The sequence below is a fragment of the Hymenobacter sp. PAMC 26628 genome, assembly GCF_001562275.1.
GTDB lineage: Bacteria > Bacteroidota > Bacteroidia > Cytophagales > Hymenobacteraceae > Hymenobacter.
This window is the reverse complement of the sequence record NZ_CP014304.1, coordinates 3,075,120-3,131,932: the sequence shown is the minus strand read 5'-3', so window position 1 is coordinate 3,131,932 and position 56,813 is coordinate 3,075,120. Positions and strand designations below refer to the sequence as shown.

At 63.8% G+C, this 56,813-nt stretch carries 44 protein-coding genes and 1 tRNA gene (1 of these 45 only partly in view); 16 read left to right on the top strand and 29 right to left on the bottom strand.

Annotated features, from left to right (window positions below; genetic code table 11):
- Nucleotides 1-43: 43 nt before the first annotated feature.
- A complete protein-coding gene (murI, locus tag AXW84_RS13645; RefSeq protein ID WP_068234169.1) occupies nt 44-886 on the top strand; it encodes a glutamate racemase in 843 nt (280 codons plus the stop codon).
- 58 nt (nt 887-944) lie between these two features.
- On the opposite strand, the gene AXW84_RS13640 is transcribed toward murI, so the two are convergent.
- The gene (locus AXW84_RS13640; protein WP_068234166.1) at nt 945-1,673 is read right to left on the bottom strand and encodes a hypothetical protein; all 729 of its coding nucleotides are present in this window, start codon (nt 1,671-1,673) and stop codon (nt 945-947) included.
- A gap of 95 nt (nt 1,674-1,768) precedes the next feature.
- Between AXW84_RS13640 and AXW84_RS13635 the strand changes: the two genes are divergently transcribed.
- Nucleotides 1,769-3,205: a 3' terminal RNA ribose 2'-O-methyltransferase Hen1 gene (locus tag AXW84_RS13635; protein WP_068234163.1), complete on the top strand. Its 1,437-nt coding sequence runs from the start codon at nt 1,769-1,771 to the stop codon at nt 3,203-3,205.
- On the opposite strand, the gene AXW84_RS24985 is transcribed toward AXW84_RS13635, so the two are convergent.
- Nucleotides 3,202-4,518 (bottom strand): hypothetical protein, encoded by a 1,317-nt coding sequence (locus AXW84_RS24985; RefSeq protein ID WP_157887016.1) that lies wholly within the window; start codon nt 4,516-4,518, stop codon nt 3,202-3,204. The genes AXW84_RS13635 and AXW84_RS24985 overlap by 4 nt on opposite strands.
- Between AXW84_RS24985 and AXW84_RS13630 the strand changes: the two genes are divergently transcribed.
- Nucleotides 4,517-7,147 (top strand): polynucleotide kinase-phosphatase, encoded by a 2,631-nt coding sequence (locus AXW84_RS13630; RefSeq protein ID WP_068239415.1) that lies wholly within the window; start codon nt 4,517-4,519, stop codon nt 7,145-7,147. The genes AXW84_RS24985 and AXW84_RS13630 overlap by 2 nt on opposite strands.
- An 82-nt stretch (nt 7,148-7,229) precedes the next feature.
- On the opposite strand, the gene AXW84_RS13625 is transcribed toward AXW84_RS13630, so the two are convergent.
- The 3 genes from AXW84_RS13625 to AXW84_RS13615 all read right to left on the bottom strand — a co-directional run bounded on the left by AXW84_RS13625 (nt 7,230) and on the right by AXW84_RS13615 (nt 9,452).
- Nucleotides 7,230-7,556, bottom strand: a complete 327-nt coding sequence (locus tag AXW84_RS13625) for a HesB/IscA family protein (protein WP_068234160.1) — start codon at nt 7,554-7,556, stop codon at nt 7,230-7,232.
- 167 nt (nt 7,557-7,723) lie between these two features.
- Nucleotides 7,724-8,134 carry a Fe-S cluster assembly scaffold IscU gene (gene iscU, locus AXW84_RS13620; protein WP_035561862.1) on the bottom strand — a complete coding sequence of 137 codons (411 nt, stop codon included), beginning with the start codon at nt 8,132-8,134 and terminating at the stop codon, nt 7,724-7,726.
- Nucleotides 8,135-8,237: 103 nt separating this feature from the next.
- The gene (locus AXW84_RS13615) at nt 8,238-9,452 is read right to left on the bottom strand and encodes an IscS subfamily cysteine desulfurase (RefSeq protein WP_068234156.1); all 1,215 of its coding nucleotides are present in this window, start codon (nt 9,450-9,452) and stop codon (nt 8,238-8,240) included.
- Between the two features lie 137 nt (nt 9,453-9,589).
- Here AXW84_RS13615 and mce point away from each other — a divergent pair, with 137 nt between their 5' ends.
- The 3 genes from mce (at nt 9,590) to AXW84_RS13600 (ending at nt 12,106) form a co-directional block, all read left to right on the top strand.
- Nucleotides 9,590-10,000 carry a methylmalonyl-CoA epimerase gene (mce, locus tag AXW84_RS13610; RefSeq protein ID WP_068234153.1) on the top strand — a complete coding sequence of 137 codons (411 nt, stop codon included), beginning with the start codon at nt 9,590-9,592 and terminating at the stop codon, nt 9,998-10,000.
- Between the two features lie 27 nt (nt 10,001-10,027).
- Complete coding sequence (locus tag AXW84_RS13605; protein ID WP_068234150.1) at nt 10,028-10,600, top strand: L-threonylcarbamoyladenylate synthase; 573 nt, start codon at nt 10,028-10,030, stop codon at nt 10,598-10,600.
- 66 nt (nt 10,601-10,666) lie between these two features.
- Nucleotides 10,667-12,106, top strand: coding sequence for a CCA tRNA nucleotidyltransferase (locus AXW84_RS13600; protein ID WP_068234147.1), 1,440 nt, complete (start codon nt 10,667-10,669; stop codon nt 12,104-12,106).
- A 114-nt stretch (nt 12,107-12,220) separates the two neighbouring features.
- On the opposite strand, the gene AXW84_RS13595 is transcribed toward AXW84_RS13600, so the two are convergent.
- Nucleotides 12,221-14,908, bottom strand: a complete 2,688-nt coding sequence (locus AXW84_RS13595; RefSeq protein ID WP_068234143.1) for a PspC domain-containing protein — start codon at nt 14,906-14,908, stop codon at nt 12,221-12,223.
- A gap of 64 nt (nt 14,909-14,972) precedes the next feature.
- On the bottom strand, nt 14,973-15,320 hold the full coding sequence (locus tag AXW84_RS13590) for a PadR family transcriptional regulator (RefSeq protein ID WP_068234140.1): 348 nt from the start codon (nt 15,318-15,320) through the stop codon (nt 14,973-14,975).
- Nucleotides 15,321-15,623: 303 nt separating this feature from the next.
- Between AXW84_RS13590 and AXW84_RS13585 the strand changes: the two genes are divergently transcribed.
- Together AXW84_RS13585 and AXW84_RS13580 are read left to right on the top strand one after the other, a co-directional pair.
- Entirely contained in the window at nt 15,624-16,739 is a 1,116-nt protein-coding gene (locus AXW84_RS13585) for a PorV/PorQ family protein (protein ID WP_068234136.1), read from the top strand.
- 66 nt (nt 16,740-16,805) lie between these two features.
- Nucleotides 16,806-21,416: a C25 family cysteine peptidase gene (locus AXW84_RS13580; RefSeq protein WP_068234133.1), complete on the top strand. Its 4,611-nt coding sequence runs from the start codon at nt 16,806-16,808 to the stop codon at nt 21,414-21,416.
- Nucleotides 21,417-21,540: 124 nt separating this feature from the next.
- Here the strand turns inward: AXW84_RS13580 and AXW84_RS13575 are convergent, their stop codons facing one another.
- The 4 genes from AXW84_RS13575 to AXW84_RS13560 form a co-directional block, all read right to left on the bottom strand.
- Nucleotides 21,541-21,948, bottom strand: a complete 408-nt coding sequence (locus AXW84_RS13575) for a GNAT family N-acetyltransferase (protein WP_068234130.1) — start codon at nt 21,946-21,948, stop codon at nt 21,541-21,543.
- Nucleotides 21,949-22,032: 84 nt separating this feature from the next.
- Entirely contained in the window at nt 22,033-22,524 is a 492-nt protein-coding gene (locus AXW84_RS13570; RefSeq protein WP_068234128.1) for a dihydrofolate reductase, read from the bottom strand.
- A 1-nt stretch (nt 22,525) separates the two neighbouring features.
- A complete protein-coding gene (gene fmt / locus AXW84_RS13565) occupies nt 22,526-23,458 on the bottom strand; it encodes a methionyl-tRNA formyltransferase (protein ID WP_204248375.1) in 933 nt (310 codons plus the stop codon).
- 244 nt (nt 23,459-23,702) lie between these two features.
- Nucleotides 23,703-24,914: an exo-beta-N-acetylmuramidase NamZ family protein gene (locus AXW84_RS13560; protein ID WP_068234125.1), complete on the bottom strand. Its 1,212-nt coding sequence runs from the start codon at nt 24,912-24,914 to the stop codon at nt 23,703-23,705.
- A gap of 82 nt (nt 24,915-24,996) precedes the next feature.
- Between AXW84_RS13560 and AXW84_RS13555 the strand changes: the two genes are divergently transcribed.
- On the top strand, nt 24,997-26,214 hold the full coding sequence (locus tag AXW84_RS13555; protein ID WP_071891321.1) for an ABC transporter permease: 1,218 nt from the start codon (nt 24,997-24,999) through the stop codon (nt 26,212-26,214).
- Between the two features lie 107 nt (nt 26,215-26,321).
- Here the strand turns inward: AXW84_RS13555 and AXW84_RS13550 are convergent, their stop codons facing one another.
- Nucleotides 26,322-27,005 (bottom strand): peptidoglycan DD-metalloendopeptidase family protein, encoded by a 684-nt coding sequence (locus AXW84_RS13550; RefSeq protein ID WP_082773892.1) that lies wholly within the window; start codon nt 27,003-27,005, stop codon nt 26,322-26,324.
- Between the two features lie 167 nt (nt 27,006-27,172).
- Between AXW84_RS13550 and AXW84_RS13545 the strand changes: the two genes are divergently transcribed.
- A complete protein-coding gene (locus tag AXW84_RS13545; RefSeq protein ID WP_068234121.1) occupies nt 27,173-28,276 on the top strand; it encodes a ferredoxin--NADP reductase in 1,104 nt (367 codons plus the stop codon).
- A gap of 147 nt (nt 28,277-28,423) precedes the next feature.
- Nucleotides 28,424-30,166, top strand: a complete 1,743-nt coding sequence (locus tag AXW84_RS13540) for a M3 family oligoendopeptidase (protein ID WP_068234118.1) — start codon at nt 28,424-28,426, stop codon at nt 30,164-30,166.
- Between the two features lie 84 nt (nt 30,167-30,250).
- Here the strand turns inward: AXW84_RS13540 and AXW84_RS24980 are convergent, their stop codons facing one another.
- From AXW84_RS24980 to AXW84_RS13535, 3 genes are all read right to left on the bottom strand, one after another.
- Nucleotides 30,251-30,418: a hypothetical protein gene (locus tag AXW84_RS24980; RefSeq protein WP_157887015.1), complete on the bottom strand. Its 168-nt coding sequence runs from the start codon at nt 30,416-30,418 to the stop codon at nt 30,251-30,253.
- Between the two features lie 247 nt (nt 30,419-30,665).
- On the bottom strand, nt 30,666-30,875 hold the full coding sequence (locus AXW84_RS24975; RefSeq protein ID WP_157887014.1) for a hypothetical protein: 210 nt from the start codon (nt 30,873-30,875) through the stop codon (nt 30,666-30,668).
- Nucleotides 30,876-30,968: 93 nt separating this feature from the next.
- Entirely contained in the window at nt 30,969-31,595 is a 627-nt protein-coding gene (locus AXW84_RS13535; RefSeq protein ID WP_068234115.1) for a hypothetical protein, read from the bottom strand.
- Nucleotides 31,596-31,745: 150 nt separating this feature from the next.
- Here AXW84_RS13535 and thiL point away from each other — a divergent pair, with 150 nt between their 5' ends.
- Nucleotides 31,746-32,774, top strand: a complete 1,029-nt coding sequence (gene thiL / locus AXW84_RS13530; protein WP_068234113.1) for a thiamine-phosphate kinase — start codon at nt 31,746-31,748, stop codon at nt 32,772-32,774.
- A 184-nt stretch (nt 32,775-32,958) separates the two neighbouring features.
- Here the strand turns inward: thiL and AXW84_RS13525 are convergent, their stop codons facing one another.
- From AXW84_RS13525 to AXW84_RS26340, 5 genes are all read right to left on the bottom strand, one after another.
- On the bottom strand, nt 32,959-33,333 hold the full coding sequence (locus AXW84_RS13525; RefSeq protein WP_068234111.1) for a hypothetical protein: 375 nt from the start codon (nt 33,331-33,333) through the stop codon (nt 32,959-32,961).
- A gap of 3 nt (nt 33,334-33,336) precedes the next feature.
- Nucleotides 33,337-33,735, bottom strand: a complete 399-nt coding sequence (locus AXW84_RS24970; RefSeq protein ID WP_157887013.1) for a hypothetical protein — start codon at nt 33,733-33,735, stop codon at nt 33,337-33,339.
- Nucleotides 33,736-33,746: 11 nt separating this feature from the next.
- Entirely contained in the window at nt 33,747-35,159 is a 1,413-nt protein-coding gene (rlmD, locus tag AXW84_RS13520) for a 23S rRNA (uracil(1939)-C(5))-methyltransferase RlmD (protein WP_068234108.1), read from the bottom strand.
- 313 nt (nt 35,160-35,472) lie between these two features.
- Nucleotides 35,473-38,922: a gliding motility-associated C-terminal domain-containing protein gene (locus tag AXW84_RS13515; protein WP_157887012.1), complete on the bottom strand. Its 3,450-nt coding sequence runs from the start codon at nt 38,920-38,922 to the stop codon at nt 35,473-35,475.
- A gap of 258 nt (nt 38,923-39,180) precedes the next feature.
- A complete protein-coding gene (locus tag AXW84_RS26340) occupies nt 39,181-41,448 on the bottom strand; it encodes a GEVED domain-containing protein (RefSeq protein ID WP_082773891.1) in 2,268 nt (755 codons plus the stop codon).
- A 179-nt stretch (nt 41,449-41,627) separates the two neighbouring features.
- On the opposite strand from AXW84_RS26340, the gene AXW84_RS13505 reads away from it, so the two are divergent.
- A complete protein-coding gene (locus tag AXW84_RS13505) occupies nt 41,628-42,428 on the top strand; it encodes an SDR family oxidoreductase (RefSeq protein ID WP_068234097.1) in 801 nt (266 codons plus the stop codon).
- Nucleotides 42,429-42,937: 509 nt separating this feature from the next.
- Here the strand turns inward: AXW84_RS13505 and AXW84_RS13500 are convergent.
- Nucleotides 42,938-43,657, bottom strand: a complete 720-nt coding sequence (locus AXW84_RS13500; protein ID WP_157887011.1) for a hypothetical protein — start codon at nt 43,655-43,657, stop codon at nt 42,938-42,940.
- Between the two features lie 129 nt (nt 43,658-43,786).
- Between AXW84_RS13500 and AXW84_RS13495 the strand changes: the two genes are divergently transcribed.
- Both AXW84_RS13495 and AXW84_RS13490 read left to right on the top strand, forming a co-directional pair.
- Nucleotides 43,787-43,859: transfer RNA gene (locus AXW84_RS13495), tRNA-Lys, on the top strand.
- Between the two features lie 435 nt (nt 43,860-44,294).
- The gene (locus tag AXW84_RS13490; protein WP_068234091.1) at nt 44,295-44,474 is read left to right on the top strand and encodes a hypothetical protein; all 180 of its coding nucleotides are present in this window, start codon (nt 44,295-44,297) and stop codon (nt 44,472-44,474) included.
- 164 nt (nt 44,475-44,638) lie between these two features.
- On the opposite strand, the gene AXW84_RS13485 is transcribed toward AXW84_RS13490, so the two are convergent.
- The 7 genes from AXW84_RS13485 to AXW84_RS13455 all read right to left on the bottom strand — a co-directional run bounded on the left by AXW84_RS13485 (nt 44,639) and on the right by AXW84_RS13455 (nt 55,131).
- Complete coding sequence (locus AXW84_RS13485) at nt 44,639-46,198, bottom strand: glycoside hydrolase family 28 protein (protein WP_068234089.1); 1,560 nt, start codon at nt 46,196-46,198, stop codon at nt 44,639-44,641.
- Nucleotides 46,199-46,249: 51 nt separating this feature from the next.
- Nucleotides 46,250-47,935: a hypothetical protein gene (locus AXW84_RS13480; protein WP_157887010.1), complete on the bottom strand. Its 1,686-nt coding sequence runs from the start codon at nt 47,933-47,935 to the stop codon at nt 46,250-46,252.
- Between the two features lie 31 nt (nt 47,936-47,966).
- The gene (locus AXW84_RS13475; protein WP_068234083.1) at nt 47,967-49,136 is read right to left on the bottom strand and encodes an AGE family epimerase/isomerase; all 1,170 of its coding nucleotides are present in this window, start codon (nt 49,134-49,136) and stop codon (nt 47,967-47,969) included.
- A 78-nt stretch (nt 49,137-49,214) separates the two neighbouring features.
- Entirely contained in the window at nt 49,215-50,447 is a 1,233-nt protein-coding gene (locus AXW84_RS13470; RefSeq protein ID WP_068234080.1) for a glycoside hydrolase family 130 protein, read from the bottom strand.
- A 123-nt stretch (nt 50,448-50,570) separates the two neighbouring features.
- Entirely contained in the window at nt 50,571-52,403 is a 1,833-nt protein-coding gene (locus AXW84_RS13465) for a sodium:solute symporter family protein (protein WP_068239403.1), read from the bottom strand.
- 170 nt (nt 52,404-52,573) lie between these two features.
- A complete protein-coding gene (locus tag AXW84_RS13460) occupies nt 52,574-53,713 on the bottom strand; it encodes a glycoside hydrolase family 26 protein (RefSeq protein WP_071891317.1) in 1,140 nt (379 codons plus the stop codon).
- Between the two features lie 110 nt (nt 53,714-53,823).
- Entirely contained in the window at nt 53,824-55,131 is a 1,308-nt protein-coding gene (locus AXW84_RS13455; protein ID WP_082773890.1) for a glycoside hydrolase 5 family protein, read from the bottom strand.
- A gap of 347 nt (nt 55,132-55,478) precedes the next feature.
- On the opposite strand from AXW84_RS13455, the gene AXW84_RS13450 reads away from it, so the two are divergent.
- Entirely contained in the window at nt 55,479-56,354 is an 876-nt protein-coding gene (locus AXW84_RS13450) for a helix-turn-helix domain-containing protein (protein WP_068234077.1), read from the top strand.
- 272 nt (nt 56,355-56,626) lie between these two features.
- Here AXW84_RS13450 and AXW84_RS13445 read toward each other — a convergent pair whose 3' ends face one another.
- On the bottom strand, nt 56,627-56,813 hold the end of the coding sequence (locus tag AXW84_RS13445; RefSeq protein WP_068234073.1) for a sialate O-acetylesterase. 1,811 nt of this gene lie beyond the right edge of the window; only the last 187 of its 1,998 coding nucleotides appear in the window; the start codon falls outside the window, past its right edge; the stop codon is at nt 56,627-56,629.

Below are 56,813 nucleotides of genomic sequence, written 5' to 3'. Positions count from 1 at the left end.
GGCCCCTAAAAGCCCGCCTGGATGCGCCCGCTACCTTTGCCCCATGACCGCACCCGCCGCCCCCAGCCCCGACCCCGCCGCCCGGCCCATTGGCGTTTTCGACTCCGGCATCGGCGGCCTCACTGTGGCCCGCGCCGTGGCCCAGCGCCTGCCCCACGAGCGGCTGGTGTACTTCGGCGACACGGCCCACCTGCCCTACGGCGAGAAAAGCACCGCCGCCATCCAGGCGTATTCCATCAAAATCTGCGACGTGCTGCTGCGCCAGCACTGCAAGCTTATCCTCATCGCCTGCAACTCGGCCTCGGCCGCGGCCTACGAGCTGGTGCGCGAGTACGTGGGTTCCAAGGCCCTGGTGGTGGGTATGATAGACCCCGTAGTGGCGCACGTGGGCCGCCACTACGCCGGCCGCCCGGTGGGCCTCATCGGCACCAAGCAAACGGTGGGCTCCAACATCTACCGCAAGAAAATCGACCAGCTTGACCTCGGCGTGGACCTGCACCCACTGGCCACGCCGCTGCTCATTCCCATGATTGAGGAAGGCTTTTTCGCGGGCCGCGTGTCGGAGGAAATTATCCGTGCCTACCTCGACCACCCGGCCCTGCAAGGCATCGATGCCCTGCTGCTGGCCTGCACCCACTTCCCCCTCATCAAGCCCCAAATCGACGATTATTACCAGGGTCGCGTGGCCGTGCTCGACCCCTCCGACGTGGTGGCGGCCACCGTGGCCGCAGCCTTGGAGAGCCGCCAGCTGCTAGCCGCGCCGGCCGCCGGGGCCCCACCGGCCCACCACTTCTACGTGTCCGATTTCACCCGCTCGTTCGAGGAAAGTACCCGCATCTTCTTCGGCCAGGAAGTGCAGCTCGAGCACTACCCGCTGTGGGAATAAACGCGCCGCTTTGGGCCCCCACGCCCTTGGTAATTCGGCGTAAAGTCCGTCCGGCTTGCTAGGAAATCCACAGCATTTCGGCGTGCTTGATGCGCCATCTGCCGGCTACTTTGTGAACAACTAATAATTCACCCAAGCCGCACTTAGGGCCGCAGTACCAGTCGTAGCTGAGTAAGGCTTGGGTTTCATCGGCGTTGAATACGATGTTCGAAAATCGAACGCTACCGAATTGGTGGGCGTCCTGTTCGCGAGCGTATTCGTGGGGTGCCCTTGGGGCGGCGTAGGCTATTTTGGCGGTGCAGAGTTGAAAATCGGCGGGAACCATCACCTTTTGCAGGGTATTCAGTTGCGTGGCAGCCGCGGCTTCGTGCTGGGGAGTAACCTGTGTAATCAGCGCGTAGACTTTTGTTACGGAAAGTCCATTCATTGCGTCTGGGTTGACTTCTAAACCTATGGACCCGGCAAATGACTTGCGGGAAATCGTATCTAAATAAATTGTTTTGAAGCGCGATTTGTGGTTGAATTGCTGGTTCTGGTAGTGCGCTGCTAAACGGTCAAGTTTCGCAATACCCACTTGTGCCACAACACCTTTGATAATTGTTTCTGACTCTGATTCGGGGAGGTAATAATTGTAGAAATGATGCTCTATTAATTCGGTGAGAATCTGGTTGTAAAGCCGTTTCTGCAAATCGGTGTGCGTGCAGGGGCATTCCTTGAATTTTTGCTCGGGGCGCGGCGCATAGGATGGCAGCGGCAGCAGCAAGAGCAGGCAAAGGAATCGTTTCATGGGCGACGGCGGCGAGCAACGCGGAAATATAACCGGGCGTAGCTTGCCGCTGCTTGCACCCGGCTCCGCGGTGCGGCCCCGTTCCTCCGCTGCCCATGCTCCTCACCATCACCACGACCTACCAGCCGGCCACCGACCTCGGCTACCTACTCCACAAGAACCCCGCGCGCCTGCAAAGCGTGGAGGTGGCCGGGGGCCTGGCCCACGTATTCTACCCCGAAGCCACCGCCGAACGCTGCACGGCGGCACTGCTGCTCGACCTCGACCCCGTGGGCCTGGTGCGCGACCGGGGCCCCGGCGGCGAGGGTTTCGCCCTGGAGCAGTACGTGAACGACCGGCCCTACGTAGCCTCGTCGTTTCTGAGCGGGGCCCTGAGCAAGGCCTTCGGCACGGCCATGAACGGCACCTGCAAAGACCGCCCCAACCTGCCCGCCCAGGCCCTGCCGCTGGAAGTGAAAGTGGCCGTGGTATCGGCCCCGGGCCCCGACTGGCCGCGCCGCCTCTTCGAGCCGCTGGGCTATGAAGTTGAGATTGAAACTACGCCCCTCGACCCCACCGTGCCCGCCTGGGGCGACAGCCGCTACTACACCCTGCACCTGCGCCACGCCGGCCTGCGCCTGCAAGACGTGCTCACCCACCTCTACGTGCTGCTGCCGGTGCTCGACAACGACAAGCACTACTACATCGGCGAGAACGAGGCCGAAAAGCTGCTGCACCGCGGCGCCGGCTGGCTGCCCCAGCACCCCGAGCGCGGCTTCATCACGCGCCGCTACCTGCGCTACCTGGCCGCCTACGTGAACCCCACGCTGGCGCGGCTGCTGGAAGGCACGGAGGAAGAGCTGCCCGAACCCGGGGCCCCCGACGCCCTGGAAACCCCCGCCCCGGCCGCGCCCACCGCCGCCGCGGAGCCCCCGGCCGAACCCAAGCTGAGCCTCCACGACCAGCGCCTCCAACAAGTGGCCCAGGAGATTTACGACCTGGGCCCCAAGCGCGTGCTCGACCTGGGCTGCGGCGAAGGCAAGCTGCTGCGCCTGCTCCTGCGCCAGCCCAAAATCGAGTACATTTTGGGCATGGACGTGTCGCACCAAGCCCTAAGCCGGGCGGCGCAACGCCTGCACTTGGCCGAAATGCCCCCGCGCCAGCGCGCCCGCCTCGACCTCATCCAGGGCTCGCTGCTCTACCGCGACGAGCGGCTGGCTGGCTTCGACGCGGCGGCGCTGGTGGAAGTCATCGAGCACCTGGACGAGAACCGCCTCGCCGCCCTCGAAGCCGTGGTGTTCGGCCAGGCTCGCCCGGCGCACGTCTTCGTTACGACGCCCAACGCCGACTACAACCAGCTGTTTGAAAAGCTAAACGCCGGCGAATTCCGCCACGACGACCACCGCTTCGAGTGGACCCGCGCCGAGTTTGCCGCCTGGGCCACCGCCGTCGCCGAGCGCCACGGCTACCAAGTGCGGCTGGTGGGCATGGGCGAGGAAGCGGAAGGCGTGGGGGCCCCGTCGCAGCTGGCGGTGTTTGAGATTGTCTTTTAATCTAAGTATTCAAGCGTATGAAAGAAGCTTTCAACAAATAACCAACGGCCGTCTGGCTCACCGAATACTAATATATTTCCATCTAAATTCTGATAAATTAAGCGTAGCAGAATAGGTAACTCATGTATGTTTCCATTGCGTTCAATAGTAACTAGTAAAGCAACTTCTGAAATTGCTGGTGTACAGTCAGTTATTTTTGAAATTTTATAATTAACCAAAGTATTTTTCTCTAAAGCCGCCCTAGCTTTACCAGTTTCCTTCTTGTAATTTATATTTTTCACAAAATGATAATGGACTTGCTTTGCAATTAAATCATATCTTTTTCCTTGCCAGTACTCTGCAAACCGAATTGCTTCTTGTTCAGGTGTAGAGATTGCATAATCTTCTGATTTTCCTTTTTCGGGTACATCTACCCCAATAATTAAATTTCTAGCTTTCCACGATTCTAGTTTCTTATTTGCTTCCTTACTCTTCTCTAAACTATTTACAGACGAAATAAGAGATTCCAGTTGTTCTTTCAACGTTGGTTCTGGTTTAACAGGTGGAGCTTGCTTTTTGCCATCTTCTATACTGCGTGCCCAATCATTGACAGCAAAAAGAGCTGCCCAAGATTTGGCGACAACAGTCCGATTGGCGTAGCCTAAGTCTCTACCATGAAGTATTCCGTTTCTAAACGGCATTAAAATCGTTTCCTCTGAAGTTTTCTTGCGACTAGCACTTAATATGTCTCTCAGGACCATCAATCCTGTACTGTGAGCTGCTATAGAATCCCATGCTGTCAAATCTGACTTATCAGCAAAGAACCCCTCATTGCTATTGATATCACTCACAACTCCATCCATCATCATAAGTATGATGGGAACGGCGCTATGAAAGCGTCCTTCTAATGTGTCTTGATAAGCGAGTTTTAGTAGGGGATAACGTTTTCTAAAAGCTGAAATACCTTGCAAACGACTTACTAGCCAGTATATCTGATTTGAACTATAATATTCTATTAAGTTTTCTTCACCAATATCAGGTTGATTGCTTTCGGCAAATTCAATACATCTAAGTATCAAATCCTGATTCATTGATTCATGAGCTATCCATCCTTTTTTTGCAAAAAAGCTATTGAATTTATCAGGTGATTCAGATAGTATATCAAATTGCGATTTCAGTTTCTCAAGTCCCTCAAAGGATTGGCTTAGCTCTTCGTTATTGATGCCTAGAGTATCGAATAAATTAACCAAACCCTTTAAGGCATCAAAACCCTCAATTATTTTTCTTAGGTCTTTGAATGAGGAGTTATCCTCAATTTTGTCGTTGTTTTCCATGCCCCAAGATACCCTCAAAGTCCCCGAGCTTGCCCTTATCCTGCTTATTGGCAGCACGGGGGCGGGCAAGTCCACGTTTGCCCGGCGCTTGTTTAAGCCCACCGAAATCGTGTCGTCGGACACGTGCCGGGGCCTGGTGGCCGACGACGAGAACGACCAGGCGGCCAGCGCCGACGCCTTTGAGCTGCTGCACTACCTGGTGGCCAAGCGCCTGAAGCGCGGGCTGCTGACGGTGGTGGACGCCACCAACGTGCAGCCCGAGGGCCGCAAGCCCCTGGTGGCCCTGGCCCGGCAGTACCACGTGCTGCCCGTGGCCATCGTGCTCGACGTGCCCGACGGCGTGGCCCTGGCCCGCAACGCCCAGCGCCCCGAGCGGCGCGGCGTGGGGCCCCACGTGGTGGCCCGCCACCGCCAGGCGCTGCGCAAAAGCCTGCGCACCCTCAAGGATGAAGGCTTCCGGCACGTGCACCACCTGCGCGGGGAAGCGGAAGTCGACGCCGTGCAAACCGTGGTGCGCGACCGCCTCTACAACAACCGCCAGGACGAAACCGGCCCCTTTGACCTCATCGGCGACGTGCACGGCTGCTACCACGAGTTGCGCGCGCTGCTCGAAAAGCTGGGTTACCAGATTGTTGAAGAGCCGGTGACGGATGTGCGGGATTTGGGGGTGCGGGTGGTGCCGCCGGCCGGGCGGCGGGCCGTGTTCCTAGGCGACCTCGTGGACCGGGGCCCCGCCTCGCCGCAGGTGCTGCGCCTGGTGATGAGCATGGTGCGCGACGGCGCGGCGCTGTGCGTGCCCGGCAACCACGACATCAAGCTGCTGCGCCACCTGAGTGGCAAGCATGTGACCGTGAACCACGGCCTGGCCGAAACCCTGGCCCAGCTGGAGCCCGAGCCCGAGGCGTTCAAGGGCGAGGTGCGGCGCTTCCTGGATGGGCTGGTGAGCCACTACGTGCTCGACGGCGGCCGGCTGGTGGTGGCGCACGCCGGCCTGCCCGAGGCCATGCAGGGCCGCGGCTCGGGGGCCGTGCGGGCCTTCGCGCTGTTTGGCGAGAGCACCGGCGAGATTGACGAATTCGGCCTGCCCGTGCGCTACGAGTGGGCCCGCGAGTACCGCGGTAGGGCCCTGGTGGCCTTCGGCCACACGCCCGTGCCCGATGCCGAGTGGCTCAACAACACCATCGACCTCGACACCGGCTGCGTATTCGGGGGCCGCCTCACCGCCCTGCGCTACCCCGAGCGCGAGCTGGTGGCCGTGCCCGCCGCGCAAGTGTACAGCGAGCCCGTACGCCCGCTCAACTACCGCGCCCTCCAAGCGCAAGCCCAGCACGAGCTAACAACTGATAACGAGCAACTAACAACTACTGCCCAGCACGAAAACGACGACCTGCTCGACATCCGCGACGTAACGGGCAAGCAGTTCATCGAAACCCGGCTACTGCGCGGCGTCACCATCCGGGAAGAAAACGCGGTGGCCGCTTTGGAGGTGATATCGCGCTTCGCCGTGCACCCCAAGTGGCTGCTGTACCTGCCGCCCACCATGTCGCCCACCGAAACATCGGCCCTGCCCGACCTGCTCGAGCACCCCGCCGAAGCCTTCGCCTACTACCAAAAGCAGGGCGTGGCGCGTGTGGTCTGTGAGGAAAAGCACATGGGCAGCCGCGTGGTGGTGGTGCTGGGCCGCGACGAAGCCGCCATCCAGCGCCGCCTGGGCCTTGTGGGCGAGGGCCTCGGCAAATGCTACACGCGCACCGGGCGCAACTTCTTCGCCGACGGGGCCCTGGAAATGGCCTTCCTGGCCCGCCTGCGCGACGCGCTGGCCACGGCCGGCTTCTGGGAGCGGTTCGACACCGACTGGGTATGCCTCGACGCCGAGCTGCTGCCGTGGTCGGCCAAGGCCCAGGAACTGGTGAAAACCCAGTACGCCGCCGTGGCCGCCGCCGCCACCGCCGCCCTGCCCCAGGCCGAAGCCGTGCTGGCCGAAGCCGCTGCCCGCGGCCTCGACGGCGCCGGGGCCCTGCTGGCCCGCACCACGGCCCGCCGCGAAGCCGCCGCCCACTACGCCGACGCCTACCGCCGCTACTGCTGGCCGGTGCATTCGCTTAACGACCTAAAGCTGGCCCCTTTCCACCTGCTCGCCACCGAGGGCCACACGTATTTCGACCGCGACCACGCCTGGCACATGGAAACGCTGCGCGCCTTCGCCCTGGCCGACCCGGGCCTGCTGCGCGCCACGCCCTACCGGGTGGTGCCCCTGGCCGACCCGGCCGAAGTAGAAGCCGCCATCCAGTGGTGGACGGACCTCACCGTGGCTGGCGGCGAGGGCATGGTGGTGAAGCCCTACGACTTCGTGCCCCTCAAGGGCCAGAGCTTGCTGCAACCGGCCCTCAAGTGCCGGGGCCCCGAGTACCTGCGCATCATCTACGGCCCCGACTACCTGCTGCCCGGCAACTTGGAGCGCCTGCGCCAGCGCAACGTGAAAGCCAAGCGCAACCTGGCCCTGCGCGAGTTTTCGCTGGGCGTGGAAGGCCTGGAGCGCTTCGTGGCCGGCCAGCCCCTGCGCCGCGTGCACCAGTGCGTATTCGGTGTGCTGGCCCTGGAAAGCGAGGCCGTGGACCCGCGGCTGTAGAATATCTAAAACCGAATTAAAAGAGAAGGGACCCCGTGCGCACTGCACGGGGCCCCTAATTGGTTCTGGTATTCAAGGCGGTTTATACCGAGAAGCTTTCGCCGCAGCCGCAAGAGCGGGAGGCGTTGGGGTTGTTGAACTGGAAGCCCTTGCCGTTCAGGCCATCCGAGAAATCCAACTCGGTGCCGGCTAGGTACAGGAAGCTTTTCATGTCCACCACCACGCGCACGCCTTTGTCTTCGAACTCCTGGTCCATCGGCCGTACCTCATTGTCGAAGTCCAGCTTGTAGCTCAGGCCAGAGCAGCCGCCGCCGGCCACCGACGCCCGCAGGCGGTACGTGGCGTCCAGTTCAGAATCGTGCATCAGGCGCTCTACTTTCTCCTTGGCTTTATCGGATACGGTAATCATGGCAAGTGTCGGTTATGCGGTTCAAACGCCTGGCCGGAGCCGGGGCGGTAATTTCCTAACAAAGATACGGTGAAGAAGGATTCTAAATAAGGCAGAAAAAGTGGGGCCCCGCAGCAGCCCGGCGTTAGCCGGGGCGCTGCGGAGCCCCACTGTCAGTTCCGTGGCTACTAGTGGTGAGCTAGTTCCAGGGCGGGCAGGCCGTTCTTCACGCGGTAGTCCGAAATGGCCGATTTGATGGCGTCTTCGGCCAGCACCGAGCAGTGGATTTTTACCGGCGGCAGGGCCAGCTCTTCCACAATCTCCATGTTGTCGATGGCCAAGGCCTCGTCCACGGTCTTGCCCTTCAACCACTCCGTGGCCAGCGACGACGACGCAATGGCCGAGCCGCAGCCGAAGGTTTTGAACTTGGCGTCGGTGATGGTGTTGGTGGCTTCGTCCACCTCGATTTGCAGGCGCATTACGTCGCCGCACTCGGGGGCCCCCACCAAGCCGGTGCCCACGTTTTTCTTGCTTTTGTCCAGCGTGCCCACGTTGCGGGGGTTGCTGTAGTGGTCGATTACTTTATCGGAGTAAGCCATGGCTTTTTTGAATTAGGAATTAAAAATTATGAATTAAAAATTGAGGGTGAAATTAAGCAACGCCTAATGTGCGTCATTTTTAATTCTCAATTTTTAATTGAAATCAATGCTCGGCCCACTCAATTTTGCTGAGGTCGATGCCTTCCTTGTGCATTTCCCACAGGGGCGACATTTCGCGGAGCTTGGTGACGGCCTCTTTTACGTGGTTGATGGCGTAGTCGATTTGCTCGTCGGTGGTGAAGCGGCTCAGGCCGAAACGCAGCGAGGAGTGCGCCAGGTCGTCACTCAGACCCAAGGCCTTGAGCACGTAGCTGGGCTCGAGCGAGGCCGAGGTGCAGGCCGAGCCCGACGATACGGCCAAGTCTTTCACGCCCATCATCAGGCCTTCGCCTTCCACGTACTTAAAGCTGATGTTGGCCACGTGGGGCAGGCGGCTTTCCACCGAGCCGTTCACGTAGGTTTCCTCCATCGTCATCAGCTCGGCTTGCAGGCGGTCGCGCATCACGCTGAGGCGGGCGGCGTCGGCGGCCATTTCCAGGCGGGCCAACTCGCAGGCCTTGCCCATGCCCACAATGCCGGGCACGTTGAGGGTGCCTGAGCGCATGCCGCGCTCGTGGCCGCCGCCGTCCATCTGGGCGGTCACTTTCACGCGCGGATTTTTGCGGCGCACGTATAGGGCCCCAATGCCCTTGGGGCCATACATTTTGTGGGCCGTGAAGGCCATGATGTCGATGCCGTCGGCATTTACATCAACCGGAATCTTGCCCACGGCCTGGGTGCCGTCGGTCATGAACAGGGCCCCGTGCTTGTGGGCGATGGCGGCGATTTCGCGGATGGGTTGGATGGTGCCCGTCTCGTTGTTGCCGTACATAATGGTCACCAGAATCGTTTCGGGCGTCATGGCTGCTTCGAGGTCGGCGAGGCTGATGAGGCCCAACTCGTCCACGGGCAGGTAGGTCACACGGCCGCCGATTTTTTCGAGGTGCTTGCACGTATCGAGCACGGCTTTGTGCTCGGTAGTGGTGGTGATGACGTGGTTGCCCTTCTGGGCATACATCTCAAACACACCTTTGATGCCCAAGTTATCGCCCTCGGTGGCGCCGCTGGTGAAGATAATCTCCTTCGAATCGCAGCCGATGAGCTGGGCAATCTGGGTACGGGCGTAGTCCACGCCTTCTTCGGCGGCCCAGCCGAAGGGGTGGTTGCGCGACGCCGCGTTGCCGAACACGTCGGTCAAGTAGGGCATCATCGCTTCCAGCACCCGGGGGTCGAGGGGCGTAGTGGCGTTGTTGTCGAGGTAAATGGGGAGCTTAAGCATTGCGCGAAGGCGGTTGTTGGCGGGGGAGGGAACCGGCGAAAAGCCAGCCGGTGGTAGAACACCATTCCAAGATAAACGGTTTTCTTTGGGCCCACAAAAATAGAAACATTCTGAATAATAACCGCCCCGTCCTTTCTATGCTCACCAATCTCGAACACCTCGGCCTGGCCGTGCCCGACTTAGCCGCCGCTACTGCCCTCTACACTAAGCTGCTGGGCACAGCGCCCTATAAAACGGAGCACGTGGCCAGCGAGGCCGTCGACACGGTTTTTTTCCAGGTGGGCGGCTCTAAAATTGAGCTGCTGGCCGGCACCAGCCCCGACAGTGCCATCACCAAGTTCCTGGAGAAAAAGCCCGCTGGCATTCACCACGTGGCCTTCGAGGTCGACGACATCGTGGCCGAAATGGCCCGGTTGCGCGCCGAAGGGTTCGTGCTGCTAAACGAGGCCCCCAAGCGCGGCGCCGACAACAAGCTCGTGTGCTTCGTGCACCCCAAGAGCGCCGGCGGCGTACTGGTAGAACTTTGCCAGAGCGTCGCGGCGGTTTAGTATTAGCTTTCTTATAACTCCCTTGAGATGAAGTTCTTCCAGCAAGAAGTAGACGCCGCCGTCGATGCACTGCTGCTCCAGCAAGTCATTCTGTACCCCACTGATACCGTGTGGGGCCTGGGCTGCGACGCCGAAGTGCCGCCCGCCGTCGAGAAATTGTACAAACTGAAGGGCCGCGAGGCCGGCAAGCCCAGCATCGTACTGGTGGCCGACCTGGCCATGCTGGCCCGTTACGCCGCCCAGGTGCCCGCCGGGCTGGAAGCCGCCCTGGCCGCCCAAACCCGCCCCACTACCTACATCCTGCCCGCCAGCCGCGCCGTGGCTCCCGGCTTAGTGGGCCCCGACGGCACGGTGGGCCTGCGCATTGTGCACGACGAGTTTTGCTTCAAAGTAGTGCGCCGGCTGGGCCACGGACTGGTGTCCACGTCGGCCAACAAGCCCGGCGAGCCGGCCCCCGCCGTGTACAGCGAAATTGACCCCGCTCTGCTACATGGCGCCGACCACGTGGTGAACTGGCGGCGCGACGACGCGACCCGCGTGGCCCCCTCGCGGGTGGTGCGCCTGGGGGCCGGCGGGGCCCTGGAAGTGGTGCGCGAGTAGCCAGGCCCGCCCGAATTGGGGGCAGCCGTGCGGCCCGAATACGGCCCACGCCCGACCTTTGCGCCCATGAACACGCCCGAACTGCCCGATTTGCCCATCTTTCGCACCATCGCCGACGCGGCCGGGGCCCTCGGCCAGCCGGCCTACGTCATCGGCGGCTACGTGCGCGACCTGGCCCTGGGCCGCGCCAGCAAGGACATCGACGTGGTGACCGTGGGCGACGGCATTGCCCTGGCCGAGGAGGTGGGGCGCCGCCTGCCCGGGCGGGGCAAAGTGACGGTGTTCAAGAACTTCGGCACCGCCATGCTGCCCACCCAGGAGGCCGGCGAAATCGAGTTTGTGGGGGCCCGGAAGGAGAGCTACCGCGCCGAAAGCCGCAAGCCCGAGGTGGAAACCGGCACGCTGGAAGACGACCTGGCCCGGCGCGACTTCACCATCAACGCCTTGGGCCTGAGCCTGAACCCAGCCGACTTTGGGGCCCTGGTGGACCGCTACGGCGGGATGCAGGACTTGAGCACGCAGACCATTCGCACGCCGCTGGGGCCCGACGTAACGTTTTCGGACGACCCGCTGCGCATGATGCGCGCCGTGCGTTTTGCCTCGCAACTGGGGTTTGATATTGAGCCCGATACCTACGATGCCATCGTGCGCAATAAGGAGCGCATCAAGATCGTGTCGCAGGAGCGGATTACGACCGAGCTGAACAAGATTATCGAGTCGCCGCTGCCCAGCTACGGGTTTAAGCTGCTGTTCCAGACCGGGTTGCTGCACCTCGTCTTCCCGAAGATGGCGCAGCTTTACGGCGTGGAGAAGGTGGGCAAGCAGACACACAAGGACAATTTTTACCACACGCTGCAAGTGCTCGACAACGTGGCGGCGGCCGGCGGCGACTTGTGGCTGCGCTGGGCCGCCGTGCTGCACGACATCGCCAAGCCCGCCACCAAGCGCTACTTCCCGGCCCAGGGCTGGACGTTCCACGGCCACGAGGACAAAGGGGCCCGGTGGGTGCCGGGCATTTTTGCCGACCTGAAGCTGCCCCAGGGCGAGGAGATGCGCATGGTGCAAAAGCTGGTGCGCCTGCACCTGCGCCCCATCGCGCTGGTGAAGGAAACCGTGACCGCCGCCGCCGTGCGCCGCTTGCTCTTCGAGGCCGGCGACGACATCGACCGGCTGATGCTGTTGTGCCGGGCCGACATCACCAGCAAGGACCACGAGCGCAAGGCCCGCTACCTGCGCAACTTCACGGAGGTGGAGGAGAAGCTGAAGGAGGTGGAAGCCCAGGACCACCTGCGCAACTTCAAGCCCGTCATCACCGGCGAAATCATCATGGAAGCCTTTGGCCTCAAGCCCTCGAAGGACGTGGGCGAGCTGAAAAATGCCGTGCTCGAAGCCATTCTGGAGGGCACCATTAAAAACGAAATGGCCGAAGCCTGGGCCTTCCTGTTGCAGCAGGGGGCGGCCCGGGGGCTTCGGCCGGAAGGAACCTCATTTCACTCACCAGTCTGAGGGATCCTTCCTTTGTTAGGCAGGTTTCGTGGGTCAATAGATGCGGCCGGTGGGGGCGGGGTTGCCCGCTTTGGGGCCCCGGCGCAGAAAAACTTTGCCGGGGCCCCAGCAGCCCTATAGCCGGTGGAAGCTGGAGCCGCCGATGGCGCTCACCTTCACGCTTTTGGGGTTGCCGCTGTAGGCTACCTCGCTGCCGCCCACGGTTTCGCCCGAGAGGGTTTCGCTCACGTTGAGGCGGGCTTTGCAGCCTCCGACCAGGCTGACGTGGGCGGTGCGGGTTTGGAGGTTGGCGCCGGCCAGCTCGGCGGCCCCGGCGGCGTCGAAGGAGAGGTCGTCGGCGTGGCCGGTAGCGGTGGTGCGGCAGGGCCCGGCCAGCGACAGCTTCAGGGTGCCGTAGTTGCCGTTGAGGCGCAGGTGGCTCACGCCGGCCTGCTGCACCCGCAGGCGGTCCTGGCGGTCGAAGCCGCCGAGGTCGGCCTGGATGCCGCCGGCCAGCTCCAGGCTTTCCACGGCGGGCATTTCGATGCGGATGAGTACTTTCTCCTGGTCACGGTCCCAGTCTTTGCCGAAGAGCGAGGTGTCGCGGGGTTTGATTTCCAGCGTGTTGCCGTCGCGCGACACCCGCAGGTCGTTCAGCTCGTCTTGGTTGCCGCCGGCTTCAATCTTGAAGGCGTTGCCGTGGCGCACCACCACGCGGTAGCCACCCACCACGTTCACCCGGGTAAAGTCCGTCTCGCTGAACGAGCGGCGGCCGCTGCCGTAGCTGTTCAGGTCAGTGTCGAAGCTGGGGGCCCCGCCGTAGTTGAGGCGCACGCCGTCGCTGTTGTCGTCGCTGTTGTCGTCGCTGTTATCGTCGCTGCTGTCGTTATTGTCGGCGCTGCTGTTGTCGTTATTTTCGTTATCGCTGCTCGATGCCGCGGGGCAGTCGAGGCACTGGAAGCGGCCGTTGCGCAGCAGGCGGGCGCGGTAGGCGTCGCTGCCGCTGGGCCGGCGGTTGCCCTGGAAGTTGTCGTCATCGAGGCGGTCCACGAAGTTCCTGGTCAGGCGGTAGTTTTTATCAAGTGGCAGGTGCAGCGTCAGCGTCACCTTCTGGTTGCGGAAGGGCGCGTCGTTGGTGAGCGTGAAGCCCTGGTCAAGCGTTAGCACCGAATCCTGCTGGGTAAAGCTGTAGTGCACCGAGGAGGTGGCCATCTGGCGGGCGGCGGCCGCCGAAGCGCCCCGGGCCCGCACTTCCTGCTCGATGAACGGCGTCCGGCCGCTATCGGCCGGCGCAATGTTCACGTCCACGCTTTCGAAAAACTCGTCGCCGTCTTCGTCGTCGCCGCTTCGCATGGCCAGTACCAGGCTGCGGCCGGGCACGGGGGCCAGCGGGCGGGTCGTCGTTACGCTGCCGCGGGTGCGGAACTCGCGGGCCAACTGGCCGCCGGCCACGGCCGTGCCCGCCACGCCCACCAGCCACAGGCCCAGCAGCGAGAGGCCCCCCAGGCGCCCCAGCACCGAGCGGCGCAGGATGAGCCGCAGCCCCAGCAGCACCAGCGCCAGCACCGGAATGCCTACCGCCAGCAGCGCCGCCACGCCGGCCCAGGGCTGCACGTTGTGCAGCACCGCGGCAAAGCCCTGGGCGCTGCTGCCGTTGTCGTAATGCAGGCCACCCCACCCGTTGCCGCGCACCGAGGCCGACGGCAGCAGGCCCGCCACCACGCCCAGCATGGTAAACAAGCTGAGCAGCATGCTGCCCCCCGTGAAGATGAGCAGGGCCCCCACGCCCCACCGAATCAGGGTGCCCAGGAAGCTCACGGCCGGCCGGGCCCCGCGGGCCGCGCCTTCCAGAAACGCGCCCACCGGGCGGTTGGGGGCGGTGGCCACGGGGTTGCCGTCGGCGTCGAGTGCTGTGGCGCGCAGGTTGTTGTCGATGCCGGAGAGGGTCACGCCCTCGCCGCGCATCTGCATTTTTTCCGACACCGTTTTGGCTTCGGGGGCCACCACCCACAGGATGAGGTAGAGGATGAGCGTAAAGCCGCCCGCAAACAGGCCCGCCAGCAATACCACCCGCACCAGCGTCACGTCGAGGTTGAAGTAGTAGGCCAGGCCGGCGGCCACGCCCCCGATTTTGCCCGTATCGGTGTCGCGAAACAAGCGCCGGCCGGCCAGGGGCCCCGTGCCGGGCGCGATGTCGTCGGGGTTGGGGGCGTCGTAGCGCTTGGGCAGCAGCACCCACAGAATAACGTAGAGCAGCACGGCGAAGCCCGAGAAATTCACCGGGTTATCGAAGTCCATGGTGTGGCCGATGTGCAAGGCCGGTTTGAAGAGCGCCAGCGCCACGAAGGCCAAGCGTACCCACAGCGGGTTGATGGCGAAGTACTGGGCCAGGCCGGCGGCCACGCCCGCAATTTTGCGGTGGGCCATGTCGCGAAACAGGCGCTTGGGGGCCCCGTCGGCGGCCGCGGCGGCGGGGCCAGCGGCGCTGCCGGCGTAGGCACCGGCCGTGGGGGCCCCAGCAAAGGTGCCGGCCGTTTCAACGTCGTCGTCCTCGTCGAGGTCCGAGGCGAAGTCGCTCACCCGGCCCATTTTGGCCGTCATGGCCTCCACGTCTTCTAAGGTGATGACTTGCTTGGCGGCCGAGAGGCGGGCGCTGAAAATTTCGGCGATGCGGCCCTCGATGTCGGCCACAATGTCCTGGTGGCCGCGGAAGCTGGCGAAGTGGGCTTTCACTTCGGCCAGGTAGCGGCCGAGTACTTCGTAGCCGTCTTCTTCGATGTGGAAGATGAGGCCCTGCAAGTTGATGCTGATGTTCTTTTTCATGCGAAAGAAGGCCGAACGAGGCCGGTTGAAGTCGGGTGAGTGAAAGGCAAAAAAGCGGGCCGCATCAGCGGGTGTCGCCGGGCGGCCGGCCCTGGCGGATGATGCCCACGGACAGGGCCATTTCCTCCCACGTGTCGCGCAGCTCCTGCAGAAACTGCGCCCCGGCCGGGGTGAGGATGTAGTACTTGCGGGGCGGGCCGCTGGTGCTCTCTTTCCAAGTATAATCGAGCAGCGCCGCGTTTTTGAGGCGCGTGAGCAGCGGGTAGAGCGTGCCCTCCACCACAATCATGCGGGCCGCCGTCAGCTCCTCCAGCATGTCGGAGGCGTAGGCCTCGCCGCGGGCAATTATTTCCAGGATGCAGAACTCCAGGATGCCCTTGCGCATCTGCACCTGGGTGTTTTCAAGTTTCATGGGCGATGAGTGGGCTAGTGGGTGATGAACAGTACAAATGTATGGTAGGTACTTTGTTTTGCAAGGTACTGTTTCAAATTAATATGGTGCTTTTCCTAGATTGAATTGAAAAAGTGTATCAGTGAGTAGTTTAGGCACTTTTTGCCTTAAAAATATTTTTACCGCCGCAACCGCGCTGGGGCCCCGCCGGGGCCAATTGCACTGCCCACCGCCAATTCTTGTCTGATTCCGGGGACCGCGCTGCACCAGAAAGCGGTAACTTGCGTTCCGTCTGCGAAAAAAATCTACCGTCCGTTTATCGATATGACTCAACGCTACGCCGCCGCCCGGCGGTGGCTGGGGGCCCTGGCCCTCGGGGCCCTGGCCCTGCCCGCCGCCGCCCAAAGCACCACCGCGCCCAAGTACAGCAACGACTTCCTAAACGTAGGCGTGGGTGCCCGGTCATTAGGCATGGGCAAGGTGCAAACAGCCTTGGCCGACGACGCCACCGCCGGCTACTGGAACCCGGCCGGCCTGGCCAACCAAACTCACAAGTACGACGGCGTGCTAATGCACTCCGAGCTGTTCTCGGGCATCGTGAAGAACGACTATGCCGCATTCTCGATGCCGCTCGACAAGGAAAGTACCGTCGGCGTGAGCATCATGCGCCTGGGCGTAGACAATATCGCCGATACGCGCAATCTCATCAATGAGTACGGCTACATCGACTACAGCAGAATTACTTACTTCTCGGTGGCTGACTACGCCATGCTGCTGTCCTACGCGCGCAAAATTGGGCAGGTAGAGGGCCTGAGCGTTGGGGCCAACGCCAAGCTGATTTACCGCAACGTGGGCAACTATGCCAATGCCTACGGCTTCGGCGTCGACCTGGGCGTGCAGTACAACTACAAGGGTTGGAAACTGGGCTTAGCAGCCCGCGACGTAACCACTACATTCACCGCCTGGAGCATCAACGCCGACCAGTACCAGAAGGGCCCCAACAGCGCCGTTGCCAACGGGACGGACCCCGTGCCCGCCAACCGCAACGAAGTCACACTGCCGCGCTTGGTGCTGGGTGCGGGCCGGCAGTTCAAGCTACCCCAACAGTTTACGGCCCTGGTGTCGACCGATTTGGAAGTTACCACCGACGGTAAGCGCAATACCCTTATTGCCAGTGGGCCGGTAAGTATTAACCCGCGCGCCGGCGTGGAGCTGGGCTACAAAAACCTGGTATTTCTGCGCGGGGGCGTCGGCGACTTTCAACAGATTACTGACTTCAGTGGCAATAAGGTACAGAAGGGCCAGTACAGCCTGGGGGCCGGCGTGGCCATCAGCGGCCTGCGCGTGGACCTGGCCCTCTCGCGCCTGGCGGTGGAGGCCCTGGGCCAAAGCTTACAAACCAACTCGCTGATTGTGAGCCTGGGCTACGGCTTCAAATAACTGATTGACAGGAGCTATTCATTAAAAATGCCGGCCGCAGCAACGGCCGGGCGCATTCATTAGGTTATGAAACAACTCAATACCCGCAAACTGGTGCAATGGGTGGCGTGGGCGTGGCTGGTGCTGCTGAGCGGCGGCGCGGCGCGCGCGCAGTCGGGGCCCTACGGCAACGAGTGGATTGTGCCCGGCCAGGCGTACTACAAGATAAAAATCATCCGCGACGCCCTCTACCGCCTCGACTACGACTACCTGACCAAAGCCGGCCTCGGCAACGGCATCGACCCCAGCCGCTTGCAGCTGTGGCGGCGCGGCAAGGAGCTGGCCGTGTACCAGGGCGGGGCCCCCGCCACGTTCGACGCCAACACGTACCTGGAGTTCTACGGCCAGCGCAACGACGGCGTCCTCGACCGCGACCTGTACCACGCCGACCGCGACCAGCCCCACCAGCTCTACAGTTTCTACACCGACACGGCCGCGTATTTCCTGACCTACCCGGGCTCCACGGGGCCCTCGGGCCGGCGCATGGCCGAGGCGCAGTCGGCCGGCGGGGGCACGCCGCACGCGTGGTGGCTGTTTGCCCCGGCCCAGGCCATAACTACTACGTACGTAGAGGACCCGGTGGGGCCCAACCAGGTCACTTTTCTGCCCTGGCTGGGGTCGAGCGAAGGCTTTCGTTCCAGCACCATCCCCGGGGGGAATAACAGCAACGGCATTTTCGATGGCGTGGTGGGCGGGCTGCGCGCCGTGCCGGGCGCGGGGTCCGCGCCGGCCCCCACCATCGAGGTGGGCCTGGGCGGCGGCACCTTGATGCCGCACTCCACCCAAGTAGCGGTGGCCAACCCCGCGAATCCCAACGTGTTTCGCACGCTGGGCACCGTTACGTATAATAACTACGACAACGTGACGCGCCGCTTCACGCTGCTGCGCTCCGATGTGGGGCCCGACGGCACGGTACGCATCCGGTGCTCGGTACCGGTCACCAGCACCATCAGCTCCACCCGCGACGCCTTCCGGGTGTCGTACCTGCGGGCAGTGGTGCCGCAGGCCAGCCGCTGGTTCAAAGGCGGGCCCCAATTTTTCCGCAGTGACTCCACGCTGAGCGCCCCGGCCACGTTTGAGGTGGACAGCATTCCGGCCACCGCGCGCGGCTACGACGTGCACGACCCCTGGAACGTGCAGCGCATCGCGCCCGCCGCCGCCCAAACCCTGGGAGCCCTGGGGCGGCGCTTCGTGTTTCCAAGCGCCACCGCGGCGCAGTCGCGCCGCCTGCTGCTGGCCGATGCCGCGCTGGCTGAAGTACCGGCTGCGCCGCGCCGCCTGGTGTTCCGCGCCCTCAATGCCCGGGCCACTTTCGCCATCATCACGCACCCGCAGGTGTACGGCGCCTCCAAGGCGCCGCGGCTGTACGCGGGCTACCGGGCCTCGGCGGCCGGCGGGGCCTACGACACGCTGGTAGTGACGGCCCCGCAGCTCTACGACCAGTTTCACTACGGCGAGCGGTCGTGGCTGGCACTGCGCCACTTCAGCCTGTGGCTGGTGGCCGGGGCCCCCACCAACCCCAACCGCTACTTGCTGCTGCTGGGCAAGGGCATTGTGCCCAGCGAATATTCCTACCAAGGCCGCCTCTTCCGCACCAACGGTGAAATGGGCTTCGACCTAGTGCCCACCAGCTCCCGGGCCGTGTCGGACAATATGATTTCGGCGGATTTTCGGGCCGGCGACTACCGGGCCAAAATTCGCACCGGCCGCCTCACGGTGGTGAATGAACAGCAGGTGCTCAATTACTTGGCTAAACTTAAGCAGCACGAAGCGCTGGGCCTGGCCCCGTGGCGCAAAAACGTGCTGCACTTAGCGGCTGGTATAAACCAAACAGAAGCTGATGATTTTAGAGCTACGTTAGACCATGGCAAAGCGCGGGTGGAGCAACCTTATTTTGGCGGCACTGTCGTAGCCACCCGTGAGGTTGTGAGTACCAGCGGCTTCCCTGTACCGGTCAATATTGCTGCTGAATTAAACACTGGTTTGTCGCTTATTAGCTACTTCGGCCACGCTTCCAATAACACTTTTTTGCTCGATTTTAGTGCGCCTTCTGATCAATCCAGCGGCTATACTAACACTGGGAAATACCCGTTCTTGTTTCTGAATGGTTGTGCTGCTAACCACACCTTCACCACCGCCTATACCCGCGTTGAGGATTGGTTATTCGCGCCCAACGCTGGAGCCTTGGGTTCGTTGGCTGAGTATGGCCTGAGCTACCCTGCTGAACTGAGTGTGTCGCAGGACCTGATGTACCAAGTGATGCTGAACGACCCGGCGTACTACGGCCAACCTATCACGGCCATCCACGACGAAGTAGTGCGGCGCTTGCAAGCAACGGCGTTGTTTAAGGACGATGTGGGCACGGAGCAGCTGCTGGGCACCGGCTGGCAGGGCGACCCCGCGCTGACGCTTTACGCACCGGCCAAGCCCGACTTTGTGGCCAGCAGCGCGGCCCTGGCCGTGGCCTCGGCCAACCCGCCCACCGACGTGACGGCGGCCTCGGCCTCGTTTCTGCTGAACATTGGGGTGAGCAATCCCGGCAAAGTCACCCGCGAGCCGGTGGAAATCCGCGTGACCCGAAGCTACGCCGGTACCAGCCGGCCCGACGACGTGTACACGCAGGTGTTCCGCCAGGCGTTTCGGCGCGATACGGTGTACGCCTTCCCCATCACCAATACCGTGGTGAACGGTGTGAACGTGTTTGGCAACAACCAGTTCACGGTGGAGCTGGACTACCAGAAGAAGGTGGCCGAGCTGGACGAAACCAACAACACCGCGACGCTTAGCTACACCTTTTTGCAGGGCGGCGTGACGGTGCTCAACCCGCCCGAATTTGCCATTGTGCCCACCCGCACGCCCCGCCTGGTGGCCCAAACCAACGACCCCAACGGCCCGGCCCGCCTCTTCAACGTGGAGCTGGACACCACGGCGGCCTTCAACAGCCCGCTCGTGCAGCGCACCGACATTACGGCCCCGCTGCTGGTGAGCTGGCGGCCCACGCTGCCCACCATCGCCGGGCGCGACAGCGTGGTGTGGTACTGGCGCACGCGCTTTGCGGTAGCCGCCGCGGGCGAAGACGGCCGCTGGGCCACCAGCTCGTTCCGCGTAATTGACGGAACCAGCGGCTGGTCGCAGAGCCACTACGCCCAGCTGCAGCGCAACACCCTGAAGGGCGCGAACGTGGCGGGCCCTAACGGCCGCTGGACGTTCGACGCGCAAACCACGCGGGCCACCATCACCTCGGCCCGCATCGGCCCGGCGCAGGAGTGGAAAACGCTGCTGCACCAGGTGACGCGCGGCAACGGCACGAGCAGCTTCCGCCTGCGCCTGCTGGGCATCGACGCGAACGGCGTCACCAAAGAATTGAACGCCAACGTGCCGTCGTCGCGGTTTTCGCTGGCCGGCATTTCGGCCACTGATTACCCGTACTTGCAGCTGGAGCTGAGCGTGGCCGACACCAACCGCGTGGCCCCGCAGCTGCGCGAGTGGCTGGTGCTGTATACCGGCGTGCCCGAGGGCATCGTGCGGCGCGACCTGGTGCCGGCCGCTACTTATGCGCCCGCCGCGCTGCTGGCTCAGGCTAGCGGCACGGGCAAGCTGGCCTTCCCGGTGCAGTTCGAAAACGTGTCGGCGCTGCCCTTTGGGGCCCCGATGCGGGTGAAAACGGAGGTGTTCGACAGCAACACCAACACCCAGGTGGCGTCGGTGGTCCAGACCGTAACGGCGCCCTTGCAGCCCGACGCCATCCTGACCCAAAACGTGGAAGTGCCTTTGACGGGCAAGTTTGGTAATCTGTCCACGCGGGTGACGTTTAACCCGTTGCCGGTGGCTCCTACCGATCCCAATGCACTGCCCGAACTCACGCACGTCAACAACGAGCTGAACCTGGCGCCCTTCCAGGTGGGCAACACCAGTGTGCCGCCGGTGCTCGACGTGGCCTTCGACGGCCGCCACATCCTCAACGGCGAAATCGTGTCGCCGCGCCCCGTGGTCAGCATTCAGCTCACCGACACCGACAAGCTGCGGCCCCTGGCCGACGCCTCGGCCTTCACCGTGTACCTGCAAGCGGGCACCGGCCCGGCCACGGCCGTGAACGTGCTGGGCCCCGACGCCACCTTCCGCGTAGAGACTACCGCCGCCGGCAGCACCGCCTACCTCGACTACCACCCCGGCCGCACCACCCCGCTGCCCGACGGCACCTACACCCTGCGCGCGCAGGGCCGCAACACGGCCAACCTCAGCGCCGCGGCCCAGGAGTTCCAGGTGAAATTCACGGTTGTGAACGCCTCGCAAATCACCAACGTGTACCCCTACCCGAACCCGGTGACGAGCAAGGCGCGCTTCGTGTTCACGGTGACGGGCCAGGAACTGCCGCGCAACATGAAAATCCAGATCATGACCTTGACGGGACGCGTGGTGCGCGAGATTTTCATGGGCGAGCTGGGGGCCCTGCACCTGGGCAACAACCTCACCGACTTCGCCTGGGACGGCACCGATCAGTACGGCGACCGCCTCGCCAACGGCACCTACCTCTACCGTGTCAGCCTCGACGACCCGGACGGTAAGTTCTCGCAGCGTGCCACCAGCGGCGACCAAGCCTTCAAAAACGACTGGGGCAAGCTGGTGCTGCTGCGGTAGGTAGGGGAATTAAAAATTAAAAATGAAGAATTAAAAATGGGTTGGTTTGACGGTGTGGCTGATCTGCACCGTCAAACCAACCCATTTTTAATTCTTCATTTTTAATTTTTAATTCCTTTTTTCTCTACGGCAAATCCTTCTGCAACCGCATGTACGGGATGCCTTCCTTCTCAAAAACCGGCCCGTCGGGCCCCAGGCCGAACCGCTCGTAGAACGGCAGCGTGGCCAGCCGGGCGCTGCACCAGATGCGCTGGGCCCCCAGCCGGTCCGCTTCCGCCAGTACGTGGCGCAGCAAGGCCGAGCCTAGCCCTTGGCCCTGGCAATCGGGCCGGGTGGCAAACTTGCGGAACTGCGCCACGGGCCCCTGCACGAATAGCGAAATCACCGCCACCAGTTCCTCGTTTTGGAACGCGCCAAAGTGCTGCCCAAGCGGATCGTCGGGCAAGTGGCAGTACGTCATGGGCTTATCGGGCCACAGCACCTGGTGGCGCAGCGGGTACGTAGCGGCGAAGGGAATGGGCCGGATGTCCATTTAGTTGTCGGTTGCTCGTTGTCAGTTGTCAGGATTTGTTGAAAAAGCTGCCAACTGCCAACCAGCAACCGACAACTAACGAAATCAGCGCCGGCGCAGCGTTACGAAGCTGAAGGCGTAAGGATTATCAGCGTCGGCTTCGTGCCGCTCGCGGGTTTCCTCGCGCCAAGCAGTGGGAGAAAGGGCGGGGAAGGTAGCGTCGCCCTCGAAGGCGTGGTGCACTTCGGTGAGGTACACCACGTCGGCCGCGTTTAGCGCCTCGCGGTAAATCTCGCCGCCGCCGATGACGCACACTACCTCGCTATCAAGTTCTTGGGCGCGGGCCAGGGCCCCCAGCACCGAGGCGGCGGCCTCGCAGCCGGGCGCGGCCCAGCCGGCCTGGCGCGTCACCACCAGGTTGGGGCGGCCCGGCAGGGCCCTCCCGATGCTGTCGTAGGTTTTGCGGCCCATTACCACCGGGTGGCCCAGGGTGAGGGCCTTGAAATGCTGCAAATCGGTCTTCATCCGGCCCCAGGGCAGCTGCCCGCGGTGGCCAATTACGTCGTTGTCGGCCACGGCCACTACTAATGCTACCATCTCAGAAAACCAGTTTGTTGCCCCGTAAAAACTCCTCCACGCTCATGCGTTTTTTGCCCTCGGCCTGGATGTCGAGCAGGTCGAGCCAGCCGTCGGCGGCGCGCACGCGCAGGTAGCGGCGGCCGTCGGTGGCCCAGGTGCCGGGCGGCTTCTGCGAGCCCGCGGGCAGGGCCCCGGCGCGGAAAATCTTGAGGATGCGGCCGTCGGGCAGCGGCGCGAAGGCCACGGGCGCGGGCGCCAGGCCCCGCACCAGGTTCATCAAATCGACGGCCGATTGGGTGAAGTCGAGCCGGCCGGTTTCCTTCTGGATTTTGGGGGCCGGGCGCAGGTCGCCGCCCATTTGCTGGGGCAGGCTGGGGGCAGTGCCGGCGGCCAGGGCCTCCACCGAGCGGCGGGCCAGCAGGGCCCCGGCGTGCTTCAGCTTGGTGTAGAGCGTACCGAAATCGTCCTCCGGTGCAATGGCCACGCGGTCCTGGAAAATTAGGTCGCCGGTGTCAATTTCGTGGCGCAAAAAGAAGCTGCTCACGCCGGTTTCCGTTTCGCCCCGGATGAGGGCCCAGTTGATGGGCGCCGCGCCGCGGTACTGCGGCAGCAGCGAGGCGTGGATATTAATGCTGCCCAGCCGCGGCATGGCCCACACCGCCTCGGGCAGCATCCGGAAGGCCACCACTACCTGCAAATCTGCATGGTAGCTTTTCAGCTCGGCCTGAAAATCGGGCGATTTCAGGTTCGTGGGTTGCAGCACGGGCAGGCCGTGGCCCTCGGCGGCGGCCTTCACGGCTGAGGCCTGGAGCTGGCGGCCGCGCCCCGCGGGCCGGTCGGGGGCCGTGACGACGGCCACCACCCGGCCGCCGGGCCAGCCCAGCAGCGCTTCCAAAGTGGGCACCGCAAACTCGGGCGTGCCCATAAAAATGATGCGAAGGGGAATGAGCATGTGCTAGGAGAAAGCTTTGGCGAGCGGCGCGGGAAGCTTTGCCAACCCCGGCCGTGGTTTTGTCAAATGAAAGCGTGTTTCTATTAATCTAGGTCGTGATTCTGCCGAATCGGATTGTGAATCTGTCGACCTAAGTCGTGAATTTATCGACCCGGGTCGTTATTTTACTGACCCGAGTCAACATTTTTATGATCCGGGTTGGCAATTTGCCGAACCGATTCGTGTTTTTGCCGCTCCCGGCCGGCTACCGCTCCGGGTACAGCAAATACTTCTTGCGCATTTGCTTGAACTGGCCCAGCCCGGGCTCCCAGGAGGCGCGGATTTCGGCTTCGGTTTTGCCGGCGATGATTTGCTGGCGCAGGGCCGGCGTGCCGCTGAGCTGTTCGAAGTACTTGGTGAAAAAATGCTCCTTGTCGGTGCTTTGTTTATAAAAATCAAGCAGGTACTGCACCGACAAGCCGGTGGGCGGCACCGGGGCCCCGCGCAAATCCAGCCCATAACAGAGTTGGCCGTTGAGCGGCGGGGTGGGCGAGCCAGCGTTGGGCTTCGGGGTGAACGAGAACGGCCGGCTGGCCGGCTGCGCGGGGCCCCCAATGGCCTCAAACGGGAAATCGGTGCCGCGGCCCACGCTCACATTGGTGCCCTCGAACAGGCACACGGTGGGGTACAGGGCCACGGCGTGGGGCGTGGGCAGGTTGGGCGAGGGGCGCACGGGCAGCGCATAGGGCGTGGCGTGGGTGTAGCCGGGGCCCAGCGGCACCACCGTGAGGCGGCAGCGGCGGCCGCCGGCCAGCCACTTTTCGCCGTTGATCATCTGCGCCAGCTCGCCCACCGTGAGGCCGTGGGCGATGGGCAGCGCGTCTTGGCCCACGAACGAGGCCAGCGCGGGCTCGCGCACGGGGCCGTCCACGGCGGTGCCGTTGGGGTTGGGCCGGTCGAGCACGATAACGGTTTTGCCCTGCTCGGCGGCGGCTTCCATTACCAGGTGCAGCGTGCTGATGAAGGTGTAGAACCGGGCCCCTACGTCCTGAATGTCAAAGATTAGCACGTCCACGTCGGCCAGCATTTCGGGGGTGGGCTTCTTGGTTTTGCCGTACACCGAGCGCACGGGCACGCCGCTGCGGGCATCGCGCCCGTCCTGGATGGTGGCACCGTCGGCGGCCTCGCCGCGGAAGCCGTGCTCGGGCGCGAAGATGGCCGTCACGTTCACGCCCCGGCTGCGCAGCGTGTCTACTAAATAGGTGTTGCCCACGCGGCTCGACTGGTTGACGACTAACCCCACGCGCTTGCCCTTAAGCTGCGGCAAGTACTGCGCCAGCCGCGCCGCGCCCACCACCGGGCCGGCCGGCCCCGGGGCCCCGGCCGCCGGCTGGGCCGAGGTAGGCCCCGGCGCCGCGGTGCAGGTGCGCAGCGCCAGCAGCAGCGCCAGGAAAGGAAACAAAGTGGGGCTGGGCATGACGGGAGGGGCGTTGGTTTGCGTTGAAAAGCGAAAATTCCGAGTTCGGGGGTGCGCAATCTGCGTAGCTTTACGGCACTGCATGAACGTTGCCCGCTACATATCGCACAAAATCGACGGCGGGGCCGATTCCGGCTCCTTCACTTCGTCGGTCACAAAAATAGCCATCATCAGCATCGCCATGGGGCTGGGCGTGATGATTGTGTCGTTTGCCATCCTGCAAGGGTTCCGCAACGAGATTCAGAGCAAGATTTTCTCGTTTGGGGCCCACCTCCAGGTGTCGCGCTACGACACCAACAATTCGCTCGAAGTGGCCCCCATCGGGGGCCCGTCCGTCGAGAAGCGCCTGCACCAGTTCCCGCAGGTGAAAACGGTGCAGGCGTACGCCTACAAAACGGCCATCATCAAAACCCCCGACGAGGTGCTGGGCGTGGTGATGAAGGGCATTGATGAGAAGGAAGGCCAGTCGCCCATGCGCCAAAACCTGGTGGCGGGCGATTTCCTGCACTTCCCCGCCGACTCGGCCAGCACCGACGTGCTGCTCTCGCGCAAGATGGCCAACAAGCTGAACCTCAAGGTGGGCAGCGAGGCGCTGTTCTACTTCATTCAGAACCCGCCGCGCATCCGGCGCTTCCGGGTGAGCGGCATTTACCAAACCGGGCTCGACGAGTTCGACGAGGCCTACGTGGTGGGCGACATCCGGCAGATTCGGGAATTGAACGCTTGGCCCGACTCGCTGGTCGGGGGCCTGGAAGTGGTGCTCAAGGACTTCAAGCGCCTCGACCGCACCGCCGACCAGATCTACGAGGCGCTGCCCTACGACCTCAAAATCGACAAGATTACCGAGCAGTACGCCCAGCTCTTCGACTGGCTGCAACTGCTCAACCGCAACGTCCTCATCTTCTTGGTGCTCATTATTTTTGTGGCCACGTTCAACATGGTGGCCACCATTTTCATCATGATTTTGGAGCGCACCAACATGATTGGCGTGCTGAAGGCGCTGGGCGCGACGGACAACCAAATCCGGCAGATGTTCTTCTTCCGGGGCCTCTCGCTCACGGTGCGCGGCATGCTCATCGGCAACGCCGTAGGGCTGGGCTTCTGCGCCATCCAGTACTACTTCAAGGTCATCCCACTCGACCCCGAGAACTATTACATGGACCGCGTGCCCATTTTCTGGGACTTTAAAGTGCTGCTTGTGCTCAACGTGGCCACCTTCGGCACCACGCTGTTGGCCATTCTGGTTCCCACGTACTTAATCTCGCGGATTAAGCCCGTAGTAGCCATCAAGTTCGATTAGAACGGCTGTAGTGCGGACTTTGTAGTCCGCGGCGCTCGCTTCTTCCTGCCGATTGCCGTTGGGCGACCGGGCAGCGCCGCGGACTACAAAGTCCGCGCTACGTTCTACTAAAGCAGGGGCGAGCGCAGCAGCAAATTCGGGTCGGGGCAGAGCGCGGTCCAGTGGTCCCGCTCGTCGGGCCGGGCCACGCCGGGGAAGTCGCCCCGGCGGCCTTGCAGGTCCAGCATCAGCTGGAAGTGCAGGTGCGGGGGCCAGTCGCCGTTCTCGGGGTAGGGCCCCACAGTGGCGAAGGTTTCGCCGGTGGCCAGGGCCTGGCCAGGGCGCAGGTGCTGCCACTCGGCGCGGCCCAGGTGGCCGTAGAGGCTATAAAAAACGGTGCCGGCCAGTTCGTGCTGCAAAATGGCGGTGGGGCCGTAGTCGCCAAAGTTGTTGTTGTCGGCCAGGCTGTGCACGGTGGCGGGCAGCGGCGCGGCCACGGGCGTGCCGGCGGGCACCCACACGTCCACGCCCAGGTGCAGGGAGCGGGCCAGCTCGGCCGCCCCAAAATGAGCGCTGCGGCGGTAGATGACGCGGTTCTCGAGGTAGCCGCCGAGGCCGGTGGTGGCGCGCTGGTCGGCCAGCAGGCGCTGCACCAGCGCATCGAAGGCCGGCGTGTCGCGCAGGGCTTCGGGGGTGAGCAGCGGGTTGGCGGCGGTGAAATCGAGGCGGGCGGCGCTGGGGGCCCCCAGGGGCACGGGCACCACCGGCGCGGCCGGGGCCAGCGCCAGGGCGCGGAGAAAAGGGGTGGGCATGGGCGAAATTTTGGCGCGGGGCCCTCGGCGGCAAAACCCCCGGGGCCGCGGCAAGTTACCTTTGAGGCCCGGTTTCGCGCCGCGCGCCGCCTGCCCCGTGGGGCCCCGGCGGCCTGGCCACTTCCTAGCCGCCGCTTTCCAGTATCCATTCCCTCCGTTAATATAAGATGTACCAAACCCTGACCGTTGTTGCGCTGACCCAGGAAACCCCCGATGCCATCACCATTCACCTGGAGCGGCCCGACCGGCAGCCCATTGCGGCCCAGCCCGGCCAGTTCCTGACCCTGATTCTGCCCTGCGGGCCCGGCGGCAAAAAGGAGCGCCGCGCCTACTCGCTCAGCAGCACCCCGCACGAAGCCCCGCGCCTGGCCGTGACGGTGAAGCGCGTGGTGGGCGGCTTGATGAGCAACTACTTGCTTGACACCGTGCGCGTGGGCCAGCAGATTGAAGTGATGAACCCGCTCGGCAACTTCACCCTCAAGCCCAGCCCCAAGGCGGCCCGCTCGCTGGTGCTGGTGGGGGCCGGCTCGGGCATCACCCCGCTCATGGCCATGCTGAAGGCCGTGCTGCACGGCGAGCCCGCCAGCCACGTACTCCTGATTTACGGCAACCGCGACGAGGAAAACGTCATCTTCAAAGACCAGCTCGCACAACTGGAGGCCGCCAGCCGCGGCCGCCTGCAAGTAGAGCACGTGTACAGCCAGCCGCTGCGCCCCGGGGGCCCCCACCAGCACACCGGCCGCCTCAACCGCACCACGCTGCTGCGCATCCTGGAGCAGCGCCACCAGTTTCCGGCCGAGCAGGCCGAGTACTTCCTCTGCGGGCCCGAGGGGCTGATGACGGAGGCGCGCGCCGCGTTTGCCCTGCTGTGCGTGCCCGAGAGCCGCGTGCACTGGGAGAGCTTCACGGCTTCGACCAGCGCGTTTGAGGAAGCGGCCGTGGCGGCGGCCGGCGCGCACGGCGACGTGTCGGCCAGCCCGGCCGATGCCCCCGCCGGGGCCCGGCGCGTTACGGTGCAGTACGAAGGGGCCGAGTACGTGGTGGCCGTGCCCGCGGGCACCACCATCCTCGACGCCGCCCTCGACCAGGACATTGACCTGCCGTATTCGTGCCAGGCGGGGGTGTGCACCGCCTGCCGCGGTAAGTGCCTGAGCGGCAAGGTGCACCTCGACGAGCGCGACGGCTTGTCGGATTCGGAACTGAAGCAGGGCTACATTCTGACCTGCGTGGCCCACCCCCAAACCGACGACGTGGTGATAGAGATAGGCTAGGGCCCCCGGGCAACTTTTTGCCCGTGCCGGGAGTTTGCAAGCCTTCGCCGGCCGGCCCCGGGGCCCTATTTTGCGGAATATTGCAGATATTGCATACCGCGCCGGTCGGGCTCACCCGCGCGCCCACGACGCTTACCTTTCCTTCTGATGATCCAATTTGCTGAACCCTCGGCCGCCTCGGCCACTGACACCCAGCGCCCCCCGCGCCATTACGTGCCCGAAGATTTTCAGGTGACGGACTGGGCCGCGCTGGAAGGCTACTTTCAGGAGCTTGAAGCCCGCCCTGTGGCCTCGGCCGAGGCGCTGGAGCGCTGGCTGCTCGACCGCTCGGAGCTGGAAGCCGTGTTGAGCGAAGACCTGGCCTGGCGCTACATCCGCATGACTTGCGCTACCCAGGATGCCGCCCGCTCCGAAGCGTTCCAGTATTTTGTGAACGAGATTGAGCCCCGCGTGGCCCCCTACGACCACGCCCTGAACGAGAAGATGCTGGCCTCGCCCTACCTCGGCGGGCTCGACCAGACGCGCTACGGCGTGTTTCTGCGCTCGGTGCGCCGGGCCTCGGAAATCTACCGGGTGGAAAACATCCCGCTCAAAACCGAAATCAGCACCAAGCAGCAGCAGTACGCCGCCACCGCCGGGGCCATGACCGTGACGCTCGACGGCGAGGAACTGACCCTGCCCCAGGCCGCCGACCGCCTCAAAAGCCCCAACCGCGCCGTGCGCGAAACCGCCTGGCGCGCCGTGCAGCAGCGCCGCCTGCACGACGCCAAGAGCCTCGACGCGCTGTTTACCGAGCTGGTGGGCCTGCGCCACCAGGTGGCATTGAACGCCGGTTTTAGCAACTTCCGTGACTACATGTTTGCCGCGCTGGGCCGGTTCGACTACACGGCGCAAGACTGCTTCAACTTCCACCGCGCCATCCGCGAAACGGTGGTGCCCCTGATTGACGACCTCGATTTGGAGCGCCGCCAGGACCTGAACCAGCCCGCCCTGCGCCCCTGGGACCTCGACGTGGACCCCAGCGGCCAGCCGCCGCTGCGCCCCTTCGCCACCGGCGAAGAGCTGCTGGAGAAAACCATCGCCGTGTTCCAGGCCCTCGACCCGTACCTGGGCGACTGCCTGCGCACCATGCGCCAGATGGGCCAGCTCGATCTGGAAAGCCGCAAGGGCAAGGCCCCCGGCGGCTACAACTACCCGCTGGACGAAACCGGCGTGCCGTTTATTTTCATGAACGCTACCAGCAGCCTGCGCGACGTGGTGACGATGCTGCACGAGGGCGGCCACGCCGTGCACAGCTTCCTCACGCGCCACTTGGCGCTGGGCGCCGACAAGCACCCGCCATCCGAGGTGGCCGAGCTGGCTTCGATGAGCATGGAGCTGATCAGCATGGACCACTGGGACGTGTTTTTTGAGAATCCCGCCGACTTGCGCCGGGCCAAGAAAACGCACTTGGAGAGCGTGCTCGAAACCTTCCCCTGGGTGGCCACCATCGACAAGTTTCAGCATTGGGTGTACGAGCACCCGGCGCACACCGAAACCGAGCGCCACCACCGCTGGACGGAAATCTTCGACGAGTTCAACCAGCGCACCGTGGACTGGCGCGGGCTGGAAGGCATTAAACCCTACCTGTGGCAGAAGCAGTTGCACCTCTACGAAGTGCCGTTCTACTACATCGAGTACGCCATGGCCCAGCTCGGGGCCATTGCCGTGTGGCGCCACTACCGCCAAAATCCCGCCGAGGGCTTGGCGGCCTACAAGCGGGCCTTGGCCTTGGGCTACACCGCGCCCATCGGCCAGATTTACGCCGCCGCTGGCATCCGCTTCGACTTCAGCACCGACTACCTGCGCACGCTGGCCGACTTCGTGCGCGAAGAAATGGCCGTCTTGTAAACGCAATAGGGCCCCGAACGCAACGAGCCGCCCGGATCACTCCGGGCGGCTCGTTGCGTTCGGGGCCGCGCGGGGCCTGACGACTTAGTACCGGTCGTAGCGGTCACGCCGGTCGTGGTGGTCATCATACCGGTCGTGGCGGTCGTTGCCATAGCCATAGCCGCGGCGCGGCTCGCGCACCACGCAGGAAGAAAGTCCAAGGCTGCCGAGCACCACCAGGGGCAGGAGCCGCCGCAATACGAAATTCAACATGGCGCAGAGAATTGATAAGATGGATGGAAAAAATAGCAATAACCCTAGTTTTTCGATCTAATTAGACGTTAAAACATTACTGGGGGTTGTGACTTCCTACCCAACCATCATGCCAAACCGATGTCGCCCACTGGGGCCCAACAGCCCATACTGGGCCGCTTTGGTGCAGGTAATGGTCACCAATTTGCCTGTCATGCAGGTTGCCATTGCGCCCGCCAGGGGCGTGTAGACGATGGTGACGCGCTGGTTACCGGTGGCCCCAAACAAACCCCGCCGGCAGCAGGTGCGCGCCACCGGCCAGCTCCAGCACCTTGCCGCAGCGGTCGAGGCCGCCGAGGTCGCGCACGGTGGCGGGCGTGCCGCAAGTCGCGGCACTGGGGCCCCGGTGGCAGGCCGTGCCCGCAGCGGCGGTAACTAGCAGCCCAACAGTGCGTAATACTGTAAGAGACAGAAACATAAATAAATGTTTAGGGCGTTTTCCAGTAGCTCGGACTTTGTAGTCCGAGCTACTGGAAAACGCCCTAAACACTTTAGCGAGCAGGTAGACGGGTTACTGCGGGGCCCCTAGCTCGAAGAGCTGCAGCGGCTGCGGCACCGGGTACTTGCCGCCGAAGTGGGCCACATCGGCTTGGTGCAGGGCCAGGTAGGCATTGTACTGCTTGGCGGCGCGGTCGTACTGAATGCGGAAGCTGGCCACCCCGGCGTCGAGCTGCTGGAGGCCTTCCACGAAGTTGCGGGCGTTTTCGCTGGGGGCCCCGCCGGCGGGCGCGGCCACGGGGTAGAGGGCGTGCAGCAGCGAATCCTGGGCGGCGTCGTAGGCGTCGATTTGGGCCGAGGGCAGGTTGGTTTGGGTATAGCGCCGGGCCTTGAGGTGGTCGTTGGCGGCGGCCAGGGCCCCCAGTTGTGCGGAGTTGGAGCCGGGCTGCTGCTGCAATTCGCGCAGCAGCAGGCGCGTGATGCCAATTTTCTGGTCGTCGCTGGCCACCATGGCCTGCCACTTGGCGTCGGCCGAGTCGCGCAGCACCGTCAGTTGCGACTGCACGGCCGTGGCCGAGGCCGGGTCGGTGGCGGAGCGGGCGGTGCCGCCGTCGCGCTTGCACGAGGCGGCGCAGGCCACTATTATTAATAGGGCCCCGAAAATGGATTTAATGGAAGCGGAGCGAAACGGGCGCAGCATAGCGGTAAGCAACGAGGTGTGAACGGACAACGGCAAAGGTAACCGCGTAGTGTGGGGCTGGGGCCCCCGGGCTCCCGGCCAAACGCCCCGGGGCCCCGGCCGTACCTTTGGGGCCGGGCCGCCACCGGCCCGTTTCCCCGCGCTCCGCCCATGTCCGACCTCACCCCGCTCCACGCCCTCGGCGAATTTGGCCTCATCCGCCGCCTGCAACAAAAAATTACCCTTCGCCAGCCCGGTACCGTGCTCGGCATCGGCGACGACGCCGCCATCCTGGCCCCCACCGCTGGGCAGGAAGTGGTGATGACCACCGACCTGCTGGTAGAAGGCGTGCACTTTGACCTCTCGTTTTGCCCGCTCAAGCACCTGGGCTACAAGGCCGTGGCCGTGAACGTGTCCGACATTGCCGCCATGAACGCCCTGCCCACCCAGCTCGTGCTGGGCCTGGCCGTGCCGTCGCGCTTCTCGGTGGAAGCCATCGAGGAGCTGTACGAAGGCGTGCGCCTGGCCTGCGAGGCCTACAACGTGGACCTGGTGGGCGGCGACACCACCAGCACCCGCACCGGCCTCACGCTGGCCATCACGGTGCTGGGCGAGGCCCCCGCCGGCCAGGCGGTGCGCCGCTCGGGCGGCAAGCCCACCGATTTGCTCTGCGTGAGCGGCGACCTCGGCGGGGCCTACATGGGCCTGCAGGTGCTGGAGCGTGAGAAGCAGGTGTTCCTGGCCGACCCCGAGGCCCAGCCCGAGCTGGACAACTACGAGTACGTGGTGCAGCGCCAGCTCCGCCCCGAGGCCCGCCTCGATGTGGTGCACGAGTTGCGCGAGCTGGGCTTGACTCCTACCAGCATGATCGACGTGTCCGACGGACTGGCCTCGGAGGTGATGCACCTGTGCGCCGCCAGCGGCACGGGGGCCCGGGTGTTCACCGACAACATCCCGGTGGCCAACCCCACGCTCGAAGCCGCCGCCGAGTTCAACCTCGACCCGCTCACTTGCGCCCTCAACGGCGGCGAGGACTACGAGCTGCTCTTCACGCTGCCCGTCACGGCCTACGAAAAAATCAAAAACCACCCCGACATCACCATCATCGGCCACCTCACCGACAAGGACGACGCCGTGAGCCTCGTCACCAAAGCTGGCCAAGCCGTGCCCCTGCAAGCCCAAGGCTGGAAGGCTTTCTGAACCACGGATTTATCGGATTTAACGGATTTGTCGGATTTCGGGGACGATTTACACCTCTGGTTATAACCCAAAAGGCCGCTTCGACAAGCGGCCTTTTTGTGGGATAAAGTCACGCTACGCAAACGGCAATCGTCCCCAAAATCCGACGAATCCGTTCAATCCGATAAATCCGTGGTTCAGACAATTAATCTTCCGGGTAAGGCACGAAAACGAATTTCGTGAACTCCTCATCCAGCACAAACAGGCAGCAAAACTCGTCGGAGTTTTTGTAGTTCTCCTCGAAGCTGTCGATGCCATCGGCGCCGATAATGCCTTGCTGGATAAATAGTTCGACGTAGCTGGCGTACACGTGCCACTGCAGGTTCAGCTCGTCGGCGTTCACCAGCAGGCTGCCCAGCGGCACCTCCTGCTTGGCAAACACGAAGATGGGATACTTGCTGATGTCGCGCTTGCGAATCTGGTACGACGCCTCCTTCAGCGTATCGGATACAATCGCAAAATCCTTAGTGATGGTGCCGAGGTATTTGCCGTTCAGTTCAGGGTCGTTGAAGTAGTCCATGTGTTATGTCAAATAAATATTTGGCTTCCAAACGGAATGAAACACAAAACCGAGAACAAACCCATTTGTGGCTGCATTTAAATAAGTCAATTGTTCCACTGGATTACGCCCGAATTGTCGGCCAAATAAGATGTTGAAAATAATCACTGCCAATAGCGAATAAAATAGCGCAAAAGTTGCTCTATTCAGCATGCGAACAGCTTTTTTGATAAAATATCTGGGTACTTGCACCAGTAGCATATTTGCTATCAATGAAATTATTAAAGTGTAAATCCCAACGATTGTTAGTGCTGCCAAAGCCTGGTTTCTATCTAATAGAAAATAACCCAAGCCATAAACTATAATTGCAACTAACCACCCGGTGAGCGAGGAAACTAGAGCTGCAAGTGTGTAGCTTCTCATACCGTTTTAAATTACTTCAACTCCAGCAATACCACATTCTCCACGTGGTGGGTGTGGGGGAACATGTCTACGGGCTGCACGCGGGTTACGCGGTAGGCGGGGTCGAGCAGTTCCAGGTCGCGGGCCTGGGTGGCGGGGTTGCAGCTGATGTAGACGATGCGCGGGGTGCGCAGCTCCAGCAGGCGCTGCACCACATCGGGGTGCATGCCGGCGCGGGGCGGGTCAGTGATGATGAGGTCGGGGCGGCCGTGGGTTTCGGTGAAGCCGGCGGTGAGGATGTCCTTCATGTCGCCGGCGTAAAACTCGGTGTTGGTGATGCCGTTGATTTCGGCGTTCACGTGGGCGTCGGCTACGGCCTGCTCCACGTATTCCACGCCAATGACCTTGCGGGCCTTTTTGGCCACGAAGCTGGCGATGGTGCCGGCCCCGGTGTAGAGGTCGTACACCAACTCGGTGCCCTGCAAATCGGCGAAGTCGCGGGCCACTTTGTAGAGCTGGTGGGCCCCTTCGGAGTTGGTTTGGTAGAACGACTTGGGGCCGATGCGGAAGTGCAGGCCTTCCATGTCCTCCTCGATGTAGGGCTTGCCACGGTAGCACACCACCTCCAGGTCGTGGAAGGTTTCGTTGCCCTTGCTGTTCAGCACGTAGTTGAGCGACGTGATTTCTGGGAACTTGGCCAGCACCGCGTCCAGCAGCGGCTCGATGGCCTCGTCGGTGCGGTAGCACTGCAAAATCACCATCGTTTCGCCGGTGCTCTGGGCGGTGCGCACGATGAGGTTGCGCAGCAGGCCGGTTTGGCGCACCAGGTTGTTGAACGGCAGCTCGTGCTGGTGGGCGTAGTCGCGGATGAAAAGGCGGATTTCGTTGCTCGGCTCGGGCTGCAACCAGCAGTGCTCCACGTCGATGATCTTGTCGAACCGCGCCGGCGTGTGGAAGCCCACCACCTCGCGGTTGTAAGTGCGCGAATCGTCGTTGATCTGTTCCGTGGTCAGCCAGCCGTTGTCGCTGAACGTGAATTCGAGCTTATTGCGGTAGTAGGTGCGGGCCGGCGAGGGCAGAATCTGGGCGATTTCGGGCAGCGCCACTTTGCCGATGCGGGTGAGCTGGTCTTCCACCTGCTGCTGCTTGTAGCGCAGCTGCGCGTCGTAGCCCAGGTGCTGCCACTTGCAGCCGCCGCAGGTGCCAAAGTGCTGGCAAAACGGCTCCACGCGCAGCTCCGAGTACTGGTGGAACTTCGTGGGCACGGCCTCCAGAAAGTTCTTTTTGGCCTTCGTCACGCGCAGGTCCACCACGTCGCCGGGGGCCACCTGGCTAACGAAAATCACCAGGTTCTCTAGGCGCACCAGGCACTTGCCTTCGGCCACCATGTCCTGAATTTTGACGTTGCGCAGCAGCTCGGCGGGAATATTTTTGAATTTGCTCATAATGGGGATGCAAAAATAGTCCCCGGAATGTCTGAACCACGGATTTATCGGATGGCGCGGATTCGTCGGATTTCGGAGAAGATTGGCTAAAGCCACCTCGCAGCGGTTTCATAAGTAGCGCACCGGCCCTTGTAAAACGGAGTGACAATCTGTTTACCGTTCGCCTGGCAACGGAGTGCCACTCCGTTTTACAAGGGCTGGTGCACTGACTGTAAAATCCCTTTAGGGCCCCAGGGGCCCTAAAGGGATTTTAGCCAATCGTCCCCAAAATCCGACGAATCCGCGCCATCCGATAAATCCGTGGTTCGGACAATCACTTCACCACTTCTACCCAGCCCTTGATGGTGCTGCCGTCGGCTAGCTTGAAGAGGTAGTAGTACTTGCCCGGGGCCACGTCGGGGGCGTCGCCCCAGGTGTTCTGGTAGTTGGTGGTGGCGTACACCTCGCGGCCCCAGCGGTTGAAAATGACGAGCGAGTTGCCGGGGTACAGGGCCACGTTGTCAATCACGAGGCGGTCGTTGCGATTGTCGCCGTTCGGGGTGATGATGTTGTAGAACGCCAGCGGGTTGGCGAAGCTCACCAGGGTTTCGTTGGAGTTCGAGAGCAGCGGCGTGGCGTCGGCGCTGAAGGCTACTACGCGGAAATTCTGGGCGAAGCCCGCGCCGTCGCTGCTCGTGTCCAGGGCCCCGTTGGGTAGGGTGTAGGCGAGCGTGGTGGCCGGCACGGTGGCCAGCAGCGTTGCCGGGGCCCCGTCGAGGCGGCGGTAGACGCGGTAGCCGCTTACTGTAAAACCTATGTAGGGGTTCCAGCGCAGGGCCACGCTGCCCTGGCGGTAGCCGCCCGCGCCGGCCGTGGCGGTGGCTTGCAGGCGCACGGTTTGGGCCACGGCGGTGGTTAGCACCGTGCCGCAACCGTTGGCGACGGTGAGCTGGTATTCGTAGGAATTGGCGCTGGCGTCCACCGCGTTGGCATCGGTGTAGGCGGTGGCGGTGGGGGCCACGGTGCCCACCACGGCGAAGGCGCCGGTGCCCGCCACGCGGCGCAGCACCTGCACCTGGTTGGGCGTGTTGGTGCCGTTGGGCACGCTGAAGGTAAGGATGATGCGGGCGTTGCTAGTAGCATCCACCGAGGCCGTAGTGAGGGTGATAGTGGGCTGGTCGAGCAGAATATTCAGGTTGGAAGCTGCCGTGCCCGTGCAGCCGAAGGCCGACGTTTCCACCACGCTCAGCGAGCGGCTGGGGGCCCCCGAAGTAAAGAGCACCGTGACTTGCCCCGTGCCCTGCCCGCCGGTGATGGTGCCGCCTACCACTGCCCACTGGTAGGTAGACGTGGCGCTGGCGCCCGCCACCGCGTAGGTGCCCGTGAAGGCCTGCGACGGATCGCAGATAAAGCCCGGCCCGGTGATGGTGCGCTGGGGCGGCAGCGGGTTCACGGTGATGAGCACCGAATCGCGCCCGGCGCAGCCCTGGGGCGAGGTGCCCGTCACCCGGAATTTTACCACGATGGGGGCCCCGGTGGAGTTGGCGGCCGTGTACACGGGCTGGGCCACAGTGGCGCTGCTCAGGCCCGCGGCCGGCGTCCAGGCGTAGGTGAAGCCGGCCTGGGTGGGGGCCCCCAGCGTCACGGTTTGGCCCGCGCATACGGTGGCGGCCGTGCCCGCGCGCACCACTGGCGCGGGGCTGACGGTGACGGCCACGGTGCCGGTGGCCGCGCAGCCGGTGGCCAGCGTGGCCGTGAGGGTGTAGGTGACGGTGAGGGCCCCGGCCGTGGCGTTGGCCAGCGTCACGGTGGGGTTGGCGCTGGCCGGGTTGCTCAGGCCCGTGGCGGGGCTCCAACTGTAGGTGACGCCCGCCACCGCCGGGGCCCCCAGCTGCGCCGTGCCGCCCGAGCAAATGGCCACCGCCGCGCCCGGCACCACGGTGGGCAGCGGCAGCACGGTTACCGTTACCTGGGCGGTGCCGGCGCAGCCGCTGGGGTTGGCCGCGCCGGTAATGGTGTAGGTCGTGGTTTGGGTGGGGGCCACCACGAAGGGCCCCGGGCCGGTTTGGGTGGTGCCGCCGCCGGTAAGGGTGTAGGCGCTGCTGCCGCTCACGCTTAGCGTAGTAGACGCGCCCTGGCAGATGCTGAGCGGGCCGGCCACGGCCAGCGCCGGGGCGGCCAGAATGGTCACCGGCAGGCTCACCGAGTCGGTGAGGCAGCCGTAGGCCGACACGCCCCGGGCCACCAGCGTGCCGGTGCCGGCGCTGCCCCACAGCACTTGCACCGTGGGGCCCGTGGCGCTACCCACCACGGTGCCGCCCGTGGCCCGCCAGCGGTAGGTGGCCGTAGCGCCGTTGGCGGTGTAGGCGTGCGCGGTTTGGGCGCAGGCGGTGGCGTCGCCGGCAATGGCCGTGGGGCCCGCGGCCCGCGTCACGGTGATGCGCAGCACGTCGGCCGCGGTTTTGCCGCCGCAGGCCACGTCGCGCACGGTCAGGGCCACGTCGTAGGGCGTAGCGCGCGCTTCGCCGCAGGCCGAATTGTACACGAACGTGCCCACTACTGTGCCGCTGCCGGTGGCCGTGGCCGTGCCCGTGAGGCTGCCCGCCGCCACCGTGCCCGCGTTGCCATTGAAGGTGGCATTGAAGCCGCCCGCGCCGTCGAGTAGCGCGCTGTTGGCTGTGAGCACCAGGGGGTCGCCTGCCACTTGGGTGGCCGTGATGGGGATGCTCAGCGCCTGGCCTTCCTCGATGGTGTAGGCGCGGGGCAGCGCCACGGCTGGGGCCAGCGCCGGGGCCCGGGTGCTCGGGCACTGCGCCACCACCAGCTGCAAGTCGCGCCGCGTGGTGCCAATCAGCACCTCCCGCCCGTTGATGGTGCGGTACTCGGCCACGTCCACGGCTATCACGTACTTGCCCTGGTTGGCGGCCCCGTAGCGGGCCACGCCGGTGCTGGCGTTCAGCAGCGCAAAATTACCGGCTCCGGTGCCAAACGGGTTGGCCAGTGAGTAGCCGGCGTAGTAGCCAATGGCCAGCGGCAGGGGTGGAAACAGCCGGGGCAGGTTCGAGCCCGAGCTGGCAAATTGCCCGTAAGGCGAGCCAAACGAGTACACCAGCCGGTCGCCGTCGGCGTCCACGGCGTTGTTGAGGCTGATGGTCGTATCATTCTGGCACACAACGGCTACGGCCGTGTCCGAAAACACCGGCGCGTGGTTGGGCAGCAGGGCCGGGGCCATGCTCGTGTACAGCGTCAGCGGCCGGTTGTTGTTGCCGGTGTTCAGGTTGGTCACGTCCACGTTGCGGGCGCTGCGCGTGAACACAGCGTAGTAGCCGTCGAACGACAAGGGCAGGTTCACCACGCCCACGAATTTCTGGAGCCTAAACGGCTGCTGGGGCCCCGTCACGGTGCAGCCCGTGGCGGTGGGCGGCAGCAGCACCTGCGAGAGCGAAGTGGAGGCAATGCTCATCAGCCCGGGGGTGCCGCCCTGCGTCACGATGCGGGCGTAATTGACGGTCGTCAGCACAATCTGGGCCCCGGTGGTGCGGTTGTAGATGCCCACAACAGCCTCGGGGTTGGGCTGGGCGGCCCCCGGCAACGAGTTGTTGTAGATGGTCACCGTCAGCTCGTAGCGGAACGGCGCCGCGGCGGGCCCGTTGGCGTCGAGGTAGCGGTAGCTCATTTCGCCGCCCAGCAAGTGGGTGGCACGCGCCGGCCCGGCCAGGCCCAGCACCAACAGGACCAGCAGGGCCCCCAGTCCGCAAAACCGCCGAAGTAGAGTTGTCAGCATATAAAAAAACAGAAGCAGCGTGCAGAAAAAGAAAGCGCAGCCCGGCGGGCCCCCGGGCCGCGCCAGCTCAAAAAAGTAAGGTTTAGTAAATCGGGGACGACGCTCAGGTCAAGCGCCTGGATGGCAGTAGAAAACCATTTTGCTCGTCATGCTGAGCGCAGCCGAAGCATCTCTACTGCGGCAGTAAACTGTGATTAGTCAGCGGGAGAGATGCTTCGGCTGCGCTCAGCCTGACCGTTTTAAATTATTGACAACCGCCTACTCGCGCACCACGCGGCGCACGGCCACTTGGCCCTGGGGGTCGCGCAGGCGCAGCAGGTACACGCCGGCGGCCAGGGGCCCCAGGTCGAGGGCAGCGTCGGCGCCCGGGGCCAGGCGCACGGCGGTGGTCAGCAGGGTGGCCCCCAGCAGGTTCTGTACTTCCACGGCGTAGGGGCCGGGGGCCCCGGAGCCGCCCAGGTGCAGGCGCAGGTGGCCGTCGGCGGTGGGATTGGGCGCTACCGTGAGGCCGGGCAGAGCGGTCGTGGCCGCGGTGGCCGTGGGGGTGGCCGGCTGGATGAGCAGGGTGTAGTCCTCCACTTCGCCGTTGGCGAGGTCGGCGGCGCAGGGGTCGGCCGCCCGGGTGGTCTGGTCGGTTTCCACGCGCAGGCGGGTGCGCCCCAGCAGGGCCGTGGCGGGCAGCGCGAAGGTGCCCACGCAGGTGTTGCCGCTCACGGTGGTGCTGAACAGCAGCTCATTGGCCGCAAATACCCCGTCCTGGTTGAAGTCGGCCCAGGCCACCGTGCGGTGCGCGGCGATGTTGCTGACGGTCACCGTGAGGCTGGCCGTGGTGCCCGCGGCCAGCGCAATGGTTTTGGCCACGTAGCTGCCGTAGCCGCCGGGCTCCAGCCCGCTGGCATTGCTGAAGCCGCCCGGCGCGGCGCTCACGCTGGTAATCCAGAGGGGGCTGCTGGTGCCCGCCCCAAAGCCCGTGCCGTTCGAGGCGCAGTAGCTCAGGCAGGGCACGCTAATGACGAAGCCCGCCCGCGAGGTGCTGCTCGTGCCGTAGGCGCTAGTGGCGGTGAGGGCCACCGTGTAGGTGCCGGCGGCAAACTGGTGCGTCGGGTTTTGCAGGGTGCTGGTGGTGCCGTCGCCAAAATTCCAGCTCCAGGCCGTGGGCGTGTTGGTGGTTTGGTCGGTGAACTGCACGGGGTTCACGCAGCCCCCGCTCACGTAGGTCGAGGCGAAGGCGGCCACTGGCGGGTTGGGGTTGGCCGCCGGCACCACGGCGTAGTCCTCCACCTGGCCGTTGGTGGGGGCCTTGCAGGGCTGTGGGTCGCTGCCAGCGTAGTCCGTCACGAGGCGCAGGCGCAGCGGCTGGCCCAGCGGCGCCGTGGCGGGCAGCTTCAGCGAAAACGTGGGGTTGGCGGCGTTCAGGGCCTGGCCCACCAGCTCGGTGGCGGCAAAGGCGCCGTCGTTGTTCAGATCGAGGTAGGCGCGGGTGTCGTGGGGCAGGGTGCCGCCCGTTGTCACTTGCAGCGGGTAGGCCGTGCCCACCACCAGGGCCGCCCGCTGGGTGCAGCTAAAGTCCTGGTAGCCCGCACTGCCGTCGGCCGAGGCGTTGTCGAGGGCCCCCAGGCGCACGCGCACCACGCCGTAGTTGCAGCAGTAGGCGGCGGTGGCCGGCGCGCAGGTGGCGGCGGCGGGCGCGGTGCTGTTATAGGTAATGGCGGTGGCCGCGCTGATGGCGTTGCCGTTGCCGTTGGCCACCGTGAGCTGCACCTGGTAGGTGCCCGCGGCGGCGTAGCAGTGGCTGGGGTTTTGAGCGGCGCTGGCGGTGCCGTCGCCGAAGCTCCACACCCACGACGTGGGCAGGTTCTGGCTGGCGTCGGTGAACTGCACGCAGCCCGAGCAGGTGGTGGCGCCGTTGGTGGTGAAGGCCGCCACCGGCGGCCCGGTGCTGGCGGTTAGCGTCACGGCGTAGTCCTCGTCCTGCGAGAACTGGGGCGTGGAGCACGGCGTGGGCACGGGGCTATTGGTGTAGTCGGCGGCCACGCGCAAGCGCAGCGGCACCCCGGTGCGGGCCGTGGCGGGGGCGGCAAAGGTGGCCGTGTGCAGGCCCCCCGCCGTACCCGTGCCCGTAGCCGGGGTGGCGGCCATGATTACCTCCGTCACGGGGTCAAACGCGCCGTCGTTATTATAGTCAATCCAGGCCAGCACCGTCTCGTTATTATTGAGGCTGGTGCGCACCGTGAGGGTGTAGTTCTGGCCCACCGCAAGGGTAGTAGCTGTGGTGGTGCTGGGCGCGAGGCAGCTATAGTCCCTGTAGCCGTCGGCCTGCCCCAGGGTGGTATTGTTGATGCTGCCCAGCGTCACGTTGAGGATGCCCATGTTGAAGGCCGTGACTGCGCCGGCCGCCGCGCCGGCCCGGCCCGGGGTGCAACTGGCCGCCGCCGGGCAGGTTTGGGCGCGCACCGCCGGGGCCCCCAGCGCTGCCAATAATGCGGCTGCAAGCAATGATTTCCAAAGGCGTACACCGTAGCGCATAAGCAAAGAGCAAAGGGTAGATTTTTTCCGTGGTTAAATGTAACCCACGAAACCGGGCCCTCGCCCAGGAGTCGGCCAATGGGCATTTTTTGTCGCTGGTTTTCCTGCCCGTGGGGGCTGGGCCCCGCCCGGCGCGGGCGCGCAGCCGTAGTTTTGGGCTTTCGTTTTCAGCGTTTGTTATGTCCCAAAAAACTGTGCTCATCACCGGGGGCACGTCCGGCATCGGCCGGGCCTGCGCCCTGGCCTTTGGCCGTGCGGGCTACGCCGTGGCCGTTACCGGCCGCGACGCGGCCCGCCTCGCCGACACTGCCGGGGCCCTGGCCGCCGCCGGCATCGCCCACCTCGCCGTGCAGGCCGACGTGGGCGATGCCGCCGCCGCTGCCCGCGCCGTGGCCGACACCGTGGCCCGCTTCGGGGGCCTCGACGTGCTCATCAACAACGCCGGCCTGAGCATGCGCGCCAAGTTTGCCGACGTGGATGTGAAGGTGCTGGAGCAGCTCATGCAAACCAACTTTTTTGGCACCGTGTACACCACCAAGGCCGCCTTGCCGCACCTGCTGGCCCGCAAAGGCACGGTGGTGGGCATCAGCAGCATCGCGGGCTTTCGGGGGCTGCCGGGGCGCACGGGCTATTCGGCCTCCAAGTTTGCCATGAACGGCTTCCTCGAAGCCTTGCGTACCGAGCTGCTGCCCGCGGGTGTGAACGTGCTCACGGCCGCGCCGGGCTTCACGGCCTCCAACATCCGCCACGCGGCGCTGGTGGCCAACGGCGAGCCCCAGCACGACACCCCCCGCGACGAAGGCCAGATGATGAGCAGCGAGGAAGTGGCCGCCCACGTGCTGCGCGCCGTGGCGCAGCGCCGCCGCACCCTCGTGCTCACGGGCCAGGGCAAGCTCACGGTTTTTCTGAACAAGTGGCTCCCCGGCCTGATGGACAAGCTGGTACTGGCCAATTTCCGCAAGGAAGGAGGCGATTTTTAGGGCCCCCGGGCCAGTAGCTTCCCCAACGCTTGGAATTTCCGGTCAGGGTTTCGCCGGTTCTTTTTGCCCGTTTGGACAGGGAGAATTGGTTTTGCTGCCACCCCTTCCATTGCGTATGAAGCGCATAGAAACCACCAGCGCGCCCGGCGCCGGCCCGGAGGCCTAAAATAGTCCGGCCCGCCCCTCGCTGTTGTTCCCGGGCGCTATCATGGGCCCCGGTTTGCCGCTGGTCGAGGAAACCACCACCCACGTGGGCGACCGGTTTGGGCGCAACCTCGGCGCGTAGGCCAAGGGCCCGCCCGGCAAGTGCAACTACCGCCTGACCATGGCTGCTCCACTGCCTTACCAAAAAGCCACGGGCTGCGCCATCACCACCGGTAGCAACGCCGCATTCTTGGGCTGCCCGCCTAAGGCCGGGTACCGGGAATGCATGCAGTAATAATTCCCCGACCGGGAAAGCTAGGCTGGGGGCCCCAGGGACCCAGCCGCTTTGTGTTTCACAGGGCCGGCTACTCGATGACGAAGGTGTCCGCCGCGCGCACGTAGGCCACGCGGTCCTGCCAGCGCACGCGCAGCCAAATGTCTTCGCGGCCCAGCACCAGCAGGCGGTCGCCGGCTGCCGCGGTGCTCAGCCAGGCCGCGCCCGCGCCCGGCCCCGCCATTAGTACCGCGCCTGGCCGGGCCACCAGCCCCACCGGGGTAGGGGCCAGGGCCAGCAGGTACGTTCCCGCCACCCCCAAGTAGCCCGCATAGCCGAGCCAGGCGCTTGGATGGGTGCGCCGCCAGCGCCACCCCAGCCCCACGGCCCCCAGCACTGCTCCCGCCAGCAGCAGCTGCAAGCCGGGGTAGTAGTAGCGCTGGGCGCGCACGCGCAGTTCCTGCTGCCAAGTGGTGGGGTAGCCCACCAGGCGGTGCCGGGCGGCCAGCGTGGCCTGCTGGCGCCAAGTATCGAGGCGGGGCTGCCGGGCCTGCGCCAAGCCCAGGTACAGGAGGGCGGCCGGGTAGTGGCCCAGTTGCTGCTGGGCGTAGGCCAACTGCAGCAGCGCCCGCGCCGACGCCCGCCGCTGGCCCCACACCTGCCGCAGCAGCAGGGCCGTGGCCGCCGCGTATTGGCGTGCTGCCAGCAGCGAATCAACCCGAGGCAGGGCCCCAGCGGTGATTAACGGGGCCGCTGATGAATTTTCTTTTGGCTCACCGTTGGCACCCAATCCCCAGAAAGGCAGTGCCATAAACCCTAGCAATAGGGCCCCTGCGAAGTACCAAGGCACTTTTTTTTGCCTTAAGGTTGCGCAGCCAAAAAGCTTGCCGTACTTTTGTACCCACAAAGAAGGTAACGCCTTTCTTGTTTTCCCCGAACCGATTCTGTAGCTCAGCTGGTAGAGCAGTACACTTTTAATGTACGGGTCCTGGGTTCGAATCCCAGCGGGATCACTAAAAGCCCCTGTCGTCATCGGCAGGGGCTTTTTTATGCCCCAACTAATCGATGCATCAACGCGGGGCGGAAAGGCTAATGGGTCAAAAAACGTCATGAAGGAAGCAAACTAGGCGAGCGCACCGGCACGCAGGTAGCGCAGCAGGCCCCTGGAGGATGCGCGGCCACTACCGGGGGCGATGCGTTGGGCGCAGTGGCTTACAAAGAAAGCGGGGTTTTACTCGGGGCCCGATAGCGCCGGCACTAAACCTGGGGTCGGATACCTAAAAAGGCTAGGGGGGCGGCGCTAATGCCCGCTTCCAGATTAAATTATATTCTATGCAACGGTTATTTTCTTTGCCACGTTACATTTTTGTTTACATTTGAGCCGGCACATACGATTGCATTGTATAGTGTTAGATAGATCCTGTTTATTCTTACTCAAAGTCATTCTTATGAAAAAGTTCACGCTGGCGCATCTGATGTTGGTACTGGGAATGGGCATTTTAGCCGTCAATTTGGTTCTTAATCACTTTTTTGATGTACCAACTGCCATAAATTATTTCTTCCGTGGCGGTGCCTTGGTCACGATGTCTTTTGGATTTTTAAATTTCCGTTTGGTTGCGGTCGAATAATTCTACTGCAATAGATTATATTAGATAAAGCATATATTTATAATTATTTCGTTATCCTTTGCAGTGCCAATGGCACTGGGTAGTCGCGGTGGTGAGGAATAGTCCCGGCAATTAAAAAATGTGTGTCCAGGACCTGCTTAGCGAGCCCGATGGAGCAGCGGGCGCTAGTGTTTTCGAACGCGGGTGCGCTGCACGTCCGCGGGGCGCCGGTCCACGGCGGCGGCGGTGCCGTCGCGTAGCACCACGGGGCGGGCGGCCGGGTTGGTGGGGGCCCCAGTGCCGGTGAAATGGGCAATGCGCAAGTGCTGGAAGTGGTTGGCCTCGATGCCGTGGGTAAGGAAAGTGGCGCGTGGGTGGACCCAGTCGAGCTTGAAATCGTTGATCGTTAACCCGTTCACGTGCTCGGCCAGGAAGGCGGGGATGTCGCGGGCAAACAGGCTGGTTTTGGGAACCAGGGCCCCGCGTAAGTCCACGTTGCCACCGGCCACGTCGTTGAGCGGGCTATCCATCAGCTCCAGCTTTAAGTTGTTGAACGTGATGTCTTCCAGCGCGCTTTCGGCGCTGCCGTAGAGCAGGATGCCGTTTTCGGCCTGGCAGCTCACGTTGGTGAAGGTGATGTTGCGGATGTGGCCCAACCGCACGTTTTCCTTGCCCCGCACGGCCGAGATGTGGATGGGCTCGCCGTTGCCCCACCAGTCGCCGGTGCGCAGCTTGGTTTCGATGCGGATGTTGGTGAACGTCAGGTTCTCCAGCGAGCCTTCGTCGCGCAGGAAAATGCCGATGCCGCGCGTCGAGTTGGTAATGTTGCAGTTGCTCACGTTGACGTTGCGCACCGTGTTTTGATCCAGGAACCCGATGCGGATGCCGCTGGAGTACGATTGCAGGTTGCAGTTGCTGACGTTGATGTTTTCGCAGGCGTGCCGTACGCCCGTGAAGCCCGGAATTTCGAAGTGGTGGTCGTAGCCGGTAATGGCCAGCGCGTCGTCGCCGGCCCGGATGTCGCAGTTTTCGATGGTCACGTTGCGGCTGCTGGTCACGTCGATGCCGTCGGCGTTAGGTACCAATAGATTGGTCCACAAACGTATACCGTCCACGTTCACGGCGTCGCAGTCGGCAAAGTGCAGCGTCCAAAACGGCGAGTTGAGCAGCGACACGTCGGTGACGCGCACGTTCACGCATTGCGAAAAGATGACCATTTGCCGGGGCCGGTCCTTGGGCACCACGGGCCCGTCGCCGATGCCCTCAGCTACGTGGCGGAAATTATTCCGCTGGCGCGTGTAGCGAGTGGTGGCGGTGTCGAGCTTCTTGGCCTGGTCAAAATCGTAGAATACGCCGTTGTTGCCGTCGATGGTGCCGTGCCCGGTGAGGGCTACGTTGGCGGCGTTGGCTGTGTAGAGGATGCCGTAGTGGTTGCGCCCGTACACCGGCAAGGTATAGGCAAGGTAATCTTCCACGTTGGGGCTGCCCCGGAGCACGGCCCCGCTGCCAAGGTGTAGGTTGACGTTGGTTTTCAGCGCAATGGTGCCCACGAGGTAGGTGCCGGCCGGTACTTCCACGGTGCCGCCACCGCCGCGGTTGCAGGCGTCGATGGCTTTCTGGATGGCGGCCGTGGCCAGGGTTTTGCCGTCGGCCAGGGCCCCGTAGTCCTTCACGGAATACGTTTGGGCCAGGGCCCCGGCGGCCGGCAGCAGCAGGAAGGAAACGGCAAGCACCAGGCGGTTCATAGTGAGCGGGTTAAGAAAATGCGGGTAGCGTAGGGTTGGGGTGAAAGCCAGTTAGCTCCAATCGAAGGCAGTGGTTTGCCCATCGAGCCGCCATTGGGTGGGACGCAGCGCGGTGAGCCAGTCGAGCGGTTCGCCCACGGGCTGCGGACGGGCCGCCTGGGCGAAAGCGGCCGTTAGGGCCGCTTTCTGGGCGGCGCCGACGGCTTCCGGTTGGGCCGACACGAACAACGGGGCCCCGCTGCCGGCCAGCAGGCGCAGCCACTGCGCGTTTTGGGCCCACGGCACTTTGGGCGTGAGGCCCACGCAGTCGCCGTCGACGGCAAAAAAATGGTTGTGCTGTACCAGCCGAAAGCCCAGCGTGTTGACGCCCATTTTGCGGGTGCGGTCCCACTCCAGGCCACTGGTGTCGTCGCCAATGCGATTCAGCTCGAACAGGCCCGCCGCCAAGTGGCCCACGGTGTTGCAGCCGATGAGGTAGGCGGGCCCCGCCGCGTCGCGAATGGCTTGGTACAACGCCAGCATAATCTCGGCCGTGGTGCGGGTGTCGTCGTGGAAGCGCCAGCCGGGGGCGGTGAGGCGGTCTGTCATCTCAAACCCCCAGCGGCCCAGCAAGTCGTACGTGCTGTAGTCGTGCTTCACCATGTCGTAGCCCCACGCCCGGTAGGTGGCAAAATTGCGTCGAATACCGGCCAGGTTCTCGGGAATGGTGGGGTCGAGCACGGGCTTCCTGGGGTCGTCGCGGCCCGCAATGCGGGGCAAGAGACGGTTGGCCGGCGTGCCGTAGCGGGCGCAGAGCGGGCGCGTCCACAGCCCCGGCCGCATCCCAAGCTGGCGGATTTCGCTGCCCAGCTTGCCCATGTCAGGGAATTTGGGGTTAGGGCGCGAAAAGTCGTCCTGCCAGCCGCCGTCGCCGGGCAGCAGGGGGGAGTAAGTGGCCCAGCCGGCGTCCACGACCGAAAACGGCCGGTTATCGCCGATCGGCATCAGGTCAGCCAGCAGCCGGGTGTGCTGCAAAATGAGGTCGGACGAGTTGTTGCCGTAGGCAAAATACCAGTCGTTGATGCCGTACACGGGCTGGCGCGGCAGCCGCGGGGCGGGGCTTATCAGGCCGCAAAAGCGGCGGGCCGTGGCGAAGGTGCTTTCGCCGGGCTGGCCGGTGGTGGCCAGCACCGTGGCAGCGGCCAGCGTACGGGCCCCCAGCCGCACGCCCACCCCGCCGCTCTCGGTGTCGAGGGTCAGTTGCAGCTGGCCACTGCCCACTTGCCAGTAGCAGAAGGTGTGGGCCCCCGTGCGCACCCCAAAGCAAGCCGTGCGGCCACTGCGCAAATCGTGCTGCACCAAGTACCAGGGCAGCTTGCGGGCCAGGGCGAGCGGCTGAAACTGCACGTCGCCGTAGGTGCGCTCCCAGGCGTCGCCGAGCACGCTGGCCGCGGCCGGCCCCGCGTAGCGCCAGTGCAGCTGCACGGCGTGCAGGGCCAGGGTGGGCGACTGCACCGCTACCGCCAAGCCCCCGCCGGCCTGGGGCACGAGGTGCACCGTCACGTCGCGGTAGGTCCAGGTGCGGCGGCCGTCGGACGCCACCAGGGCCTGCGCCTGCGGTCCGGGGCCAAGCCGCACGAGCACGCGGGTGGGCAGCTCCACGGTTTCGGCGGCGCCCGCCGTGGGGCCCACCGCCGCCTGGGTTACCAAACTGCCCAGCGCTGCGCCGGAAATTTGGAGAAAATTTCTTCTGTCCACGAGGCCGGATGTTTGGTAAAATGGTTGAAGATCAGGCGCTGCGGCGCAGGATTTCGAGGCAGGCGCGGCCGTTGTGGTACGGGCACTTCCAAAGGCCGGCCTTATCCTGGCCCGCCATCCGGGCGTGGTCGGCTTCCACGCCCCACACCCACTCGCCGCCCTGCTGGTCGAGGATGTAGGCCTGGGTGAATTTCCACACGCCCTCAAACTGGTCCATGAACTTGGAGTCGCCGCTGAGTTGGTAGGCATTCAGGAAGCCCACCAGGGCCTCGGCTTGCACCCACCAATGCTTTTCGCGCACCAGGTGGCCGGGCTCTAACTCGTAGCTCAGGCCCCCGTCGGCATCAAGGCCCTCGGCGGCGGCTACGGCCATAGGCAGCGCCAGGTGCTGGAAGCGGGCAATGAGCGCTTCGTCGTGCAGCACTTCAGCGGCTTCGAGCAGCAGCCAGGCGGCCTCGATGTCGTGGCCGTAGGAAACGACGGCGGACTTTGACGCCCAGTTCTCGTCGAAAAACAGCCGCAAATGGTGCGTGCCGGGGTCGATGATGTGGGCATCGAACACGCCCAGCAGGGCCCTGATTTGCTGTCCCAGGCCAGCGTCGGGCCACGCGCGGTACAGGTTGGCGTAGGCCTCCAGCACGTGCAGGTGGGTGTTCATGGTCTTTTTCTCGTTAGCGTCCTTTGCACTCAGGCGCAGGTCAGCCAGGGGCTGCCAGTCGCGAGCAAAAGCCTCCAGGTAGCCACCCTGGGCGGCATCGAAGCTGTGGGCTTCGATGGTGCGGTACTGGGCCTGGGCCAGTTCCAGGGCCCCCGCGTCGCCGCTGGCGCGGTAGTATTCGGCCAGGCCGTAGATGGTGAAGGCCAGCGCGTACACCTGCTTTTTGGTGTCGAGCGGGGCCCCGTGGGCGTCTACGGTCCAGTACACGCCGCCAAATTCCGGGTCCACAAAGTGCTGGCGAATGTAATCGTAGGCGCGCCGGGCCAGGGCCAGGCGCACGGGGTTGGGCGCGTGGTTGCAAGCGGCCGCGAACGTCCACAGGATCCGGGCGTTGAGCACCGCGCCCTTGGGGGCCCCCGGCACCACGGCGTCGTAGGCGTCGAGGCAGCCGTAGAAGCCGCCGTCGGCGGTGTCCACGGCGCGGGTGGCCCAGTAGAAAAGGATGTTGTCGAGTTCGCGCTGAAAATCGGCGGCTTGGTGCATGCGGCTACTAATAAGTATCGCCCGTGCGGGCGCCGGCAGGGAAGCCAGCGCCCGCAACGGGCGACGGATAATTGGAAATTAAAGGGCCGATTTGGCCACTACATTAGCCACGGTGTGGGCGGCCACGTTGGTGCTGCGCAAAAAGGCCTCGTTGCGGTCTACCAACGCGTTGATGGCCTGCACCGACGCGGCCGAGCGCAGGCCGTCTTCGGGGGTATTCACCACGTAGTCGAGCAGCTGCGCCAGGGTGGAGGTGGCCACGTGCAGGCGCGTGTCGGAGGAGGCGTAGTAGATGAGCACGCGGCCGTCGGGCTCGGCAATCCAGCCGTTGCCGAAGGCCACGTTTGATACGTCGCCCACCCGCTCGTCACCCTCCGGAGCCAGGAAGTAGCCGGCCGGCTTGTGGATGATTTTGGTGAGGTCGTGCAAGTCCGTCATGAACATGTACAGCACGTAGCGCAGGCCGGCGGCGGTATTGCGCACGCCGTGGGCCAGGTGCAGCCAGCCCAGCGCAGTTTTGATGGGGGCGGGCCCCAGGCCGTTCTTCAGCTCCGAAATGGTGTGGTACTGCTTTTTGTCGACGATGACTTCCTGCATCACCGTGGCGTTTTCGATGGACTGCGACAGGCCGAAGCCGATGCCGCCGCCCTTGCCAGCGTCGATAAAGCCGTCCTGCGGGCGGGTGTAGAACGCGTACTGGCCGTCCACAAACTCGGGGTGCAGCACCACGTTGCGCTGCTGGGCCGAGTTGGTGGTGAGGTCGGCGAGGCGCTCCCAGGCCACGAGGTCCTTGGTGCGGGCAATGCCGCACTTGGCCAGCGCGGCCGACTGGTCGGCATCGGAGGCGGCGGGGTCGCGGCGCTCGGTGCAAAACAGGCCGTACACCCAGCCGTCTTCGTGGGCCACCAGGCGCATGTCGTACACGTTGGTGTCGGGCTCGGCGGTTTCGGGCAGCGTGATGGGCCGGTCCCAGAACTGGAAGTTGTCCACGCCATTGGGGCTTTCGGCCACGGCGAAGTATGACTTGCGGTCGTTGCCTTCCACGCGGGCCACCACCACGTACTTGTCGTGCCACTTTAGGGCCCCCGCGTTCAGCGTGGCGTTCACGCCGATACGCTCCATCAGGAAAGGGTTGGTGGCCGGGTTCAGGTCGTACTTCCAGTCCAGCGGGGCGTGGGCGGCCGTGAGCACCGGGTGGGCGTAGCGGTCAAAAATGCCGTTGCCAACCTCCTCGCGGGGGTTGGCGCGGCGCACGAGCTGGTCGTGGTGAGCTTGCAGCAGCTGCAAGCGGTGATTGAATACGGAAGACATAGCGCGGGCGGGCTGTTGGCTGGTAGCGGCTGGCTACTAGCTTTTTGGAATGATAAAACTGGTTATAAAGAAGTTGTGTAAAAAGCCAACGGCCAATAGCCATTAGCTATCAGCCTAAAAAAGCTAGTCGTCGCTCAGGCGCTCCCACCAGGTTTTCTTCAGGATGAGGCCCACCACGACCAGGATGACCACCGTGATGGCCAGCGGCACGTGCTGGCTCAGCAACAGGTACATGGGCAGGATGGTGAGGCAGAGCTGGGCCACGATGCCGAGCACGATGTTGAACATGTTGCGCCCGAAGTTGGGGTTGGGCCGGAAGCTCGGGTCTTGGGCCTGTACCTCGGCCAGTACGGGGCCCCAGAAACCCCAGGGCCGCACCGTTTTATAAAACGACTGGAGCACCGCCGCGTCGGTGGGCGGCGCGAGGTAGGTGCCCACGATGGAGCCCGTCATCGAAATGGCGAACAGCAGCGGGAACCAGTAGAGCAGGTTGCCGGCCGGGATGAGGACGCCGAACACCAGCGCCGCCACGATGCCCGTGAGCATGCCCACAAAAAAGCCCGTGGCGTTGAAGCGCCACCAATGCCACTTCAGCACGTTGGCGGCAATGTAGCCGCCGTAGAGCGCCGACACGATGAACTGGAGCACTGTGTTCACGTCTTTGGCGATGAAGCCCAGGGCCACGCCCACGGCCACCACCACCACGCCCACCAGGTAATTCATCGAAATGATGCGGCTGGTGGGGGCCTGGGGGTTCACGTACTTTAGGTAGATGTCGTTCACGATGTAGGCCTGGGCCGCGTTCACGGTGCCGCTGAACGTGCCCATGAAGGCCCCCAGCAGGCCCGTGAGCGTGAGGCCCACCAGCCCGGCCGGCAGGAAGTTGTTGATGGCAATCGGCAGGATCCGCTCGAAGTCGATGGTGCCGTCTGGGGCCTTCAGGTTCATCTGGTGGTAGTAGAGCAGGCCCAGGATGGTAAGGCCGATGATGAAGGCGTAGCGAATCGGCAGTAGGATGATGGATACGAACCCGCTCATCTTGCTGGCGTCTTCGGGCGAGCGGGTGCTCAGGATCTTCTGCATGTCGTAGTTCGGCGCGGGGCCCGCCAGCGAGGCAAACACGCCCTTGAAGGCCATCATCATGAAGAAAATGCCGAACAGCGAGTAGCCGTCGCTGGCAATCTTGCTGTTCACCTCCGGGATAAGCTTCGACCAATCGAGCCCCAGCCGCCAGCCGAAGAAGGGGTTGAACCAGCCGTTGGGCACCGCCAATTGCTTGCCCTGTAGGTTGGTGTAGGCGATGACGGCAATGGCCACACAGGCCACCGTCATGATGGCGTACTTAATCATGTCGCCCAGCACGATGCTGTGCATGCCCCCCACGATGGCGTAGAACATGGCAAACAGCGTGAACACGATGCCGTACACGTGCGGCACGTACTGCGGCGCCACGGCGAAGGGCACGTACCCCTTCACCAAATCCCAAGGGATGAAAATCTCGACGAACTTGCCCAGCCCCACGAAGCCGTAGGCCAGGAAGCCCAGGCAGCTGAGCAGCGCGAAGGCAATGACCACCTGGTGCGAGGCCAGCACGCCGGGGCCCTTGGTGCCGAAGCGCGTGGCCAGCCACTCGGCCCCCGTGGAGGCCCCCGAGCGGCGCAGCCAGCGCGAGAGGTACATCATCAAAAACACCTGGTTGAACACCGGCCACAGCCACGGAATCCAGATGCTTTTCATGCCGTAGGCGAAGCACAGGCTCACCATCCACATCGTGCCGCTGATGTCGAACATGTCGGAGGCGTCGCTCAGTCCCAGCTTGTACCAGGGCAGCGTGCGGCCGCCCAGCATGTAGCTGTCCTTGTTTTCGCGCGCCTTTTTGCTGTAGTAAATGCCGATGAACACCGTCGTCAGCAAGTACGCCGCGATGATCAGGAGGTCAATTAAATGTAATTTCATCAGAAGGTTAAAGGCACTGGGGAAGCGCGGGAATTGGGCCGTCATGCAGAGCGCAGCGAAGCATCTTTTCTGCGTAACTAATCCTGATTACTGGCGCGGGAAAGATGCTTCGCTACGCTCCGCATGACGTTCTTTTCGTGCGACTTTCTTTTCGAGAATAATTCTATTTACTAAATCGGCTTGGCGTAGAGGCGCAGGGGCCCCAGGCGGTTGGCAAAAAAGGTCTGCTTGTCCTGGAAGAACTGCTTGAAATCGGCGGCGCTGGCCTGGCCGGGGTAGGCGGTGAAGTAGTGCACGGGGTCGCCGTTGCGCCACGTGAGGGCGTACGACACGGGGTATTGCTTGAGCAGCGGCAGCAGGGTTTTCGTCCACCAGGCGGGGTCGGGCACGCCGTCGTAGCCCACCTCGGTGAGGGCCGGCAGCTTGCCGTGGGCCTTGCTGATGCTCGTCAGCAGCGCCAGCTTGCGGGCCATACCGGGCTGGAACTTGTCCGCGGCCTTCCCATTCACGTAGTCGTCGAAGCCCAGCACGTCGGCGTAGGCGTCGCCGGGGTAGCGCTCCAGGTAGTCGGCCTCGTCGGCGAAATCGGAGGCCGAGTAAGCAATAATCAAATTGTGAAGCTGCTTCTGGTTGTGCAAATAATCCACCGTGAAGCGCCACAGGGCAGTGAACTCGGCCGGGGTGCACTCCTTTTTGCCCCACCAAAACCACGAGCCCGTGTGCTCGTGAAACGGCCGGAAGATGACCGGGATGGCCTCGCCCTTGGGGCCCTTCAGGCTGCCCAAAAAGGCGGCCAGCCGGTCGAGGCGGGCCACAAACTTGGCGTGGTCGGGGCCCCCGGGCAGGATGTATTTCACGGTGCGGGCCGTATCCCAGGCCGTTTTGCCGTTGTGCGGGTTGTCGAGGTGCCAGCTGATGGTGTTGACGGCCCCCATGGCGTAGGCCTGCTGCACGTAGCTGCGGATTTTGGTAAACGGCACGCCGTCGAGGTTGCGGGCGCTGTCGAGTTCCAGGTGGCCCAGCTCCCAGCCAAACACGCCCGGGTAAGCCCCAGCGGTGCTTTTCACGTCGGAGCGGTTGGCGTCGCCCTTCCACATTTGGCCGGCCTGGGCCACGCCGTAGGCCAGGTCGTCCTGGTGGCCGTACATCACGCCGCGGGGCAGTAGGCGGTGCAGGTTGGCCAGCAGCAGCTTGGTGGCGGGCGTGGCGGCCGGGTCGGCAATGGGCGCAGGAGCCGGGGCTTGCGCCCGGGCCCCCAGGGCCAGCGCGGCGGCCGCAGCGGCCAGCGCGAAGGTGCGGAATAGCTTCATGGGATCGTGAGGCGTTTTAGTTGTCAGTTGTTCGTTGTCAGTTGTTGGCCAATGGGTTGCCGACGTGCTGACAACTGACAACGAGCAACTGGCAACTAGCTGTCAGTGGGTTAGCGAATGGTTTTGCTGTACTGGTCAATCACGGCCCAGGTTGATTGGTCAGCGTCGAACACCGAGTTCAGGCCTTGTTCTTCGCCGCCGGGGTCGCCCATGTAGGCGTCGCCAGGCTTCCAGAACACCTGGCCCGGCACCGGCCGCGCCGCGCCGCCAAAGGCCCAGAAGTTATAGCCCGCAATGACGCGGCTGGCCGGCGTATTGCCCTTCGCCATGCCAAACAGGGCCCCGCAGTACTGGTCGCGCAGGGCCGTGGTGGCCGCGGGCGTGAACGTCTGGCCGTCGCGCGGCAGGCCGAACTCTTCCACCACCAGCGGCTTGCCCAGCTTTTGGGCCTCGGCCGCGTGCTTGTTCACGTAGGCGGTGGTGCGGGCCAGCACCGCGGGGAAGCCCTTGGCCGTGGCCGTGTCGCGGAACCAGCCCCAGTTTTTGGGCCAGATGTGGATGGTGAGGTAGTCGATGTGGGGGTCGGCGTGCAGGCGCTCGTACACGGCCATGTCGTTGTCGGTGGCAATGTCGCCCTCGCTGCCGGTGGTCAGCAAGTGGTTGGGGTCGATGGACTTTACCAGGGCCGCCGTCTGCTTCATCCAAGCCTCGAAGGCTGGGGTGGCAGCGGGCAGCATGGGCCGCGGCTCGTTGATGATTTCCCAAGCCATGATGGCCGGGTCGTTCACGTACTTCTTGTGTGTCAGGCTGTTGGTGCGGGCCAGCACGTAGCGGATGTAGGTGGCCACGGCATCCTGGCACGGCGTGCAGGTGTAGAACTGCGCGATGTAGGCGCGGTACTTGTCCCAGCTGTAGCCGGGGTTTTTGGGCAGGGGCTGGCCGGTGTAGCCGTTCCACTCCAGGTACTGGCCCAGGCCGCCGCTCCACTCCCAGGTGTTGGTGAAGTGCAGCACGGCCTTCATCTGGCGCTTGCCCAACTCGGCCAGCAGGTAGTCGAGCCCGGCCATGATTCGCTCATCAAACTGGCCCTGCGTGGGTTGCAGCGGCTGGAGCACCCGGTACTGGTAGCCATTGCTCAGGCCCTCGGCGCCCACCATTACCCGCAGGTTTGCCACGCCGTGCTGCTTTAAAAAGTCCAGCTCCGTAGCCAGCCGCGCCTTGCCGGCGGGCCCCTGGGTGGCCAGCAGGCCGCCGTACCAATAGTTGGCCCCCACGTAGCGGTAGGGCTTGCCGTCGAGCGTGAACTGCGTGCCCTGGGCCCGCACAAAGCCCGCCGGGGTCGGGGCTCCCAGGGCCCCCCCGGCAGCCAGGGCCAGGCCCAAGGCCAGCGCGCCGCAACATCGAAAAAGTTTATTCATGCAAAAGCCGGGTGAGTGCCCGAAAAGTTGCTGGGGCCGCGCTGGGTAGGCACGGTACCCGGCAACCGCGCCCCAGGCGGGAATTGGAAATGGAAAAAGGAAGAAAACTGTTGAACAGAAGGGAAACAAAGGTCCCGCAATCGATGAGCAATTCGTAATACTATTGGGTCATTTATTTGTAGGCTATTGCTTCATTGCGGCAGGCTTTTGGGCCGAGTAGGCTCATAAAATGCTGCAATAGCGCAAAATGCCTGCCGGCGCCCTGTGCCGCAAAGGATTGCGGATTGATAGCATTTTCACTACAGCGGTGTACTTTTATTGACCTAAACCTTCCGACCCGTCCTATTATGAAGCCCGACATCATGCGTGAAATCACGCCGCTCACCCAAAGCGACTGCTTCACGCTGTTTTCCCGCGCCAAAAAGAAGTTCGATTTTCCGCTGCACTACCACGAGGAATACGAGCTGAACCTCATCGTGAACGCCAAGGGCGCCAAGCGCATCGTGGGCGACCACATCGAGGCCATCGACGACCTGGAGCTGGTGCTTGTGGGGCCCAACCTGTACCACGCCTGGTTCACGCACAAGTGCGAAACCGAGGATATCCGGGAGCTCACCATCCAGTTCCACAAGGACTTGTTTGAGGAGCGGTTTTTGCGCAAAAACCAGCTCAGCTTCATCAAAACGATGTTTGAGAAGGCGCAGCGGGGCATCCTGTTCTCGCGCGACACCATCGAGCGGCTCCAGCCCCGCATCCTGGCGCTGGGCCAGAAAAACGGGTTCGACTCGGTGCTGGAGTTGCTCTCCATTCTGCACGACCTGTCCACGTCGCGCAACCTGCGCACGCTCTCCGATTCCAGCTCCAACAATGAGCAGCTCAACTACAACAGCCGCCGCATCGAGAAGGTATTCGAGTACATGAACATGCACTACAGCCGCGCCGTCACCCTCACGGAGGTAGCCAAGGTGGCCAACATGCCGGTGGCCTCGTTCAGCCGCTTCATCAAGAAACGCATTGGCAGCACGTTCATCGACAGCCTGAACGAAATCCGGCTGGGCCACGCCACGCGCATGCTCATCGAAACCACCCACAACGTGGCCGAAGTGGCCTACAAGTGCGGCTTCAACAACATCTCCAATTTCAACCGTACCTTCAAAAAGAAGAAAGGCTGCACGCCCAAGGAGTTCCGCAGCAACTTCTCGGGCACCCGCATCTTCATTTAGAGGAGGCTCTGAAAGCTGATAATCTGAAACGGTCATGCAGCGCGCAGCGAAGCATCTCTAATGCTGAACTAATCCATGATTTACTGCCGCGGGAGAGATGCTTCGCTGCGCGCTGCATGACCGTTTTATTAACTCAAACAGCTTCTGAACGAGCCGTAGCGCGGACTTTAGCTTAGCTAATCTTCGGTCGTAGTCCGCGTTCTTGAACGGTCGCTGCACGATTATCGGCAGGACGAGGCGAGAGCCGCGGGCTACAAAGTTCGTGCAACAGGCTACTTGCGGCCTTCCGTGACGCCCGGCCAGGTATCGGTGCGGAAGGGCACGGCGGGCAGGCCTTCCTTATTGAAAAGGTTGCCGTTGGGGCTGTCGGCCCAGTCGTAGCGCACGGCTATGGGCGCGGGCACCTGCGCGCTCTGCACCACTACCTCGTTGCCCACCAGCCGGGCGGTGGCCCAGTAG

What these genes read in the sequence shown, in the direction of transcription:
- AXW84_RS13485 (WP_068234089.1), bottom strand. Translation starts at nt 46,198, where the DNA reads ATGAACCGCCTGGTGCTTGCCGTTTCCTTCCTGCTGCTGCCGGCCGCC.
- AXW84_RS13595 (WP_068234143.1), bottom strand. Translation starts at nt 14,908, where the DNA reads ATGAAAAAGAACATCAGCATCAACTTGCAGGGCCTCATCTTCCACATC.
- AXW84_RS13555 (WP_071891321.1), top strand. Translation starts at nt 24,997, where the DNA reads ATGAACGTTGCCCGCTACATATCGCACAAAATCGACGGCGGGGCCGAT.
- AXW84_RS13625 (WP_068234160.1), bottom strand. Translation starts at nt 7,556, where the DNA reads ATGATTACCGTATCCGATAAAGCCAAGGAGAAAGTAGAGCGCCTGATG.
- AXW84_RS13475 (WP_068234083.1), bottom strand. Translation starts at nt 49,136, where the DNA reads ATGCACCAAGCCGCCGATTTTCAGCGCGAACTCGACAACATCCTTTTC.
- AXW84_RS24970 (WP_157887013.1), bottom strand. Translation starts at nt 33,735, where the DNA reads ATGAGAAGCTACACACTTGCAGCTCTAGTTTCCTCGCTCACCGGGTGG.
- AXW84_RS26340 (WP_082773891.1), bottom strand. Translation starts at nt 41,448, where the DNA reads ATGCGCTACGGTGTACGCCTTTGGAAATCATTGCTTGCAGCCGCATTA.
- AXW84_RS13505 (WP_068234097.1), top strand. Translation starts at nt 41,628, where the DNA reads ATGTCCCAAAAAACTGTGCTCATCACCGGGGGCACGTCCGGCATCGGC.
- AXW84_RS13560 (WP_068234125.1), bottom strand. Translation starts at nt 24,914, where the DNA reads ATGCCCAGCCCCACTTTGTTTCCTTTCCTGGCGCTGCTGCTGGCGCTG.
- AXW84_RS13545 (WP_068234121.1), top strand. Translation starts at nt 27,173, where the DNA reads ATGTACCAAACCCTGACCGTTGTTGCGCTGACCCAGGAAACCCCCGAT.
- AXW84_RS13525 (WP_068234111.1), bottom strand. Translation starts at nt 33,333, where the DNA reads ATGGACTACTTCAACGACCCTGAACTGAACGGCAAATACCTCGGCACC.
- AXW84_RS13550 (WP_082773892.1), bottom strand. Translation starts at nt 27,005, where the DNA reads ATGCCCACCCCTTTTCTCCGCGCCCTGGCGCTGGCCCCGGCCGCGCCG.
- AXW84_RS24975 (WP_157887014.1), bottom strand. Translation starts at nt 30,875, where the DNA reads ATGTTTCTGTCTCTTACAGTATTACGCACTGTTGGGCTGCTAGTTACC.
- thiL (WP_068234113.1), top strand. Translation starts at nt 31,746, where the DNA reads ATGTCCGACCTCACCCCGCTCCACGCCCTCGGCGAATTTGGCCTCATC.
- AXW84_RS13590 (WP_068234140.1), bottom strand. Translation starts at nt 15,320, where the DNA reads ATGAAACTTGAAAACACCCAGGTGCAGATGCGCAAGGGCATCCTGGAG.
- AXW84_RS13515 (WP_157887012.1), bottom strand. Translation starts at nt 38,922, where the DNA reads ATGCTGACAACTCTACTTCGGCGGTTTTGCGGACTGGGGGCCCTGCTG.
- AXW84_RS13540 (WP_068234118.1), top strand. Translation starts at nt 28,424, where the DNA reads ATGATCCAATTTGCTGAACCCTCGGCCGCCTCGGCCACTGACACCCAG.
- AXW84_RS13535 (WP_068234115.1), bottom strand. Translation starts at nt 31,595, where the DNA reads ATGCTGCGCCCGTTTCGCTCCGCTTCCATTAAATCCATTTTCGGGGCC.
- AXW84_RS13455 (WP_082773890.1), bottom strand. Translation starts at nt 55,131, where the DNA reads ATGAATAAACTTTTTCGATGTTGCGGCGCGCTGGCCTTGGGCCTGGCC.
- iscU (WP_035561862.1), bottom strand. Translation starts at nt 8,134, where the DNA reads ATGGCTTACTCCGATAAAGTAATCGACCACTACAGCAACCCCCGCAAC.
- AXW84_RS13615 (WP_068234156.1), bottom strand. Translation starts at nt 9,452, where the DNA reads ATGCTTAAGCTCCCCATTTACCTCGACAACAACGCCACTACGCCCCTC.
- rlmD (WP_068234108.1), bottom strand. Translation starts at nt 35,159, where the DNA reads ATGAGCAAATTCAAAAATATTCCCGCCGAGCTGCTGCGCAACGTCAAA.
- AXW84_RS13490 (WP_068234091.1), top strand. Translation starts at nt 44,295, where the DNA reads ATGAAAAAGTTCACGCTGGCGCATCTGATGTTGGTACTGGGAATGGGC.
- mce (WP_068234153.1), top strand. Translation starts at nt 9,590, where the DNA reads ATGCTCACCAATCTCGAACACCTCGGCCTGGCCGTGCCCGACTTAGCC.
- AXW84_RS13635 (WP_068234163.1), top strand. Translation starts at nt 1,769, where the DNA reads ATGCTCCTCACCATCACCACGACCTACCAGCCGGCCACCGACCTCGGC.
- murI (WP_068234169.1), top strand. Translation starts at nt 44, where the DNA reads ATGACCGCACCCGCCGCCCCCAGCCCCGACCCCGCCGCCCGGCCCATT.
- AXW84_RS13630 (WP_068239415.1), top strand. Translation starts at nt 4,517, where the DNA reads ATGCCCCAAGATACCCTCAAAGTCCCCGAGCTTGCCCTTATCCTGCTT.
- fmt (WP_204248375.1), bottom strand. Translation starts at nt 23,458, where the DNA reads ATGCTCATTCCCCTTCGCATCATTTTTATGGGCACGCCCGAGTTTGCG.
- AXW84_RS13640 (WP_068234166.1), bottom strand. Translation starts at nt 1,673, where the DNA reads ATGAAACGATTCCTTTGCCTGCTCTTGCTGCTGCCGCTGCCATCCTAT.
- AXW84_RS13600 (WP_068234147.1), top strand. Translation starts at nt 10,667, where the DNA reads ATGAACACGCCCGAACTGCCCGATTTGCCCATCTTTCGCACCATCGCC.
- AXW84_RS13470 (WP_068234080.1), bottom strand. Translation starts at nt 50,447, where the DNA reads ATGTCTTCCGTATTCAATCACCGCTTGCAGCTGCTGCAAGCTCACCAC.
- AXW84_RS13605 (WP_068234150.1), top strand. Translation starts at nt 10,028, where the DNA reads ATGAAGTTCTTCCAGCAAGAAGTAGACGCCGCCGTCGATGCACTGCTG.
- AXW84_RS24980 (WP_157887015.1), bottom strand. Translation starts at nt 30,418, where the DNA reads ATGTTGAATTTCGTATTGCGGCGGCTCCTGCCCCTGGTGGTGCTCGGC.
- AXW84_RS13575 (WP_068234130.1), bottom strand. Translation starts at nt 21,948, where the DNA reads ATGGACATCCGGCCCATTCCCTTCGCCGCTACGTACCCGCTGCGCCAC.
- AXW84_RS24985 (WP_157887016.1), bottom strand. Translation starts at nt 4,518, where the DNA reads ATGGAAAACAACGACAAAATTGAGGATAACTCCTCATTCAAAGACCTA.
- AXW84_RS13465 (WP_068239403.1), bottom strand. Translation starts at nt 52,403, where the DNA reads ATGAAATTACATTTAATTGACCTCCTGATCATCGCGGCGTACTTGCTG.
- AXW84_RS13585 (WP_068234136.1), top strand. Translation starts at nt 15,624, where the DNA reads ATGACTCAACGCTACGCCGCCGCCCGGCGGTGGCTGGGGGCCCTGGCC.
- AXW84_RS13580 (WP_068234133.1), top strand. Translation starts at nt 16,806, where the DNA reads ATGAAACAACTCAATACCCGCAAACTGGTGCAATGGGTGGCGTGGGCG.
- AXW84_RS13570 (WP_068234128.1), bottom strand. Translation starts at nt 22,524, where the DNA reads ATGGTAGCATTAGTAGTGGCCGTGGCCGACAACGACGTAATTGGCCAC.
- AXW84_RS13500 (WP_157887011.1), bottom strand. Translation starts at nt 43,657, where the DNA reads ATGGCACTGCCTTTCTGGGGATTGGGTGCCAACGGTGAGCCAAAAGAA.
- AXW84_RS13450 (WP_068234077.1), top strand. Translation starts at nt 55,479, where the DNA reads ATGAAGCCCGACATCATGCGTGAAATCACGCCGCTCACCCAAAGCGAC.
- AXW84_RS13460 (WP_071891317.1), bottom strand. Translation starts at nt 53,713, where the DNA reads ATGAAGCTATTCCGCACCTTCGCGCTGGCCGCTGCGGCCGCCGCGCTG.